This is a genomic window from Bacteroidota bacterium (assembly GCA_016718825.1).
Lineage (GTDB): Bacteria > Bacteroidota > Bacteroidia > J057 > JADKCL01 > JADKCL01.
On the sequence record JADKCL010000023.1, the window covers coordinates 1 to 57671 of the forward strand.

General features: G+C 50.3%; 42 protein-coding genes and 1 pseudogene (1 of these 43 running past the window's edge). 22 read left to right on the top strand and 21 right to left on the bottom strand.

The annotated features are described in order from the left end of the window. The 3 genes from IPN95_20905 to IPN95_20915 all read right to left on the bottom strand — a co-directional run. Window positions 1-551: hypothetical protein (locus IPN95_20905; protein MBK9451829.1), on the bottom strand; the 551-nt coding region annotated here is incomplete at its 3' end. A 318-nt stretch (window positions 552-869) separates the two neighbouring features. After that, entirely contained in the window at window positions 870-1352 is a 483-nt protein-coding gene (locus tag IPN95_20910) for a hypothetical protein (protein MBK9451830.1), read from the bottom strand. A 181-nt stretch (window positions 1353-1533) separates the two neighbouring features. Further along, a complete protein-coding gene (locus tag IPN95_20915; protein MBK9451831.1) occupies window positions 1534-1782 on the bottom strand; it encodes a hypothetical protein in 249 nt (82 codons plus the stop codon). A 396-nt stretch (window positions 1783-2178) separates the two neighbouring features. On the opposite strand from IPN95_20915, the pseudogene tsaD reads away from it, so the two are divergent. The 5 genes and pseudogenes from tsaD (at window position 2179) to IPN95_20940 (ending at window position 6913) form a co-directional block, all read left to right on the top strand. Then, window positions 2179-3133: pseudogene (gene tsaD / locus IPN95_20920) on the top strand (tRNA (adenosine(37)-N6)-threonylcarbamoyltransferase complex transferase subunit TsaD). A gap of 117 nt (window positions 3134-3250) precedes the next feature. After that, complete coding sequence (locus tag IPN95_20925) at window positions 3251-3565, top strand: AAA family ATPase (protein MBK9451832.1); 315 nt, start codon at window positions 3251-3253, stop codon at window positions 3563-3565. A gap of 1518 nt (window positions 3566-5083) precedes the next feature. Beyond that, window positions 5084-5446, top strand: a complete 363-nt coding sequence (locus IPN95_20930) for a hypothetical protein (GenBank protein MBK9451833.1) — start codon at window positions 5084-5086, stop codon at window positions 5444-5446. A 45-nt stretch (window positions 5447-5491) separates the two neighbouring features. Then, window positions 5492-5938: a hypothetical protein gene (locus tag IPN95_20935; protein ID MBK9451834.1), complete on the top strand. Its 447-nt coding sequence runs from the start codon at window positions 5492-5494 to the stop codon at window positions 5936-5938. A 369-nt stretch (window positions 5939-6307) separates the two neighbouring features. Then, entirely contained in the window at window positions 6308-6913 is a 606-nt protein-coding gene (locus IPN95_20940) for a twin-arginine translocation pathway signal protein (GenBank protein ID MBK9451835.1), read from the top strand. A gap of 56 nt (window positions 6914-6969) precedes the next feature. Here IPN95_20940 and IPN95_20945 read toward each other — a convergent pair whose 3' ends face one another. Beyond that, complete coding sequence (locus tag IPN95_20945; protein MBK9451836.1) at window positions 6970-7485, bottom strand: hypothetical protein; 516 nt, start codon at window positions 7483-7485, stop codon at window positions 6970-6972. Window positions 7486-7939: 454 nt separating this feature from the next. On the opposite strand from IPN95_20945, the gene IPN95_20950 reads away from it, so the two are divergent. Further along, the gene (locus tag IPN95_20950) at window positions 7940-10006 is read left to right on the top strand and encodes a tetratricopeptide repeat protein (protein MBK9451837.1); all 2067 of its coding nucleotides are present in this window, start codon (window positions 7940-7942) and stop codon (window positions 10004-10006) included. 39 nt (window positions 10007-10045) lie between these two features. Here the strand turns inward: IPN95_20950 and IPN95_20955 are convergent, their stop codons facing one another. From IPN95_20955 to IPN95_20965, 3 genes are all read right to left on the bottom strand, one after another. Then, entirely contained in the window at window positions 10046-10558 is a 513-nt protein-coding gene (locus tag IPN95_20955; GenBank protein MBK9451838.1) for a hypothetical protein, read from the bottom strand. A 494-nt stretch (window positions 10559-11052) separates the two neighbouring features. Further along, window positions 11053-11568 (bottom strand): hypothetical protein, encoded by a 516-nt coding sequence (locus IPN95_20960; protein ID MBK9451839.1) that lies wholly within the window; start codon window positions 11566-11568, stop codon window positions 11053-11055. Window positions 11569-11577: 9 nt separating this feature from the next. Next, complete coding sequence (locus tag IPN95_20965; protein ID MBK9451840.1) at window positions 11578-12261, bottom strand: hypothetical protein; 684 nt, start codon at window positions 12259-12261, stop codon at window positions 11578-11580. Window positions 12262-12452: 191 nt separating this feature from the next. Here IPN95_20965 and IPN95_20970 point away from each other — a divergent pair, with 191 nt between their 5' ends. The 6 genes from IPN95_20970 (at window position 12453) to IPN95_20995 (ending at window position 17920) form a co-directional block, all read left to right on the top strand. After that, a complete protein-coding gene (locus IPN95_20970; GenBank protein ID MBK9451841.1) occupies window positions 12453-13997 on the top strand; it encodes a phosphatase PAP2 family protein in 1545 nt (514 codons plus the stop codon). A gap of 150 nt (window positions 13998-14147) precedes the next feature. After that, a complete protein-coding gene (locus tag IPN95_20975) occupies window positions 14148-15602 on the top strand; it encodes a DUF2254 domain-containing protein (protein MBK9451842.1) in 1455 nt (484 codons plus the stop codon). A gap of 212 nt (window positions 15603-15814) precedes the next feature. Further along, a complete protein-coding gene (locus IPN95_20980) occupies window positions 15815-16249 on the top strand; it encodes a response regulator (GenBank protein ID MBK9451843.1) in 435 nt (144 codons plus the stop codon). Between the two features lie 65 nt (window positions 16250-16314). Then, on the top strand, window positions 16315-16743 hold the full coding sequence (locus IPN95_20985) for a DUF1573 domain-containing protein (protein ID MBK9451844.1): 429 nt from the start codon (window positions 16315-16317) through the stop codon (window positions 16741-16743). Window positions 16744-16902: 159 nt separating this feature from the next. Next, a complete protein-coding gene (locus IPN95_20990; GenBank protein ID MBK9451845.1) occupies window positions 16903-17325 on the top strand; it encodes a DUF1573 domain-containing protein in 423 nt (140 codons plus the stop codon). Window positions 17326-17491: 166 nt separating this feature from the next. After that, entirely contained in the window at window positions 17492-17920 is a 429-nt protein-coding gene (locus IPN95_20995) for a DUF1573 domain-containing protein (protein MBK9451846.1), read from the top strand. Here the strand turns inward: IPN95_20995 and IPN95_21000 are convergent. Next, on the bottom strand, window positions 17917-19341 hold the full coding sequence (locus tag IPN95_21000) for a glycosyltransferase family 39 protein (protein MBK9451847.1): 1425 nt from the start codon (window positions 19339-19341) through the stop codon (window positions 17917-17919). The genes IPN95_20995 and IPN95_21000 overlap by 4 nt on opposite strands. A gap of 253 nt (window positions 19342-19594) precedes the next feature. Between IPN95_21000 and lpdA the strand changes: the two genes are divergently transcribed. Then, window positions 19595-20992 (top strand): dihydrolipoyl dehydrogenase, encoded by a 1398-nt coding sequence (gene lpdA, locus IPN95_21005; protein MBK9451848.1) that lies wholly within the window; start codon window positions 19595-19597, stop codon window positions 20990-20992. Between the two features lie 322 nt (window positions 20993-21314). Here lpdA and IPN95_21010 read toward each other — a convergent pair whose 3' ends face one another. From IPN95_21010 to IPN95_21020, 3 genes are all read right to left on the bottom strand, one after another. Then, entirely contained in the window at window positions 21315-24659 is a 3345-nt protein-coding gene (locus IPN95_21010) for a T9SS type A sorting domain-containing protein (GenBank protein MBK9451849.1), read from the bottom strand. A 142-nt stretch (window positions 24660-24801) separates the two neighbouring features. Further along, the gene (locus IPN95_21015) at window positions 24802-28140 is read right to left on the bottom strand and encodes a T9SS type A sorting domain-containing protein (protein ID MBK9451850.1); all 3339 of its coding nucleotides are present in this window, start codon (window positions 28138-28140) and stop codon (window positions 24802-24804) included. Between the two features lie 153 nt (window positions 28141-28293). Continuing rightward, window positions 28294-31653 carry a PKD domain-containing protein gene (locus IPN95_21020; protein ID MBK9451851.1) on the bottom strand — a complete coding sequence of 1120 codons (3360 nt, stop codon included), beginning with the start codon at window positions 31651-31653 and terminating at the stop codon, window positions 28294-28296. 221 nt (window positions 31654-31874) lie between these two features. Between IPN95_21020 and paaN the strand changes: the two genes are divergently transcribed. The 3 genes from paaN (at window position 31875) to IPN95_21035 (ending at window position 35249) form a co-directional block, all read left to right on the top strand. Next, window positions 31875-33587, top strand: coding sequence for a phenylacetic acid degradation protein PaaN (gene paaN / locus IPN95_21025; protein MBK9451852.1), 1713 nt, complete (start codon window positions 31875-31877; stop codon window positions 33585-33587). Window positions 33588-33960: 373 nt separating this feature from the next. Then, window positions 33961-34269 (top strand): hypothetical protein, encoded by a 309-nt coding sequence (locus IPN95_21030; protein MBK9451853.1) that lies wholly within the window; start codon window positions 33961-33963, stop codon window positions 34267-34269. A gap of 104 nt (window positions 34270-34373) precedes the next feature. Next, window positions 34374-35249, top strand: a complete 876-nt coding sequence (locus tag IPN95_21035; GenBank protein ID MBK9451854.1) for an SIR2 family protein — start codon at window positions 34374-34376, stop codon at window positions 35247-35249. A 15-nt stretch (window positions 35250-35264) separates the two neighbouring features. Here the strand turns inward: IPN95_21035 and IPN95_21040 are convergent, their stop codons facing one another. The 3 genes from IPN95_21040 to IPN95_21050 form a co-directional block, all read right to left on the bottom strand. Further along, on the bottom strand, window positions 35265-36713 hold the full coding sequence (locus IPN95_21040; GenBank protein MBK9451855.1) for a hypothetical protein: 1449 nt from the start codon (window positions 36711-36713) through the stop codon (window positions 35265-35267). Window positions 36714-36753: 40 nt separating this feature from the next. After that, window positions 36754-37155, bottom strand: a complete 402-nt coding sequence (locus IPN95_21045) for a VOC family protein (GenBank protein MBK9451856.1) — start codon at window positions 37153-37155, stop codon at window positions 36754-36756. Window positions 37156-38159: 1004 nt separating this feature from the next. Beyond that, on the bottom strand, window positions 38160-38348 hold the full coding sequence (locus IPN95_21050) for a hypothetical protein (GenBank protein ID MBK9451857.1): 189 nt from the start codon (window positions 38346-38348) through the stop codon (window positions 38160-38162). Window positions 38349-38610: 262 nt separating this feature from the next. Here IPN95_21050 and IPN95_21055 point away from each other — a divergent pair, with 262 nt between their 5' ends. The 3 genes from IPN95_21055 (at window position 38611) to IPN95_21065 (ending at window position 42173) form a co-directional block, all read left to right on the top strand. Then, window positions 38611-39192: an OmpA family protein gene (locus IPN95_21055; protein ID MBK9451858.1), complete on the top strand. Its 582-nt coding sequence runs from the start codon at window positions 38611-38613 to the stop codon at window positions 39190-39192. Window positions 39193-39310: 118 nt separating this feature from the next. Then, window positions 39311-39934: a GNAT family N-acetyltransferase gene (locus tag IPN95_21060; GenBank protein ID MBK9451859.1), complete on the top strand. Its 624-nt coding sequence runs from the start codon at window positions 39311-39313 to the stop codon at window positions 39932-39934. 121 nt (window positions 39935-40055) lie between these two features. Continuing rightward, complete coding sequence (locus IPN95_21065) at window positions 40056-42173, top strand: hypothetical protein (protein MBK9451860.1); 2118 nt, start codon at window positions 40056-40058, stop codon at window positions 42171-42173. 157 nt (window positions 42174-42330) lie between these two features. On the opposite strand, the gene IPN95_21070 is transcribed toward IPN95_21065, so the two are convergent. From IPN95_21070 to IPN95_21090, 5 genes are all read right to left on the bottom strand, one after another. After that, a complete protein-coding gene (locus tag IPN95_21070; protein MBK9451861.1) occupies window positions 42331-44898 on the bottom strand; it encodes a T9SS type A sorting domain-containing protein in 2568 nt (855 codons plus the stop codon). A gap of 197 nt (window positions 44899-45095) precedes the next feature. Continuing rightward, a complete protein-coding gene (locus IPN95_21075) occupies window positions 45096-47669 on the bottom strand; it encodes a T9SS type A sorting domain-containing protein (GenBank protein ID MBK9451862.1) in 2574 nt (857 codons plus the stop codon). A 217-nt stretch (window positions 47670-47886) separates the two neighbouring features. Continuing rightward, complete coding sequence (locus IPN95_21080) at window positions 47887-49980, bottom strand: T9SS type A sorting domain-containing protein (protein MBK9451863.1); 2094 nt, start codon at window positions 49978-49980, stop codon at window positions 47887-47889. Continuing rightward, window positions 49934-50284, bottom strand: a complete 351-nt coding sequence (locus IPN95_21085) for a hypothetical protein (protein MBK9451864.1) — start codon at window positions 50282-50284, stop codon at window positions 49934-49936. Before IPN95_21085 ends, IPN95_21080 begins: the two co-directional genes overlap by 47 nt. Before the next feature lie 315 nt (window positions 50285-50599). Continuing rightward, window positions 50600-51751, bottom strand: a complete 1152-nt coding sequence (locus IPN95_21090; protein MBK9451865.1) for an aminotransferase class I/II-fold pyridoxal phosphate-dependent enzyme — start codon at window positions 51749-51751, stop codon at window positions 50600-50602. A 206-nt stretch (window positions 51752-51957) separates the two neighbouring features. On the opposite strand from IPN95_21090, the gene IPN95_21095 reads away from it, so the two are divergent. Together IPN95_21095 and dinB are read left to right on the top strand one after the other, a co-directional pair. Then, on the top strand, window positions 51958-53916 hold the full coding sequence (locus IPN95_21095; protein MBK9451866.1) for a hypothetical protein: 1959 nt from the start codon (window positions 51958-51960) through the stop codon (window positions 53914-53916). 89 nt (window positions 53917-54005) lie between these two features. Continuing rightward, window positions 54006-55112, top strand: a complete 1107-nt coding sequence (gene dinB / locus IPN95_21100) for a DNA polymerase IV (protein ID MBK9451867.1) — start codon at window positions 54006-54008, stop codon at window positions 55110-55112. Here dinB and IPN95_21105 read toward each other — a convergent pair. Continuing rightward, the gene (locus tag IPN95_21105) at window positions 55109-56086 is read right to left on the bottom strand and encodes a methyltransferase domain-containing protein (GenBank protein ID MBK9451868.1); all 978 of its coding nucleotides are present in this window, start codon (window positions 56084-56086) and stop codon (window positions 55109-55111) included. The genes dinB and IPN95_21105 overlap by 4 nt on opposite strands. Window positions 56087-56318: 232 nt before the next feature. Here IPN95_21105 and IPN95_21110 point away from each other — a divergent pair, with 232 nt between their 5' ends. Further along, complete coding sequence (locus tag IPN95_21110; protein MBK9451869.1) at window positions 56319-56990, top strand: peptidoglycan DD-metalloendopeptidase family protein; 672 nt, start codon at window positions 56319-56321, stop codon at window positions 56988-56990. A gap of 217 nt (window positions 56991-57207) precedes the next feature. Here IPN95_21110 and asnS read toward each other — a convergent pair whose 3' ends face one another. Next, window positions 57208-57671 carry the end of an asparagine--tRNA ligase gene (gene asnS / locus IPN95_21115; GenBank protein MBK9451870.1) on the bottom strand. The gene runs 934 nt beyond the window's last position, so the window shows 464 of its 1398 coding nt (coding positions 935-1398); the start codon falls outside the window, past its right edge; it ends in the stop codon at window positions 57208-57210.

The following is a 57671-nucleotide window of genomic DNA, read 5'->3' on the forward strand; positions in this document are numbered from 1 at the left end:
GGCGTCACCCACCATAAAAAATGCTGCGAAGAATCGGGCAAATCCAATTTCCACACATACGGAGGCCGAGCCTTGTCGACGACATCCAACCCGCCGTTGATGTGATATCCCCTGATCTTTAGCTCCTTGGTAAACAGTTCGTCGATCAAAAAACCTTCAATGTCTGAGTTCCGTAGTTTTCCGTCAATGTCAGCATTCATTTTGCCCCATTCGGTGCCAGAACCTTTGATCGTACCTTCGAAGTTAAAATTCCGAGAATGGATGGGTAAATCGGCCTGCAAAGCCTCAAAGTTGATGTTTTGGGTACTGATCCAGCCGTCATAGGTGATCAATTTGGCTTTCGGCGGGAGGATTAAATGCAAATTGGAACTCAAATTTCCATAGGCGGATGTCATTTCTGCATTGACCACAAAATCGTTGATGCCTCCCAAAAACTTTCCGTCGATCCTACAGGTGCCAAATCGGGACAACCAAGGCGGGAAATTCATCTGCGGCATGAGCTGCTTCAGTTCGCCAAACCGAAATTGACTGTCCTTGAATTTGATGTCCATAAAATGTCATCTCCTTTGGAATGGTCATTGATGCGGGCATTGAGAACAAGATGCCAAATTCCTCACACCTCTATCTACCGTTTTCAATTGATCTCGTGATCCGACCAAGGTTCCTTTGACCCCTACAATGCCATGCAAGGGAATTTCTGTCGCAGGAAGGAATTTTTGCAGCTCCTCAAAAGACAATTTACCGTCTTCAATCCCAAGGGTAAATTGCAAGTTTTCAGGCTGCATATAGTTCTTGACAGCAAGGCTTGTACGCAGTCGCGTGTAAGTCATCATGCCGACCCGCATCGAATCGGAATAAATACCCTCCCTCTATCCCTTCAAGAAACCCTCAAGTGAATGGGTTCCGACCATCGGTAGCGGCTTGGGTAGCAACTTGTTCCAGTGCCTTAAAATCAAATGTCGAAGACCTGAAATTGGCTGCAAATGCTGGGTTAGCTCGTTCCGCCAAGTGTCCCTGCGGATGTTTTGGACTTCGACATCCATATCGACCCGCGTGCGACCAATCCGAAGCTTGGTGCATCTGCACAAATACTCAACAGCCGGCTCTGACGGACGCAAATCGATGAGGGTAATCGGCGGAAAGCTCATTCTGCGTTTGCAGATGCTTACCTCATCAACAGAGAATTGTTTGATCTGCCCATACATTTTAAGGTCGGGATCCAAATGGTAACTCAAATCCGCGTAAAGCTCCCGAAAATGCATGTTGGAAAAGTTCATGGGGCTGCGCACTGCCAACACGGAATCCGATTTTGTACTGTCCACCATGGAAAATTCGCCCGTTCGGATGGCCACGGAAGGGAAATCCAATTCAAGGCGCAGCGGTTTGGAGGGTGTCGTATCCTTTTTGGGCGAAATCAGGCAGGTATAGTTCCAAACGGAGTCGATCCTGCTACGGTAAAGATGGGCCTGTGGGCAATCACTTGCACGTCGCTGATCTTGATGGTTTGGACGTCTTTGGGATGAAAAATAAAATTCAACAAGGAAAACTTCCGAATCCGATCTTGGCGCGTTGGATGGCAAACATGTCGATTTGCTGATCATCCTTCATTTTAAGATCGGTGAGTACAGCATAGGCGGGCAAGTCGATGTCCACCGTCCCAATCTCAATGCGAACACCGAGCGCATCCGAAATGGCATTCTCCAAAATCGGAACGAGCTGATTTTGTGCCCATTGGGAGCGCAAAACCCAAAGTGCAAGCAATACCAGCAAGCTCAGGCTCACAAAATGGCCGCAGCGTTCGGAAGAAATTGCACAAAATCCTTTTCAAATCAAGCAAAGATACGATAAGTGAATAAGTGATAGAGTGAAAAGAGTTAGGAATAGTTTAGAATGGAGAATGGAAAATGGAGAATGGAAAATGGAGAATGGAAAATGGAGAACTGCGAAGCACATCAGCGAAGCTAATTGAGAATGGAAATGGAAAAATGCGTAGCATTGGCGTCGCCGAATCTTCGATTTCGTGCAAGCATTGGAGTGTTCGGAGTTAGTCGCTGAAAAGTGAAGCAACGAATGCGCCCCAACGACATGATTAATTATTCATGATTCATTGTTAATTTTGAGCCGTGCCTCTGATCCTCTCGCTTATCGAATCCAGTTGGTGACGAAACTTCTGCTGCGGTGATCCGCGAAGGGGTGGTTTTGTCGAATGTCATTTCTTCATAATTTGCAACACAGCGTCTATGGCGGTGTGATTCCGGAAGTGGCCTCTCGGCTGCATCAGCAACGGGTTGTCGCGGTGACCATGGCGGCGCTTGCGGATGCGGGTGTGAACAAAGCGGGCGTTGGATGCGATCGCATTTACACGCCGGGCCGGAGTCTCGCGGTGCCTTGCTTGTCGGAACCTGCTTTGCAAAGGCATTTGCCCTTGGCTTGGAAATTCCGCTGATAGGTCAACCACATGAATGCCCACGTATTGGCCAATTTTCTGAGTGATTCGCCGCCGACGTTTCCCTTCTTGTGCCTCACGGTAAGCGGCGGACATACGCAAATTGTGCTGGTGCGAGACTATTTGGACATGGAAGTGATCGGCCAAAGCATCGACGATGCCGCCGGCGAAGCCTTTGACAAAGCGGCCAAAGTCATGGAACTCGGTTATCCTGGCGGTCCAACGATCGACAAATTGGCCCGCGAAGGGAATGCGAAACGGTTTACATTCCCCAAACCGCACCTCGAAGGGCTCGATTACAGCTTCAGCGGACTCAAAACCAGCCTTTTGTATTTGCTGCGGGATGGAAATCAAAACAAGCCCAACTTCATCCAGGAAAACAAACACGACATCTGCGCGAGCTACCAACGCCGGATTGTGAGCTACCTGCTGGGCAATTTCAAGGAAGCGGCCAAACTTCACGGCATCACCCACCTCGCCATCGCCGGCGGCGTCAGCGCCAACAGTCACCTTCGCCAAGAATTGAAGGAACTCTGCCAACGCAAAGGCTGGACAGCGCACATCCCCAAATTTGAATACTGCACCGACAACGCCGGCATGATCGCCATCGCCGCGCACTACAAATACCTCGCAGGTGACTTCACCGATCAGTTTGTGGTGCCGTTTACGCGAGAGAAGAGCTTGTGAAGCGTATTGGCAGCGGCGTCCGCCGCACGCCGACCGAACACTGCCTCCGGCGGAGGTTCGGATGATGATGTATCAGTCGCGTATTCCAAAAATCAACCAAAGCCGTAAATTAGCCCCATGTACCTGAAATCGATTCATATCAAGAACATCCGAGGCATTGAAGACTTCAAAATGGACTTTCCCGAAGCCAAAGAGGCAGGATGGCATGTGCTGCTCGGGCAAATGGTTCCGGGTAAGACGACGGTTTTGCGGGCGATTGCTTTAGCGTTGATAGGGCCGACAGAGATTTTGCGACTGGATCACCTCCAAGCTGGGGTCGTGGGTTCGTCAGGGGCCAATGAAATAGAATCTACCATTTCATTCAAAACTAAAACTGAATGGGAGGTGCAGGTGGAGATAGCACTTCGGTATATTGGAGATTCCGTGCATTAGATGGTCAAGGGATGTTCACAATCAAAAAGATGGACTGACCAATTGTACGATTTGAAAGGGACATTCAATTTCGAAGTCAAATGATCAAGGGTTTGGTTGGGCGAACAATGCATTAGAATTTTCTGCTGGATTCGGACCATTTAGGAGATTCTTCGGAGGTGATGAAGTCACTTAACAAAAGTCTATCCGAATAATCCCAACGCTCGGAGCATATATCACGTATTTAAAAAGACGCTTCATTAATAGAAACATGGATTTGGTTAAAGGATCAACTGACAAGGGCTTACACAGCTGCTAATCAGCCGAGCGTGACTTAGCTAAATTTGTTTTGGACCGTGTCAGGCATTTTTATCAATACCGCGGGGCTTCTTCCTGGAAAGGATATTCATTTCATGAAGCAACAGCGGACGGCGTATTTTCAAGGATGGCAATGATAGTATTCTTCCACTTAGTGAACTTAGCGAGGGAATAAAATCGGCTCTTAGCATTGCGTTGGAACTAATTCACCTCATCACCAACTAAGCTTGATTGGGTTGACAGTGATGACCGGAAACTAAAAGGAAATCTTGGTGCGACTTCATAGATAAAGAAGGACTCGTCCTCATCGACAGGGTAGACGCCCATCTCCACCAGACTGGCAGGCCGGGTGGCACCTGGTTTCGGAAAGTATTCCCAACATCAATTCATCGTCGCAACGCACAGCCCACTTGTCATCAGAGCCGCAGGTGACGACAGTCAGATTTGGTACCTGCCAGCAGCAGGAATTGAAGAAAACCACGACTCATAGAAAGCGGAGAACAGAAACAGTCTGGTTTATGGAAATGTCCTAGATTCCTACGGATCGGAGCTATTTGGCAAGCAAGATGGAAGGTCGCCAGAGGCAAGAGCCATGGTGGAAGAACTTGCCCAGTTGGAGACCAACGCGATGTTTGACGAAATCGACGAATCGGGCTGGAAACGGATTGACGAGCTAAAAGAGTTGCTACAACTATGATTTCGGTAAGGATCGAGGAGGCTCTGCTGACAAGTTCAACTCAAACGTCATTGCAGCGCAACCAAAAAGCAGTCAATGAGCGGTTGCTTAGGGATTCCCAAAGTGACCTCGACGCAAAGTGGAAGAGTTGGCGCAGAACAAGGCTGCCAACGAAGTGGCAAGCATTGTTGCAAACAGCAAGTGCCGGAAAAGGCCTTTGTTGCTACTGCGAACATGATCGCGCGGTGCAGATTGAACACATTTTCAATAAGAAGCTTTTTCCACAGCGCACTTTCGCATTTTCCAACCATCTCCTTGTTTGTCCGACCTGCAACAATCGAAAATTGGATGCGTTTGCGGTGTTTGAAGGTGATACTGGACTTGCTATCAGGTTTTTCGAAAAGTCAGCACCTCGGGTTGCCCCTCCCACTGAGCTTCCTGTTTTTATCGATCCACGCAACGAGGATCCGATGGACTATTTCTGGCTGAATTTGAGTACTGGTTTCTTTGACATTCATCGGAAAGCCACTCCTCGAAAATCCAAAATGGCTGAATACACCCGCGATTTGTTGGAAATGAACACTTCCAAGGAATTTATAGAAAAAAGGGCATCTGCTGTGGATCAATACTTGGAGATTCTGCGAAAATATGTTGGTTGCCGAAATTCTAACAGTATTGAGGAATTAGTGCAATGCTTTCCGACAAGGTATATTCCGATTAACACTGGATTCTCGTTGGAAGAAGCTAAGGAAATCGGCCAAAAACACTGGACTGAGGAGCTCGGTAGAAACCACTTCCCAACCATTTGGCTAGAAATGAAGCGCCAATACAAATTCAATCCTACGGTATTTGCACGCCTACACCCCGAAATCGCCAAAGTCCTACAAATGGTCCCCGAGCTATTGTAAGGCATTCATCCGCTCACTTCTAGCTCGAACAACCTTCATTCCAATTTGCGCGTAACCAACACCCCAACCCCAACATTTCGCATGAAAACAATGTCACTCAGAATCTTATCCGCATTCCTCCTATGCGCAACTTTTACCCTGACTGCATGCAGCCGCAAGCCAATAGACCCAACCATCCCCGAAGCGCTTCAGGATTCAAATTCCAACTCTGAATACTCTTTTGAACTCAAAAGCCGCGAATCCAACGACTTGGTTGGTGAACTCTTCGCAGAAATCCTTGAAAAACGTCCGGAGGTCAAGAAAATCGTCGATGAACAAATCCAAATGCTCGATGATATTCAGCAGAATATCAATGACCTTGCATCAATCGGACGGAAAAAAGCAACGCCTACTATGCCTCAGCAAGTCGCACGCAAAGGCCATCATGGACAGCATTTCCAGCATGCAATGCGATGGAAAAATCGATGCGAGCGAAGCCCGATGGAAAGCTAGCCTTGCCGCCGCGATGCCCTTTCCGCTCAATTAGCAACAAAGCTAAAACCTGAGAGACGAATTGCGCGTCTCAAAATTCCGGTTGACGATGCCGCAAATCGAGGACTATCAACGCAAAACCATCCGAATCTCGATGCAGCCACGCGGCCCTCAAACAAGCCTCCAATTGGCGACCAGGATGCAAACCATTCCAACAAAGTAATTCGATCAAATTTGCGCAATCGAAAAGAAGACGATCTGCAATAAAACGTTGCCACCAACGTTGGTTTCCATACGTATCGTTCATTCGCATTCGCTACAATGAACTTCGTTGAAGAATTTGAAACCCAACGCCGCTTTTCACTTTTCACTTTTCACTTTTCCTTCCCCATGAACCGCAAGAAATTTCTCACCACCACCGCCTTGACAGCTTTTTCGTTGTCGACATTCGGAACGATCGCCAAAGCCATCGACGGCAGCTTCAAAGGCGATTGTGACACGACCAACGACATTTTGGGACCATTTTACCGGGAAGGTTCGCCGCTGCGGTCGGATTTGACTTTTGAAGGACTCGAGGGGGCCCGCATCAGTGTAAAAGGCAGGATTCTTGGTCCCGATTGCAAAACGCCGCTGGAAAACGCAACCGTCGAAATATGGCATTGCGACACCAAGGGCGAATACGACAATGAAACCGACCAATTCCGTCAGCGCGGACAATGGAAAACCGACAAATCAGGGGAATACGCCTTCAAAACCATTTTCCCTGGCAAATACCTCAACGGCAAACTGTATCGTCCGAGCCATATCCACTTCCGTGTGCGTGCCGCAGAACACAACGAATTGATCTCCCAGATCTACTTCAAGGGCGATCCGCATATTCAGAAAGATCCCTGGGCCTCGCAAGCCAAAGCAAATCAACGCATTCTGGAAATTTTACCCGAAGACATTGCGGGAACGTTTGCCATCCATTTTGATGTGGTTTTGAGTGGCCGCTAAGCCATCACGGAGATTCTTCCGGAGTTTGAGCATTGAACCTTTCGCATCCAATCAGCTCAATTCGTCGTCGGCCCAAAATACACCCCTTCCTTCAATTTCTTGTTTTTCCGCTTTCGAGGACCAAATTCCCAACCGACCCTCACCAATGGAGGCTGATACTGAAAACTGCGGCTATTGTCGTTCAAAATCTCTTCATTCCAATCGCCTAAGAAATTTTCGCCGTCGTAAATGTCATGGCGGACCCGCACATTGACCGACTGGAAACAGAATTCATGGCGTTGCTCGAGACCGATCCAGAGATGCTTTACGGGCGAGAAACTCAAACCTACAAAGGGTTGAATCACAGCACCCATCGCGTCATAAACGACCAAATATCCCTCATCAACCGGGTCGCCGAGATCCCGACTCTGCAGGGGACTAACCCAAGTCGCACCGTTGACGCGAAGATGCAGGCCAAAACCAGCGCCTGCCGAAAGTCTCAAACGGTCTTGAGCGAGTGGATGGATATACCCAAAATCCTGTACGAAGGTGAGTAAGTCTCCACCCTCTAGTCCCCAAGCTTCGGCAGCCAAATGATTTTCATGAAAATTCGTTTGATAGGGAATTTTGTCGATGCCCTACGAAAACCGCTCGCGCAAGAGAAATCCACCTTTTAACACCATGTCCCAAGAGAGCTCTAAGTAATTTCTTTTCATCCAAATCGGCGAATCCGCGGTCAAATTGATGGGTGTATTCTCGAGGAACGGCGCTCGAAATTCATCGAAACCATATCCAAGGTGCAATTGGTGCGTCACTTGAGCGCATGGCAAAAGCGGTAAAAGCAGGGCGAATAGTCCAAACAAGAAAGTACTTTTTCATCGGCATGAATTTAACCCAATTTAAGGATGAGTTCCTGTATATCAACTCTTAAGCATTCATTTTCAGAGAAATTTTCGTAAAAAAGTTTATTAGAATAACGAAGGATTTTGCCTTCTTGAATTCCATTCGCCGACTTGCTATCTTGCCCCATCAATCTAAGAAGAGAGAATGTCTGGCAAAAATTCATCGTCCAAAAAGACAACGGAACGGAAAACCACGCCGCCCGCCAATAAACCCCAAACCGGGAAGAAGCTTCCCAATACCACATCAGGTTTGGCAAGCATCTCCAAAATGACCTGGATTGTAGGCCTGATTGTCGTTTTGGTCACCACCATCGTGTTTTCGGGCGTGACCAAACTCCACTGGACCAATTGGGACGACGACGAATATGTCTATGAAAATTCCATGGTCATGGAAGGTGACTACAATGCGATTTTCAAGGAACCCGTCAACAACAACTACAATCCGTTGCCTGTGGCGATGTTTGCCTGGGAATGGGAATTGGTCAAGGATCCGGCAGCGGAAGCCAAAGATCCAACAAAGGCCTTGGAAGACAAAGCAAGGCTCTTTCACATCAACAACCTCTGGATGCATGTGCTGTGCACGGCGCTTGTGTTCATTCTGATGCTTCAAATGGGCCTGAATCCGATTTGGGCTGGATTGGCAGCATTGTTGTTTGGCATTCACCCGTTGCGCGTCGAGTCGGTGGCTTGGATTACCGAACGCAAAGACGTGATGTTCGGGACCTTTTATGTGGGTGCTTTGATCGCTTACCTGCGTTTTCTGGACACCAAAAAGTGGCTTTTTTACGGGATTTGCATGATTTTATTCGTGCTTTCCTTGTTGAGCAAGATTCAAGCGGTGTCCTTGCCATTGTCGATGATCGCCTTGGATTGGTACCGTTCGCGGAAGTTTAACATGCCCACCATCCTCGAAAAGGTGCCATTTTTTATTGGTTCGGCCATCATTGGCTACATCGGCGTATTGTTCCTTTCGAAGGGGGAAACGATTGACACGACCCAAACATTTGGCCTGTTCCAGCGTGTGGCCTTGGGTTTTACCTCCTATTGTTTGTACATCGTGAAGGCGGTGGTGCCCTACGAAACTTGCACGTTTTACCCCTATCCCAAAGCAGTGACGACCTTGCACTATGTGGGACTCGCCAGCGCGATCGGGGCAATCATTGGGGCGATTTTCCTGCGAAAGGTGGCCAAGGAGGTCACTTTTGGACTGGCATTTTTCTCGGTGAACATCATTTTCCTGCTCCAAATCGTGGGGGCAGGTAGCGCCTTTTTCTCGGATCGCTTCACCTACATCGCCTACATCGGATTGTTTTTTGCCTTGGCCATGTTGGCACAACGCGCCGTGAAGGCAAAACCGGCCTTGATGCCTGTGGTGGCTGGAATTGCTGGATTATGGGTCTTGGGTTCTGCGGTTTTGACTTGGCAATACGTCCCGGCTTGGCAAAACACCGACACGCTCTGGACGGATGTGATGGAAAAATACCCGCGCAAGGTCGTATTGGCCTACGTGAACCGCGCGCAGTACCTGCGTCGTCATAGCCAATACCTTCGCAGCCAAAATAAGACCGCCGAGGCGCAAGCCGAATTCGACAAAGCATTTCAAGACTTAACCACGGCCATCGAATTGCAGCCCAATTACCACCTAGGTTATCTGAACCGCGGGAATATCTTCTTTGACCGCGGCGAAGACGACAAAGCCTTGGCGGATTACACCAAGGTGCTGGACATTTTGGGGCCGATTGATTTCAACAAGCGGATTGACAATGCGGCAGCGGGCGCGTTGAGCAACCGTGGGGCGATCTATTCGCGGAAGGGAATGCGGATGGAAGCCTTGGCGGATTTGGACTTGGCATTAAAAATCAATCCCAAGGACAAAAACACGTGGAATAACCGCGCGGTGACCCATTTTGACATGGGCAATTACACCAAGGCGATTGCGGACTTCACGGAGTTGTTGAAATATGAACCCAATCTCAGCGGTGCTGTCAATGCCCGTGGCGTTTGTTATATGCGACTCGGAAAATGGCAGGAATCCTTGACGGATTTCAACAAAGCGGTGCAAATGGATCCCAAAAGCGGGGCCTTCATCAGCAACCGCGCGATCGCCCATGCCAATCTCGGCAACAAATCAGCGGCCTTGGCCGACGCCCAAAAGGCGCAAGCGCTTGGTCAGCCGATGGATCCGGCATTTTTGCAGAGTTTGCAGCAGTAGGCTGGGGTTCGCCCCCTCAAGGGCTTGCAGCTTATACCCCTACTTGGAGCTAGGAGCGATCTTTTGCATTGCAACAAAGTATGTTTGTCCATCAAAACTGTTTGCACAAGCGCATTCCATGATAATTGGACGCTCAGGAAAGACCTTTTGGTACAAGGCAACGCGTTCGTCAAGGGGAATCGGCAAAGGGTCTTGCATATTGGTGATCAAAAGTCCAATCACCAATGCAGGATCGTGCAATGGTGGTCGCCAGCCATCCAAAATTTCAGGTCGGGTATGGTATTTGAAATGCATTCCGATCACGCGTTCAACAGCTGCTTCGTGGGGGCCAGCGTAGGGCTTGGGCGAATTGCGCAAGGCGATGGCGATTTGCGCTCCGGCGAGATGCTCCGTCGCAAACCAAACTCCAACGCCGAGCATCAACAAAATTGCAGAGAGAAATGGCCCCCGCTGCCGCCAATTTGTCACGGGTCTCGCATACCGCCAAAATAATTGCACCGTAAAAAAGTACAACGACAATGAAGGAATCCCCACGCCCAGGATCAGCATCACTGGCATGTAAAGATTGAATATCCCCAAAAAAATGAGGCTATAAAGGCAAATCGCGAATGCAATTCCCTGCAAGAAATGTCAAACCAGATGCAGTTTTGGAAAACTCATTCGCAGAACCGGCCAAAACACGACGGGAAAAAAGGCAACTTGAAGCACAACCAAAGCCCATCCCACTGGTTGACAAAACCCTTGCACAAGCAGGTTTCCGACATACGCGAGCGCAACGAGGAGAACATTCAGGCTCGTTTGCACCCAAGGATTCAAGAAAACATGACTCATATTTGGGCTAATGCTCAATTTTGACAGCTGAAACTGCAATTTCGACAACCATTTCTTGATTGGGGGGGTCGAAATTATTGCCCACTATGGACGTTTTGAAACGCTAATTGTTGCGGCTGGACAACAACAATTGTTCAAAAAAAATCAAGCTCAATTCATTCTATGTCAACACTTTACTAGCAAAACTCTTTCCCTTCACCCGCGCAAATCATCCCCTACAATTTGGTAAGCCGAGCAATACAAATGTCATCGTAGTCCCCCAGATCGTCCTTCGTAGAATAGTTGATGGTGATATTCGTTTGTTTTTCACCTGTGCCTTCAATGGAATACCCCTGCGGTGAAATTGGCTGCTCCGGGATGTTGAACCAATTGGGCAGGTCCTTGTCTCGATCGGCATAGAGGGTATCCATCTGCCCGTGCAGGCCAACGATGCGCATATCATGGCCGTTGGCGCCGCCGATGATCTTGACATTGTAATTTGTCCAATGGCATCCATCTTCTACCAAGTAAAGTCCATCAAACGGGCCTCTTGAGGGTTGGTCGCATTCTGCCCCACTCCAGCCCTCTTCACATTGGCAACGACCGGTTTTGCATTCCCCATGCACACAATCGTCTGAGGCGCATATCTTGCATCCGCCCAAGAATAGCAATACAGTGATCCCCAGAAGGAACCCAAGCCTTTTCTGTGCACGCCCATTCAGCAATTCCTGGATTTTGATCAATCGTCTCATGTTTTTTCGTCACAGTTTCACACCCAATCCGAATTGAAAGTTCCCGAAAATGTCTTTGCCATGGTAGGGTCTCAGGCGATAGGTCTCATTCTCGCCAAAATCAACCTCTCCGAATGCGCTGATGGGGTTTGCAGTGAGCTGAAGGCCAATCCCTCCCTGAACCAAGGCATACATTCGTTCGCCGATATTGGGCATGAGGCCAGCCTCGGCAGTGAATCGGACAATCGGACTTTTTATCGATTGATCGATCGCAACTGCAGGTACCTCTGACATCCAGATATTGCCCGCTTGATAATTCCTTGATGCTACAAGAGACTCCGAAATCACCCCGCCTGTGAGGGCAAACCCGATGAAGGGCGCATTTCCCAGGAAATACCGGTAACGAGCCGTGACTATCGGGGACATCTTGCGTGACCATTCCATTTGGACAATGTAGCGAGGATCAAGAGGTAGGTCGAATTGCTTGGCAGGATTCCTGGAAAAGTAAAACGGCAATCCCAGTTCGAGTCCAATAGCATGATGCGCTGAAAACTGCATCAGCCAATTTGCCGAAACAATGGCTTGGGAACCTTTGGTAGGCGCGATCAATACCTGCCCAGACCCACCAACATATTGGAACTGAGCCAATAATTTCCCACTCAACAAGAAGATCAACAGGCCAATGAAGGCGGTCTTGAAAATTGGATGGATCATTTTGTTCACAATCTAAAGCTATAACAAACGCGCTATGATTCAAAACTTGGACAAGGTTTACAGCACAAGAATTCCTTTCAATTCTAGCCAAAAAACGCAGGATGGGTATTCAAGGAGATGCAATTCTAACTGTCGACGATTTGCCTTGCTGAACGGGATTGCTTAATATCACCTTTTATTACTCCCACAGTATGAGAAAATCACTACTATTGACTGCTTTTGCCTTGTTTGGCGGGGTCGCGCAGGCGCAAGACGCCTACAGCTATGATTCCCAAGTCACACAAGACTGGTTTGGCACCGAATTGTACCTGATCAAAAACGGCACGGGCTTCACGCCTCCCGTCGCGTCACGTGCGCTTGGGTACGCGGGATTGGCCGTGTACGAGGCCCTTGTGGGCGGCATGCCCAACCGCATGAGCCTGGAAACGCAGCTTTCCGGCCTCACCGTCACCGATCCGGCGCCGGGCACCTCCTACCATTGGCCGACTGTCGCCAACAATTGCCTTGCCTTGGTCGTCGACAGCCTCTGGGCCAATGCCTCGCAACCCCAGAAGGATTCGATTCATGCCCTCCGAGACCGCTACAATGCGGGCTACACCGGCCAATCGAGCTACGCTGTCTCCAAAGCGTTCGGCGAAGCCGTCGCCACGGACATTTTCAACTGGTCCAAGACCGACGGTGGCCACCAAGGTTATGCCCACAATACCGATCCGAGTTACGTGCCACCGACAGGCGCTGGCAAGTGGGTACCGACGCCTCCGGCGTATGCAGCAGCCTTGCAGCCGCATTGGGGTGATAACCGTCCATTTGCAGCCGGCAATGTGGCTGCGCCTGTGATTCCCGTTGCACCACCTGTATATTCTACCGATACAAATTCAGCGTTTTACGCTTATGCCCATCAGGTATATTCGACACGACTGAACCTCGCCCCTGGCCAAATCAACATCGCCTATTTTTGGGGTGATGGCGGCGGTACGATTACTCCTCCCGGTCATAGCATTTCGATTTTGACACAGTGTCTGGACACGGAAAACGCCAATCTGGGATGGTCAGCCTATGCCTACGCAAAATTGGCCATGTCGCAGACGGATGCCTTCATCAGCTGCTGGAAGACCAAATACACCTACAATTTAATGCGTCCGATCACCTACATCCGCGCGAACATCGACTCGACTTGGAGTTCGTTGATTGGTACGCCTCCCTTCCCCGAGTACACAAGTGGTCATAGCACCCAATCAGGCGCGATGACGGCGGTGATGAATGACCTGTTTGGATCGACTTACAGCTTCACGGATAATACCCATGGCAGCAACTTCGGCGGCCCGCGCTCGTTTGCCTGTTTTGACGAAGCCGCCTACGAAGCCGCGACGTCCAGATTGTATGGTGGCATTCACTACGAATTCAGCGATGTGCTCGCCATCACGCTCGGCAAAATGGTCGGCGAAAACATCAATGACCTGTTTGCGCAGGTGACCACGGAAAATGCAGCGACCTCTGTTGCCGGAACTGCCAAAATCAGCTTTTACCCCAATCCGACTCCGAACTATGCCTTGATTTCCTACGAAGGATTCAAGCTGGGCAAGGTGGTGATTTACGGAATGGATGGCCGCATCGTCGGCGAAAGCATCAACACAGCGGTGCTCGACCTGATGGCATTGCCTGCTGGAAAGTACATTTTGCAGGTTTTGGACACGAAAAATGCACCTGTGGCAAGCAGCAAGATTGTGAAGCTGTAAGGTCAGATTGCCTCGGAAAATCTAGAAAATGCCTGCGATTTCGTGGGCATTTTCATTTTTGAAGGCGCTGCATCCGGCCCGAATGCGAAACAATGCGATGATCCATTATCTTTGTTGTGACGGGTGCCACGTTGCACGCTCAAAACCATTATGTTGAAGCAATTCCGCGAATTTTTGCGTTTGTACTGGGTTTCGGGGTTGGTGTTTGCCACCACCTTGCTCCTGCTGACTTGGATCTTCGTGGAGCGGCAGGAGGCATTTGCGCGGGATCCGGGATTTACATTTGACGAATTGCTCACGACGATGATCGGGGTGCTGACGTCGATCGTCGTGACGACCTTCTCCTCCATTTTTGTGGCCTTGCAGCTGGCCTCAGGGCAGTTTTCTCCGCGAATCGTGCGTGGGTTTTTCAGGGAGGATTGGCGTGTGCAATTGGTTTTGGCGCTGTTTGTGATGGCGATCAGCTACAACCTTTCGTTGAAGTTTCTCGGACTCACGGGCGTGGATGACAGCTTCAAGATTGGAAGCCAAGTCATCAACTATGCCGCGCCGGGCATTGTAGCGGGGATATTTTTGGTTCTCGTAGTCTTTCCGTACTTCATCTATTACATCATCCGCAACATCAACGCGGCCAAAATCACGCGCAACATCTCCGACCGCACCATCCGCGAAATAGAGGTGCATTTCAAGCGTAAATGGGCTTTCAACGATCCTGAGACCTACGAATTGATCTTGCCCGAAGGATATGAAAGCTTCCATCATGTGCTTGCGGCCGAAAACGGCTACCTCACCCACCTTGCGTCGGCCATGTTGAAATTGATGAAGCTGCTTGGGCATAAAGTCTATGTAACAAAATTCGTCGGAAGCTTTATTGCCAAAGGTTCGGTGATTGCCCACGTGGATTATTTGGGCCAAAATCCCATCCGCAAGCGCATCCTCAACCTGATTGTGCGGCGAGGAATGAAGATTCACGACTACCGCAGCTACACGCAAGACATCAACTTTGGCATCCGGCAATTGGTGGATATCGCCGTCAAAGCCATTTCACCAGCGATCAATGACCCGACCACGGCCATCACCTGCCTCAATTATTTGGGAGACGTCGTCCGGGAATTTGGGCAATACCGGATTCCCTCCGCGAGCACTTTGGAGCTTGAGCGTCAGAACATTTACGTCAACGAATTCAATTTTGACAAGGTCGTGGACCACGCCTTCAACCAAATCTATTTTTGGGGCAGAACGGACCCGATTGTCGTGAGGCATATCATTCATGTCATCACGGAAATTGTACCTCATATTCAGAATCCACACAACCTTTGCGTTCTGTTCAAGGAAGTTGAGGACTTCGAAATGCTGGGAAAATCCAAGGAGGAGCTGAAGCAAGTTTTTGTCTTTCAGGAACATGTGAGAAGTCTTCAGAAAAATTACTTCTGTCGGTACTTGCATGCAAGTTTGAATGCAATCGAACGCACCTTTACGGATTTGCAGAGATTGCCCACCGCGCAGCGCCAAGAATGCGAGCAGCGTTATGCGCACAGCCTACAGACCCTGCGGACGGAGCAAGGCAAGATGAAGGAATACCTTACCATGTTGGCCGAGGTGTAGTTGAATTTGCGGCGATTTGTACTGCGTTGAGGAAGAAATCGTTGCAAAACAAACCGAAATTCTACACCGAATTCTAGCGAAATTTCGTGAACGGCATATAAAAATTTGCCATTCACCGTCTATTTACGGACATTGATCGAAATACATGTAAACTTCCAAAGATAATTTCGCCATTTTTGCAACATCGACCCAAGAACGCTATGTACACCACGATGGAACACCCGAAGAAGCTGAACTCGATCCTGCTGATCGACGACGATGATGTTACGCTGTTTTACAATTCCCATATCCTGAACAAACTTGGGCTTGGCATTCACATACATTCCGAAATGAACGGTGTAGAAGCCCTGAAGTACCTGAATCAGAAGGAGAAACACGCCGCAGACTACGTCAAACCCGACTTGATTTTGCTCGATATCAACATGCCGATCATGAATGGCTTCGAATTTCTCGAGGAGTATGAGAAGTTGCCTTCCAAGGAAAAGCAGGAGCAGCAAATTGTCGTGGTTTCAAGTTCGACACTGGAAATTGACCGGGAGCGTGCTGCCCGATTCCCTTCGGTAACGGGCTATTGCCCCAAGCCGATTGGGTCCGAGGCCATTGCCGAGCTGATCAGCAGGCTGTTTCCGAGTGCGGGCATCAATTGAGCCGTTGCCAGCTCCACTTGCGTTCCCAGAACCAATTTGATAACTTGATGCTTCAATCCTTGAAAATGAAGCAGTTCGTCCTTCTTGTACTACTTGCCTTGCCCACGATGCTCCTCGCGCAATTAAACGGGCCGAGGATCCAATTTGACACGACCACCATCGACATCGGCGAAATGCTCCAAGGCGGAGATGCGCAGTTTGTCTACAAGTTTCAAAATGTCGGCGATCAGGATTTGGTGTTGACAATGGTAAAGTCCTCTTGTGGTTGCTACGTCCCGAGGTGGAGCAACGAACCGGTCAAGCCCGGCGGTGAATCCGAGATCATCGGAAAATACGATTCCAACCGGATAGGGATGTTTCAAAAGTCTTTGACCGTCGTTTCCAACGATACAATTGCAGGGAACATCGTATTGTATGCCAAGGGAAACATCCTACCCAAGCCCGCCGAGCCAACCTATTTGGCTCCCAGCGAGGAGCCCACTCATAAGCACTAATCCTTTCCGCGGTAAATCACCCACTTCTCCTCCCCTGCCGAGACGCTAGCGACGACGGTCAAATTGGCCCAGTCGATGCATTTTTGATATTCGGTGAAGGCGAAGCCTTCATTTGGCATCCCGCTTTCGATTCACTACTTTGATGCTTCAATGTTGAACATGAAGCAGTTCGTCCTTCTTGTACTCCTAGCCTTGCCCACGATGCTCCTCGCGCAATTAAACGGTCCGAGGATTCAATTTGACACGACCACCATCGACATCGGCGAGATACTCCAAGGCGGAGACGCGCGCTTTTTTTACAAATTCAGGAATGTTGGCGATCAGGATTTGATTTTGGCTTTCGTAAAATCCTCTTGTGGTTGCTTTGCTCCAAATTGGAGCAGCGAACCGGTCAAGCCCGGCGGCGAATCCGAAGTGATCGGAGAATACAATTCCTACCGAATAGGGAGGTTTAACAAGTCATTAACTGTGTTGTCCAACGATACGATTACTGGGAAAATCGTATTGTTCGCCAAGGGAAACATCCTTCCCAAACCCGCCGAACCAACCTATTTGGCTCCAACCGAGGAGCCCACCTCATAAGCATTAGTCCTTTCCGCGATAAATCACCCACTTCTCCTCCCCTGCCGTCACACTGTCCACGACGGTCAGATTGGACCAATCGATGCATTTTTGGTATTCGGTGAAGGCTCAGCCTTCATTTGGTATCCCGCTTTCGATTCACTAATTTGATGCTTCAATCTTGCACATGAAGCAGTTCGTCCTTCTTGTACTCCTTGCCTTGCCCACGATGCTCCTCGCGCAATTAAACGGCCCGAGGATCCAATTTGACACGACCACCATCGACATCGGCGAGATACTCCAAGGCAGCAATGTTGAGTTTGTGTACAAATTCAGGAATGTCGGCGATCAGGATTTGGTCCTAACAAGCGTGAAATCTACCGGCGGATGTTATGCCCAGAGTTGGAGCAGCGAGCCTGTGAAGCCGGGAGGCGAATCCGAGATCCTAGGAAAATACGACTCCAACCGAATCGGTATGGTTAAGAAGAACCTTATCGTCTTATCGAATGATACGATTGCGGGGATGATCGTATTGTATGTCAAGGGTAACATCCTGCCCAAGCCCGAGGAGCCGAAATATTTGGCTCCGATTGAAACTTCACCAGGGAACCATTAGTCCTTTCCGCGGTAAATCACCCACTTCTCCTCCCCTGCCGTCACACTGTCGACGACCGTGAGATTTCCCCAGTCGATGCACTTTTGATATTCCGTAAAGGCATACGGGCCGGCCAAAAACAATTCGCCGTGGGCCAATTCGAAGTCAGGATGGAAGCCGTTGCAGTCTCTTCCCTGCGAAGGCACGATGGAGGGTAGCCGCCATTTCAAATGGAATTCTTCGAGAAAGACGGTCATTTGCTGCTCGGCGGTTAGAATCACTTTGGCTTTTGCATGCTCCAATCGCCAAGTCGCTTTCCATTCGATGGCGTTGACCGTCTCAGGTTGGACGATGCGCTTCCCGAATACCCACCAAGTTTGCTGACCAAACACGATCAATCCCGCAAAAACCAGCATCGTGCGGCGCAACCAAGCCCAATGTGTGATCCTTCCAAGGGATTTCCAGATGTAGGGGACAAATTCGGCGACATAAATGGCGGGTAAAAACAACAAGAGGAAACCAAACCGGTCATATCCTGCTGAAAACAAGTAGAAAACCAGCCAAGCAGCCTGTACGGACAAGGTTAAGGCCTCCTCGGGCCGACGTTTTACGCGCCATTTGAGTACCATGCCCGCTGTTCCCAGCCAAAACAGTGGCTTGAGCAACAAAAATTTCAAAGAAATGCCGAGTTCCAAGGCAAAAAACTCCGAAGTGTAACTTTGCCGCCCCAAATAATACTCGATCAGGCCATTTGGCCCACCGTGTAACAGTGTGAGCGTCAGTGTGAGCGCGAGGAAGAAGAAAATACCCAATTTGAGGACAGAAACGGGGCGGTCGCGTGCGACTTCCCGCATCAACCACCAAAAAACCAGGCTCAAACCAAGGGGCAGAATCGCATATTCCTTGATTCCGATCGCCAAACACCAAGTCAAAATCCCCAATCCGGCCCAATGCCAGCCGCCATTCCGGTCCCAAGCCAAAAAGCATCCGAGACCCGCCAAAACGAATCCCATCATGGGCAATTCACCCAAGACTTCTGCGCCGTAGGTCAGAAATTGGATGTTCAAAGCCATCAATCCGACAGCGACAATCGCTTTTTGCGGTCGTGTCAGCAGGCGGCCCACCCAGACCAGCGCCAAGACGGCAATCAAAGTCAGCAGCACCATTCCGAGGCGCGCCATCAACATCGATTCACCCAAAATCGCCATCCACCCCGCCAAAGGATAGGCCAAAACCGGCCCCATCGTGATAAATGGGGAATCCGATTCGCAGTGTTCCCCGGTCTGATCCAGCGGATAGCACAAACCATTGCCGCGGGCAGCTTCCCGTGCGACCAAAAAGTGCCCCGCATCGTCGTACCAAATGGGTGAATAGAAGGCAGATACGATCAACCCGCCCAAAAGCAGGGTCAAAACGATCAGGTATGGCATCCATTTTTTCATTCGGCGGAACGAACAAATTACGCAATTTTTAGCCGCGAATGGCATGTTTTTGCGGTAGAAAAACTTGTTTGATCAGGTGGAGAAACCCGAAGGGTTCGCGCAAGCAACTGCGAAGCACATCAGCGAAGCTAATTGAAAGTGGAGCGTCGAGCGTTGGGTAGCCCGATAACTCTCAACTTTCCTCTCTCAACTCTCCACATTCAGTTGCCAATTATTTCTACCTTTGTGCCGATTTTACATCACAAAAAAGAATATGGCGAATACCTCTTTTGATATCATTGTCGTCGGCTCGGGTCCCGGCGGATACGTGGCTGCCATCCGCGCAGCACAATTGGGTTTCAAGGTTGGCTGTGTCGAACGCGACGCACTCGGCGGCATCTGCCTCAACTGGGGCTGTATCCCGACCAAAGCCCTGCTCAAAAGCGCAGAAGTCTTTGAATATCTGAAACATGCCGAAGACTACGGCATCAAGGTTGCCGGTGCCGAACCGATGTTTGACAAGGTCGTCTCCCGCAGCCGCGGTGTCGCAGATGGCATGAGCAAGGGCATTCAGTTCCTGTTCCGCAAAAACAAAATCGAGCATATCGCCGGATTTGGAACCTTGACCAAGGACAAAAAGGTCGAAGTCACCAACGACAAAGGCGAAAAAACGATCTATACCGCGCCGCACATCATCCTCGCGACAGGTGCACGCAGCCGTCAGTTGCCGCACATGCCGATCGATGGCAAAAAAATCATCGGCTACCGCGAGGCGATGGTCCTCCCTACCCTGCCCAAGAAAATGATCGTGGTCGGTTCAGGTGCCATCGGCTCCGAATTTGCCTACTTCTACTCCGCCATGGGCACCGAAGTGACCCTGATCGAATTCATGGACCGCATCGTGCCTGTCGAGGACGAGGATGTGAGCCGCGAATTGGCCAAGAGCTTCAAAAAGCGCGGCATCAATGTAATGACAAGCAGCGAAGTGACGGCTGTGGACACGAAGGGCGCAGGCGTGATCGCCACCGTCAAAACGGCCAAAGGCGAAGAAAAAATCGAAGCAGACATCCTGTTGAGCGCGGTCGGCATCGTCTTTAACCTGGAGAATATCGGCTTGGAAGGCCTCGGCATCAAAACCGAAAAAGGCAAAGTCGTGGTCGACGAATATTACCGCACCAACGTGCCCGGCATTTATGCCATCGGCGACATCACGAGCGGACCTGCGTTGGCACACGTGGCTTCGGCCGAGGGCATCATCTGCGTCGAAAAGATCAAAGGTGTTCATACCGAGCCGCTCAACTACGGCAATATCCCCGGCTGTACGTATTGTCAGCCCGAGATTGCGAGCGTCGGCATGACCGAAAAGCAAGCGAAAGACGCTGGCTACGAAGTCAAAATCGGCAAATTTCCTTTCAGCGCAAGCGGCAAGGCAAGTGCAGCCGGCAAAAAAGAAGGCTTCATCAAAGTCATCTTCGACGCCAAATACGGCGAATGGCTCGGTGCCCACTTCATCGGCGCCAACGTCACCGAGATGATCGCCGAAGTGGTCGTCGCAAGGAAACTGGAAACGACCGGCCACGAGATCATCAAGTCGGTGCACCCGCACCCGACCATGTCAGAAGCGATCATGGAAGCATGTGCTGCTGCGTATGATGAGGTGATCCATTTGTGATTTGAATTGAGAATGCAGAATTGAGAATGGAGAATGCGTTTTGGCGTATTCTCCATTTTTCTTTTGGGGGGATTGTGTGCGAATCTCGTAGCCATCTGGTTCTAAACCGGTCGATTGGAGCGTTCCCTTGTCTTTCCGATAGAGCGGAGCTTCCCTTGTCATTCCGATGGAGCGAAGTTTCCCTTGTCATTCCGATGGAGCGAAGCGACGAGGAATCTGAAAGCTACGATACAGGAACTACACAGCATTCCGATTAGCCTCCAATCGGAAGAGCATCCCTCCTCGTGAAATTGCCATTGGGACAAACCGCTGCCGATTCACATCAATGCCCCAAAACCACATTCTTCGTGATCAACCCATCCTCCGTGGTCACCTGCAAGCTGTAGCCGCCTGCAGGCAAATGGGAGGTATTGAGCACAAACTCACGATCGCCGGCTGCATTGGGCATATCGATGACGACTTGACCGAGCATGTTGACCAAGCGGACGTTGCGCGGCATTTGGCCTTCGACAGCGACGTTGATCACTTGATTTGCCGGGACAGGCCAAATCCTGACGTGGGCGACGATTGCAGGACTGATGTTCACGCCTCCAACGACCGAAGCCGCAGTCACCGACGGTTGCAAAGTATGCGGAAACAAACTCATACCGACCGACTGAACCATATTCACAGTCGGTGAAAAAGCGACATTGCTGCCGACAAGGTTGGAATCTGTCTGAAACCCGAGGATCATCACCATTCCTTGACCACTTGTATCTGTAGGCACCGTCCTGGAAATCGCGATTTCTGCTGAGTTAGAACCGAATTTTGCGAAGGACATCCTGTTATTTCCCGGTGCAAACCAAGCATTGGAATAATCCACCCACTTCAAACCCGAATTGGCGAGGCCGGTCGAATTCCAACTGATCTTCATGGCCAGGCCGTGAACAGAATCGACATTGGTTCCCGAAAGTCCCTCAAAGTAAACCCCAAAGCGTGCGATGTCTCCTGCAGGAACCGGATTGTTCAGAGGAACGATTCGCAATTGATCCGGCCCGCCTGTTATGGTTCCCGTCTTGGTATGGGTACTTCCATAATTGAGCTGAATGGCAAGCGTATCGTCTACAAGAATGTCTCCATCGCCATCGGTGTCTCCTTGTTTGTAATTCGCTCCCAATCCGAGGCTTCCCAACCAATTCCACGCTTTTTGACCATACCATTGGGTGGTTGCATTGGGGCGCGACGAACCGCTATGGCCAAGTGCCGTTCCCAGGGCCAATACATCCATCACATCGGCCAACCCATCATAGTTGACATCTCCGGGAAAAACACAATCAATCAGCCCGGAAACGTTGATCGTGTCGAGTCGCACGCAACCGTTGGGAGCCGTAGCAGTTACGCGGTAAACACCGCCAGATGCAGCGACAATGGATTGACTTGTCGCCCCCGTGGACCACGCATAACTTGAGAATCCGGGGCCGGCATTCAAGGTGATCGACGTGTCGGCACACATCACGGTGTCGCTTCCAAGCCAAGAAGGCAGCGTTGGCAAAATCGTGACAACCACCGTGTCACTAGCCACGCAGCCAAACGTATTTGAAGCCGTGAGAATCACATTGTAAGTGCCAGGTGCAGTCAATGTCAGCGTCGGCGAATTTGCGCCTGTGCTCCAATTGTAATTGAATATGCCTGCCAATTGCGGATTCAAGGTCACCGTTTGCGGTTCGCAGACCGTTACATTGTTTCCAAGCGTGAAGCTGAAATTACTGAAACTCACATTGATGTCGTCCGTTGCCACGCATCCGCCCGCTCCAGTGACTGTCACTGAATAGACTCCGGCCGAAGTGACATTGATTGAGGGTGTCGTGGCACCTGTACTCCATTGATAACTGCTGTATCCGCCGCCTGCATTGAGTGTCGCAGATGCCTGACAAACATTGATGTCGGGACCAAGGTTGACGGGTGTAAATGGAAAGTGGCTGATGACAACCGTGTCCGTGGCAGTACACATGAACGAATTGTACACGCGTACGACGTAGGTGCCGGGACTTGTCACGGTATACGTCTGCGAATTGGGGCCATTGGTCCAGTTATAAGAATAGAAACCCGGACCGGCATCCAGCGTCACAGGCGTACCTGGGCAAACGGTTTGATCCGGACCGATGTTGGGACTTGGCAGCGGATTTCCCGTGACGACGATCGTGTCGCTGGCCGAACATCCGTATATGTTGCTGCCCTGCACCCAAATCGTTTGAGGACCAAGGCCCGTCACTTGGATGGTATTGGTTGTAGCACCAGTTGACCAAAGATAGCTTGTCACGTTGAATGTCGAAGGGTTGAGCACATAAGGACCTGGAAAGCAATAGCTTGCCGTGGACGGTAAACTCACGGTCGGTTGCACGTTGTAAACCAATGCGGTATCGCTGGTTTGGCAACCATTGCCATCGGTGACAGTAACGCGAAACATGCCTGACGCAGAGGGGTTGATTACCTGCGTCGTGGCACCAGTGTTCCAAGCGTAGGCCACGTAGCCCGGGCCGGCATCCAGCGTTACAGGGAAGTTACAAGTGTTGATATCAGGCCCAAGGTTGGGGCGAATTGTCGGGATCAGGCTGACATTGAGCGTGTCCATGGCTACGCAGCTACCGTTGACCGAGGCAGTCACACGGTATTGGCCGGGGTTTGTCACCAAGATGCTCTGTGTCGTTGCACCGGTCGACCAAAGATAGCTGCTGAAGCCGGGATTCGCAGTGAGGGTCGTACTCGCACCCTGACAAATCTGTTGATCAGGTCCAAGGTTAATCACCGGAATTTGCGGCGTGACCGTCGAGGATGCGTTGGTAATCGTTCCGGCACTGTCACGTTGGACGGAGACGGTGCCATTGCTCGCCATCGTGATTTGCACACTGTTTGTCCCTTGGCCGGAAATGATTGCACCATTCGTTACCGACCACGTGTAGGTGGAATTGGCAAATGGGAATGTGTAGAAATTGAAGGGTGAGCCTGCGCATACCGGTGGATGGAAAATTGCCAAGGATGGATAGGAAGGTGATTGTTGGATAAATGGCCAATTGCAGTTAAATGAATAGCCATAATTGCCGTAGTGGGTCGTAGCACGTGTCTCGGTCAGCACCATCGGACTCCCGCCTGACCATTTGATTTTCAATGTATCTAGAAATCCGTTGGCCGTAAATGGAACAGTATGGGAACTTAGCAAGGTACCACCGGAAACGCTCCAAGATGGGGTGTAGACATAATATGGGGCAACATACAAAGAACCACGGTTTCGTTGGTAAATCCAGACTTTACCGGTGTCCCCGTTCCAAGGCCCGTTGGCGATGGCGGGCATCGGAAAGGTAGGCTGCTTCCCGACCGTGGTTTGAAAGACGTCGTAAAAACTACAGTTCGCATTGGGATTGAAACTGCTTACCGTCGGGTATTCGTAACGATGGCCATCTCCGTTTCCCGTCCATACATACGTTGCAGTGGGCGTGCCTTGACCTGCAATCGGAGAGCCCGACCAATTATGGGTACAATTCCCGCATGTCGTGTACGCCGTATGTGATACTGGGGTGAAGGCACATACTTGAGATTCAGCCTGCGGATTTCCGTAGCATTGGGCTTCAAGACGTTGCAGGAACAAGAAAACAAGCGCAATCAAAAGCGAAACCCCGATTCGGAAATTCATAGCATTCAGCATTTTATTTGAACCCTACATAACTGTCAACCTTGATGCTTACCTACGTTTTGCATTCGACACTTTACCACCAAAAACCCAACAAATGCCTTCCAGATGCGTTTTTCCTCCACTTCGAAAACAATGCCATAAATCAATGCCCCACCACCACATTCTTCGTGATCAGCCCATCCTCCGTGGTCACCTGCAAGCTGTAACCGCCTGCTGGCAAATGGGAGGTATTGAGGACAAACTCCCGATCGCCGGCTGCGTTGGGCATATCGATGACGACTTGGCCCAACATGTTGACCAGGCGCACGTTGCGGGGCATTTGGCCTTCGACAGCGACGTTGATGATTTGATCGGCTGGAATCGGCCAAATCCGCACATGCGCAAGAACTTGCGGGCCGATTGACACAGCTCCAACGACCGTCGTCGAATTGACCAAGGGTGACGCAGGATGCGGGAAAAGGCTCATGCCAACTCCCTGAACCATGTTGACCGTTGGATAAAAGGTGACGTTGGATCCCGTTAGGCTCGAGTCAGTCGCGAAACCCAGGATCATTACCATGCCATTTCCACTGGTGTCGGTCGGACTTTTCCTTGAGAGCGCGATTTCCGCAGCATTCGCGCTGAATTTCCCGAAGGTCATTTGGTCATTCCCCGGTGCAAACCAAGCATTGGAATAGTCTACATACTTCAATCCTGTAATCCCCGGCGAATTCCAGCTGATCTTCATCGCCAATCCGTGCACAGAATCAACGGCGCCGGCCGAAAGGCTTTCGTAGTAGACCCCAAAACGGGCGATATCTCCCGCCGCGACAGGATTGTTCAACGGCGTGATGCGCAACCGCCCATCGCCGCCCGTGATCGTCCCGGTTTTGGTATGCGTGCTTCCAAAGTTGAGTTGAATGGCCAGCGTGTCATCCATCAGAATATCGCCATCGCCATCGGTATCCCCTTGTTTGTAATTTGAACCTGTGCCCAAGCTTCCCAACCAATTCCATGCCCGCTGACCATACCATTGTGTGCTCGCATTGGCGCGTGTACTGCCACTGACCCCAATCGCAGTCCCCAATGCCAGTACGTCCATCAAATCGGCCACACCGTCGTAGTTCACATCTCCTGGGAAAACACAATCGATCAGTCCGGAAATCATCACCGTATCCAAACGAACGCATCCGTTAGGGGCCGTCGCAGTCACGCGGTAAACCCCTCCGGTCGGTGCCACAATCGTTTGACTTGTCGCTCCGGTGGACCAGGCATAACTTGAGAATCCGGGGCCGGCATTCAACGTCATATTCGTATCTGCGCACATTACGGTATCACTTCCAAGCCACGAAGGCAATGTAGGCAAAATCGTGACGGTGACCGTATCGCTTGCGATGCAACCAAATGTATTGGAAGCGGTCAGCGTCACATTATAGGTTCCCGGGGTACTCAGCGTCAAGGTGGGTGTAGTTGGGCCGGTACTCCAATTGTAATTGAAAATGCCCGCCAATTGAGGATTCAAGGTCACTGTTTGGGGTTCGCAGACGGTCACATTGGGGCCTAGGCTGAAAGTGAAATTGGAGAAAGATACGTTGATGTCGTCCGTTGCCACGCATCCGCCTGCGCCTGTAACCGTGACGGAATAGGTGCCTTGTGATGTGACAGTGATCGACGGCGTAGTTGCTCCAGTACTCCACAAATAACTGCTGTATCCGCCTCCAGCATTGAGCATGGCCGAACCCTGACAGACATTGACGTCAGGTCCAAGGTTGACTGGGGTAAAAGGATAATTCGCGATCACCACGGTATCTGTTGCATAACAATTAAAGCTATTGTAAACATACACGATATAGGTTCCAGGTGAAGTAACCGTGTAGGTTGGCGACGACGGACCGTTGATCCATACATAGGAGGCGAAACCCGGCCCGGGATCTAATGTGACGGGCGTACCCGGGCAAACCGTTTGGTTGGGACCAAGGTTTGGAACTGGAAGCGGATTTCCTGTCACCACAATTGTATCTCTTGCACTGCAGCCATAGGTGTTGCTGCCTTGTACCCAAATTGTTTGGACTCCAAGACCAGATACTTGAATTGTTGGTGTGGTCGCACCAGTCGACCACAGGTAGTTGGTCACACTTGAGGTAGATGGATTGATCGTATATGGTCCTGGGAAACAATAGCTTGCCGTGCTAGGCAAACTCACATACGGTTGCACATTGTAGATGGTAAGGGTATCACTTGTCTGACAGCCATTTCCGTCTGTGACCGTAACTCGAAATTGGCCTGCCGTCGCGGGATTGATGATTTGTGTCGTGGCACCGGTATTCCAAACATAAGATGTGTAGCCCGGACCCGCATCGAGTGTATTGGGAAAAGTACAGGTATTGATATCAGGCCCGAGATTGGGACGCGTGGTCGGGACCAAGCTGATGTTGATCGTATCCCTCGCAACGCAGTTGCCATTGGCAGAGGCGGTGACGCGGTATTGGCCAGCCGAAGTCACAACGATACTTTGGGTAGTTGCCCCAGTGGACCAGAGATAATTTCCGAATCCAGGATTGGCAGTAAGCGTTGTGCTGCTGCCTTGGCAAATCTGCTGGTCAGGCCCCAAATTGATCACGGGAATGAGCGGAACCACATTCGTAGAGGCATTGGTCAATGTACCTGCGCTGTCACGTTGCACCGAAACACTGCCATTGGACGCCATGTTGATTTGTACACTGTTGGTGCCTTGCCCGGAGAGAATTGTTCCGTTGGTGACGGTCCAAGTGTAGGTAGAATTTGCAAATGGAAAGGTATAGAAATTCGTAGGTGAACCGGCGCAGACGGCTGGATGAAAAACCGCCAAGGAGGGATAGGCCGGTGCCGATTGGTACGGCGTCCAAGTACAGTTGAAGCCCATGCCCCACGTTCCTTGGTGAGTGGTACTACGTGACTCAATGAATGCCATCGGACCTGCACCGGACCACTTCACATACACGGAATCGTAATACCAATTGGAATTGGGCGTCCAAGTATTGGAACGAAGAATGGAACCGCCGGTCACCGACCAAGTCGGCGTAAAAACATAATTCGGCCAACCGTACATCGAGCCGCGCTGCCGATAATAGATCCAAACTTTCCCCGTATCGCCATCCCAAGGGCCGTTTAGCAGACTGGGGATGGGAAAAGTTGGCTGTTGCCCCACGGTGGTCATAAAAACATCGGAATAGCTGCAATTCGCATTGGGATTGTAACTGCTGACCGAGGGGTAGATGGAGTAGTGTCCGTCACCCTGCCCCGTAAATAAATAGGTGGCCGTTGCAGTACCTTGACCAGCGATCGGATTGCCACTCCAATTGTGCGTGCAATTTCCGCAAGTATTAAAGGCATGCAACGTGAGCGGCGTATACGCACAGGTCTGCGCCTCTGCTTGCGGATTGCCGTAGCATTGTGCGACAACACGCGTTGTAATGCCCGTTGCGATGAGCAGAATCAATGAAAAAACGATCCGGATTCGCATGGAATTCAAAATCTGAGTGAAAAACCTGGAATTTGTTTACCGAATACTTACCAAAACACGAGGAACATAAAAGGATCCGAAATCCTAAGGTAAATCTATGGATCTGCTGCGATCACCAAGCTACAGCATTCCGATCACCCGCCATTTCCAACATCAATGCGAAAGTACAATTCTTTTGGCAATCAACACATTGTCTTCCGTCAAGATTTGCAGACTGTATCCACCGGCAGGCAAATCGGCCACCTGCAAGGCGAATTCGCGCTCACCGCTAGCCGAGACTTCCAATACCGTTTGGCCGAGCATATTCACCAGCCGCAGAACCCGTGGAAGCTGCCCATCAACCGCAATTCGAAGAATATCGTCGGCAGGAATTGGCCAAACACGTACCTCGGTGGCCACCGGTGCATTAGTAGCTACGGCACCAATCACGGTGGCTGCTACAACGTTGGGCTGCATTCCCTTAGGAATCAGGCTCATGGAAACTCCTTGGGCAAAATTCACCGTCGGTGCAAACGTCACATTGCTCCCGACCAAGCTTGAATCGGTCTGGAATCCCAAAATCATAATGATCCCTTGGCCCGAAGTATCCGTTCCAGAAAGCCTCGACAAAGCCAAATCAACCGAGTTGGCTCCCGACTGCAAGAAGGTCATACGGTTATTGGCCGGGGCAAACCAAGCACTTGAAAAGTCCACAAACTTCAAACCCGCATTCGCCAGTCCCAAAGAGGGCCAACTCAGTTTCAAAGCCAAACCGTGAATCGAATCGACATTGCTGCCTTGTGGGCCTTCATAATACACGGCAAAACGGGCCAAATCGCCAGCTGCCACATTGGTATTCAATGGAATGACCCGCAAAACTTCGTTTCCACCTGTAATGGTCCCCACTTTGGTATGCTGGCTTCCGTAATTCTGATGGACAGCCATTGTGTCACCGGCCTGAATCAAGCCGTTTCCGTCGGAATCAGCCTGCTTGAAATTCGAGATGAACGGCAATGGGAAAGCCCCGTTCCAGTTCCAAGCCTGCTGTCCATACCATTGTGTACTGGCATTTGCGCGTGCAGGACCTGAGTACCCGATCACGGTGCCCAAAGCCAAAACATCCATCAGATCGGCAACGCCGTCATAATTGGCATCTCCGGGAAACACACAATCAATCAAGCCGGATATCATGACCGTGTCCAAGCGCACGCAGCCATTGGGAGCTGTTGCGGTCACGCTGTAGACGCCGCCCGAAGCCGCCACGATGCTCTGTGTATTTGCCCCCGTAGACCAAGCGTAGCTCGAAAACCCGGACCCGACATTCAGCGTGATGCTGGTATCCGCACAGAGGATCGTATCCCCACCGAGAAGTGATGGCAAGGTCGGCAAGATGGTCACCGAAACCGTGTCAGCGGCCGTACATCCGAAATTATTGGCGACAGTAAGCGTGACGTTGTAGGTACCCGGCACCGTCAATGTCAACGCCGGGGTCGAGGCTCCCGTGCTCCAATTGTAGGTGAAGTTTCCGATGAGTTGGGGATTCAAGGTGACCGTTTGCGGTTCGCAGACCGTCACATTATTGCCCAAGCTGAAACTGAAGTTGGAAAAGATCACATCAATGGCATCATTGGATGTGCATCCGCCAGCCCCCGAAACAGTTACCGAATAATTTCCACTTGAAGTTACGGTGATCGATTGCGTCGTTGCACCGTTGCTCCAGAGATAGCTGGAATATCCACCGCCGGCATTCAGGGTTGCCGATGGCTGGCAAACGTTGATGTCAGGCCCCAGATTGACCGGAGTGAATGGATAGTTGCTGATCAAAATGGTGTCGGATGCGCTGCATCCAAAACTGTTGTAGACAGTGACGCGATAGGAACCCGGCGTAGAGACCGTATAGGTTTGTGAAGCCGGACCGCCTGACCAGATATAGGAGGAAAAACCTGGCCCAGCATCCAAAGTGACACTCGTACCGGGACAAATGGTCTGATCGGGACCGATATTGGGTGTAGGCCGGGGATTACCCGTCACGACAATCGTGTCACTTGCGATGCATCCATAGGTATTGGTACCGCGAATCCACAAGCTCTGTGTTCCCGTGGCCGTCAATTGAATCGTCGGCGTCGTTGCGCCTGTCGACCAGAGATAGCTGGTCACATTGGAATACGATGGACTTACTGTATAAGGCCCTGGTGCACAATAGCTTGCCGTTGTAGGAAGACTTACGGATGGCTGTACGTTGTAAATGAGAGCGGTATCACTCGTGAGGCAGCCATTCACATCCGTCACGGTCACGCGATAGGTCCCTGAAATCATCGGATTGATCACTTGCGTGGTCGCGCCATTGCTCCAAGCATAAGACACATATCCAGGGCCTGCATCCAATGTCACGGGAAATGTGCAAGTATATTGATCGGGGCCTAGGTTCGGTCTTGTGGTGAGAATTGGGGTAAGGTTAATTGTGTCGGTAGCAGAACAATTGCCATTGATGGTGGCGGTCACTCGGTATTGCCCGGGATTCGACACCGTGATGCTCTGGGTCGTCGCTCCATTCGACCACTGATAGCTGGTGAAGCCGGAATTGGCGGTGAGGGTCAAACTGCTGCCCTGACAAAGATTCTGGTCAGGACCTAAATTCACCACGGGAACAAAAGGTGTCACTGTCGAATTTGCCGTTGTGATTGTCCCGGCACTGTCGCGCACGACGGTGACGGTTGCAGGCCCATTCAAGATGATGCCCGCACTGTTGGTACCCTGCCCCGACGCCACGGTGCCATTGGATACCGACCAAGTATAGGTCGAATTGGCAAACGGAAAGGTGAAAAAAGTTGCTGGCGACCCTTGGCAAACCGGGTGATTGAATACCGCGAGGCTGGGATAGCCCGGTGAACTTGCTGGAGGCACCCAGTTGCACGCAAACGATGTGAGCATGTTATGCGGATAATAGCCCACAAACTGCGCCTCGTTCAAATGCATATTGGTAGGGCCGGCCCACTTCACAAATACGGAATCGTCGTAGTAAACATTTCCGCGGTGATTTACCGACCTCAGTTTCACACCACCCGTGACAGTCCAAGACGGGTAGAAATCTACAAGTCCCAAGGTGATCCCGTTGGGATTCATGTAGTTCCGTGTGTAAATCCACACTTTGCTGGTGTCGCCATTCCAAGGTCCGTTGACCAAGGCTGGCAACGGAAGGTTGGGTTGGGATGCAACGCCAACTTGCCACATATCGCCGTAGCTACAGGGGACATTGGGATTGTAGCTGCTTGAGGACACCTGCCCGGTCATTACGCCAAATCCCGGGGTTGGACTCCACTGGTAAGTCGCCAATGCAGTCCCTTGGCCTGACTGCGGTGCGGGGGACCATGTGTGCGTACAATTCCCGCAGGTCGTGAAAGCCTGCATTGTCAGCGGCGAAGATCCACAGGTCCAAGACTCAGCCTGCGCGTTTCCATAACACTGAGCATCAACAAAATAGGGAAAACAGGCCAACAAGAGCAAACAGAGGAGAGAGGGAATTCGATTTGACATAAAACCACTTTTGGAGAATGGATGCGAAACTTCCAACGATGCACCATTTCCTTACCCACACAACAAAAATAATGTCTCTGCACATTTTCTCCAAATGAAATCCCTTACAAAATCACAAAAAATCTGTCTTTGGATTTCGTGTTCGGTCGGTGGTGCGGCAAATGGAACATTCTCCAATTTTATCTTTAGATTTGGGCCTCTGCACTAAAAAACACTGAATTATGAGTGATAATACAGCTTCTACGACCACCCATTCCCTTTATCAGAAGCATGAGGGGGTTCTTCGCAAGGCCATCGCAGCCATCCACGAACGCAGTTTCTATGCTGCCTTTCTTGAGGCTCCGAGCAAAAGCGTCTATGGCGAAACCGGCCATGAAGACGGCCTCGCAGCTTACAACGCCCAAGTCGGCAAGCCTTATGCCAGCCTGCTGCAAGGCAGCGACACCACCCTCGCCGCAGGCGAAGAATCGCCCTATACACTCGAAAAACTCGGCATCAGCTATCCTGCCTACAAAAATCCCGAAGAATATGTCGCCGTCGCACGTTCCCTTGCCGTTGCATGGGGCAAAGTCGATGTCCAAACACGCGCCGGCATTCTGGTCGAATCGCTTTACCGCATCAGCAAAAGGTTCTTTGAGCTGACTTTCGCGACCATGCATACCACTGGCCAAGCCTACATGATGTCTTTCCAGGCAAGTGGCCCGCACAGCAATGACCGCGCCTTGGAAGCCATCGCCCTAGGACTCCACGAGCAAACCCGCTTCCCCGCCAATGTCGAATGGGTCAAGCCCATGGGCAAGGACAAGGATGGCAATCCGATGTTTGTCAAGCTGCAAAAGCAATTCCGCTGCCAACCGATCGGTATTGGTCTTGCCATCGGATGCTCGACTTTTCCTGTTTGGAATACCGTTCCCGGGGTTTATGCGAGCTTGGTCACTGGCAATCCGGTGATTGTCAAGCCGCATCCGAAAGCCATTTATCCGCTCGCTTTGGTCGTCTCCGAAATCCAGAGTGTGCTCAAGGACAATGGATTCGATCCCAATATCGTTCAACTCGCACCAGATACCACCGAGGCTCCGATCGCCAAATTGTTGGCTGAAAACCCGGCGATCAAACTGATCGACTACACAGGTGGCAGCAGCTTCGGCGATTACCTCGAAGGCTTGAAAGGCAAGCGTACCTTCACCGAGAAGGCCGGCATCAACAGCATCGTGCTGCATAGCACCAACGATGTGCGGTCCATGATGCAAAACATCGCCTTCTCGCTCTCACTTTACAGTGGTCAGATGTGTACCTGCGCGCAGAACATTTTCATCCCCAAAGACGGAATCGATACGCCCGAAGGCAAGCTCAGCTATGACGATACTGTTGCAGCTTTGACGACAGCGATTCACAAATTGGTGACACATGAAAAAATGGGCCCCGGAACCTTGGGCGCGATCCAAAATCCAGCGACGGCCGAACGTGTGAATACCGCCGCAGGACTTGGATTCAAGCAACTACTTGCTTCACAGGCGATTGCCAATCCTGAATTCCCGAAAGCGCGCGTCCTCTCCCCTGCCGTGTTTGAGGTTCCCTCGACCGACCGCGCAGCCTTGGAAAAAGAAATGTTTGGCCCCATCGTGTTTGTGGTTCCCGTGGTGGATTACAAAGAAGGTGTCGCCATTGCACGTTCGCTGGCGATCATGGAAGGTGCCATCACTTTCAGCAGCTGGTGCACCGACGAAGCCGCCCGCGCCTATATGGTCGACGAAATGGCTTCGAGCTTCACATCGATCAGCTTCAACTTTGTCGGGCCGATTTGGTCCAATCAAAGCGCCGGTTTCAGCGACTTCCACGTTTCTGGCGGAAATCCGGCTGGCAACGCATCTTTGACGGATCCCGAATACGTTACAAAACGATTCGAGATTGTGGGCATCCGTACCCATGCTTGATACGTATTGATTTTTAGCCACGAAGGCACAAAGACGCAAAGAGAATCCATGACCTTTGTGCCTTCGTGCCTTCGTGGCAAAATAAAACAATGAAATCCTCTATTAAGAAGATGACGAAATCAAAAGGACTATTCTTCGCATTCACCTGCCTGGGCGTGATGTTTCTAAGCAGTTGTGGCGGTGGCAACGTGATGCTCGACAACCCCAACAACGATGAAGGGGCCACTTTTATCATCGACGGTACGGATGAATACAGCCTCCAACCCGGGGAAATGAAGAAGATTTCATTGGGGGAAGGTGCTCACAAAGTAGCGGTCACACGTACAAAAGCGGGGCGGGCTTCGAATCTGAATTTGATGTCAAGGAGGGCGGAGTGTTGCATGCAGGTGGTAGCTATGTGGTATGGCGCCAATTGTACGGCGTGCAAACCGACCGCAAATCCCTGCTCAACGAGGACTGGGTCATGATTGATTCGACCAAATTCCTCGGAGACTTGCGGGTGTACCCAGACAGCATCTACTATATCGAAAAGAACTGGACCTTGGGCCTAGAGGAGGAATTACCTGAAAGCCAAGCGCTTTATGTCACCAGTGACTACAAGGTGGAGAGCAAGATCTTCCGTCAGGCGGATTTTATTGCCACGTATAGGGCGTTGGCTGAAAATGCGGAGAAACCCAAGTGAACATTTTTGATGCGTAGACAAATCGGATTCTCCATTTTCCATTAGCTTCGCTGATTCCTTGGCAATTAGCTGCGCTGAACTTCGTTTCTCAATTCTCCATTAATGTGAAAGTACTGCTGCTCGGCAACGGAATTAACAGGATCGACAACAATTATTCGTGGAATAACTTGATGGACGACTTGTTGGCGTATGCCAAGATGGAAAATGCGATCACGCTCGACAACAAGCCTTTTCCGTTGTTGTACGAGGAGATTTACCTGCGCCTGACATCTTATCAGCACCATCCGGAGGCGGAGATCAAGGAAAAAATCGCCGAATTGATTCGGAATGTAAAGAGCAACGACCTGCACCGCAGAGTCATGAAGCTGAACGTGGATGAGATTCTCACGACGAACTACGACTACAATCTGGAGTCGGTGACGTTTGGAGGGGTGCAAGGCGCCAAGCCGATCAAGCCGGTGAAGGGCAGCAAATATTCGATTTTGAGGCGGCGGAAGGCGGGGACCAAAACCATCTGGCACATTCACGGGGAATGTTACGCCCCGGGGACGATCCTTTTGGGGTACCACCAATACGCAGGTTACCTTCAAACGATTCGCAACTACGTGACCAACGGGTTAAAATACCAGAACCTCTACTTCGAACCCCTTACCAAACGTCTCAAAGAAGGTGACACCGAAATCCGGACCTGGATCGACCACTTTTTCATGAGTGACGTTTATATCCTAGGATTGACCATGGACTTCGTCGAAATCCACCTGTGGTTGTTGCTCAATCTCCGGGCGCGGTTGTTCAAGGCTCCCAACAAACCGTTCCAAAACAAGGTGACCTATATCTATGCCGCAAGCGACGCTGCAGCGATGAAACCCCGTATCGACCTGCTCTGCGCCTGCGGCGTCAGTTGTATCGCCTTGCCGGTCGTCGACCACAATTGGAAAGACATGTACAAGCATGCCTTGGACATGATTGACCGGGCTTGAGGATTCCTTCGGGAATCAGTCGAAAGGCGCATTTTGGGAAATCGGAGCATCTTCTTGCTGATTTCGAAGCACAACCCAAACCGCTGCGACAAGAACCATTGACAAAGCAGCCAACATCACCATCCCGGGTACCCAAATGCCACCGTCAGGCTTGCCACCGATATCGATGTTCTGAAAGGTGAATTGGTCTGCGATCCAATAACCCAAACCGCTGCTTGCCATGAGCATTCCCATCGCGGTTCCCTTCCGATTGGCAGGCGTCAAACGCCAAACCGTGGCGAAGGTCAGATAATTGTACAGCGACTCTCCTACTGCGCCCAACAAAACCGCCGCGATCATGGCGATCGTACCGACATAAGGAAAGACAAGGTAAATGCAGATACCCAAGGTGCTCAATCCAACCCCAATCAACAAGCGCAGTCCCGCGCCGCTGAATCCTTTGGTAGCAGGGCTTTTCCGCAGCACAAATGCGAGTCCGATCCCAAGATTCAGTAGCAACACGAGCAACGCCTGAAATTGAATGGAAAGCATGGAATAATTGTAGCCAACATACTCCATTGCAAGGTCCCCTGACAAGCGGATCGTGGCCCAAAGGACGCACGTCAGCAGCATGATGAGGAGCATCAAACTGTTGCGGCGCAAGGCGGATGGACTCGGTGAAACTGCAAAAAGAATGAATCCCAAGACTACCGTCATCAACAAGATCGCGTACACAAGCGAGTCGCTCATAAAGTAGAAGCTGGGCTGCATCATCCAGAAGTGGAACACAAATATTCCCAAAGCCAAGGCGATCAGCAGGAAGCTACCGAATAACTCAGATAAAATCCGTCGAGGTTGCCAAGCCATCCTAGGCCGCGCTGCCGGCAAAATTCCGGTGACGGAGATGATCAGCATGAAAATTGCGTGCAAACTCGCCAGCGCGGTAAGCACCCAAAAGCCTGTTTGATTCGTGAAGCTGCCGGATATGACGAACAATCCCATCAATAGATTTCCAAGCAAGGCAGCCACGTTGAGGATCGCCCAAACAATGGAAAATCCGCCTTCGATATGGTTGGACCGGGTGGAAAGCATGAATCCAAAATGGGTCAGATTCCCCATTTTTGCAGCGCTCGAGCCTACTAAAGTCAATGCCGCCCCAGCGATCACGGCGACGTCGAAGCCTGAAGCAATGCAGCCGAGTCCAATGGCATTCAACAATGCTCCTTGGACCACGATCGAACGTGTTCTGATGAGAAAATCGACCAAAATCCCCGAAATCCCACTGAGAATCAGCATCAAAACAAGATTGTGCCGAAAAGAACCGCGTGCATCGTCAATGCCCAACTCGTTGACAACGTACAGCACCAGAATCGTACGACATGCATAGTAGATGAACCGTTCCAGGAAAATGGAGGTCCCCACAAGGCTTGCTGCCAGAACGCGCGGAGAATCTTGCGGATGCGTATCCTTATCCAATTGGCTCATTTGCATGAATTAGGTTATGAATGAATGCTACAGTCCTTTCTCACCCCTGAAAATCAATCAAAGGCTTATCGATGGGCTCCCACAATTCGACGCGGCGGCCATCGCAATCGACGATGGAAGCAAACTTGCCGTAATCGTATTCTTGCAGCTCAACGGCGACTTCGACACCTTCTTCACGGAGTGCGGCAAGCAAGGCTACAAGGTCATGTACACGGTAATTGATCATGAAGGCCTGATCTCCCGGCCCGAAATATTTGCTGCTTTCCGGGAATGTGCTCCAAGAGGTGGAACCAGACTGCCCCGATGCCTGTCCATCTTGCCAACTAAAGGTATGCCCGTATTGACCTGCGGGAATGCCGAGGTGTTTTTCGTACCATGCTTTTGTTGCTGCCGCGTCTTTGCATTTGAAAAACACGCCGCCAATGCCTGTAACTCGTTTCATAGGGTCAAGATAGCGCTTTTCACCGAACAGGGCCTCATTCTTCGAGGGAAAATTATTTTCATTACGCCAAATCACCTTTTTATTAAAATAATCCACATTTGTGCACCAAAAGCATTCATTTCGGCTAAATTTAAACCATATCTGCAATTTATTTTTATAAGAATGCATCAAAAACTGGTTTGCGAACGCATGAAATCCCCCCATCTTTGTCTCAGTGAATGGCTCGGCAACGAGCTGAGAATTTAAAGTGACGTTCTTTTTGAAAAACCGTTTTTAGATTTTTTTGTAAAGCGTTCTTTTAGCTTTCCTCTCATAAAAGAATCTCTTGCGCTCCCCTGGTTCCAAAATCAGGGGAGCGCTCTCTTTTCAGGCCATTTTGATTCGCCAACAACTTTCCCATCCAGCAACCAAAAACCAAACAATTACCTGCTGAAAAATATTTTTTGAACACAATTCAATATTTTATTAAAATAACACTCATTACCTTCTCACAAACGCCTCATTTGATCCAAAAATGAATATGATTGAAGAATTATTTTTATAATAATGATCCAAAAATAGCTTTGCAGACCTACAAAAACCCTGCATCTTTGAATCAGTGAATCGGCAGAGACAGAGTTGGTCTTATGAATGCCAAAAGTTTTAAAGTGAATTAAAGTGACGTTCTTTCTGTTCAACTTTTAGTGATAGTTTAGAATTAAGTGATTCGTTCTTTTGACAGCGTAGAATCCGCTAGGATTTCAAGCTGAAGCGCTCCCACAGGCATATTGCTGACGGGAGCGTTTTTCTTTTGTGCCCTTTGGCATGCAACGACCTCCAAAACGTACAACAAAAGCGACAGCTGTGCGCAATTTTATCCCTCCCAATCAATAAATTGGACGATTTTTGAAATTTCGCCCCAATTGGGTCTTCGTTTTTCGGTACAACCCCTACCCACAAAAGACATGAAAATTACATCATTGACCACTGCCTTGCCTTCGAATGGGATTCGTTGGAATACATTTTTAATGCTCTTTCTCGCCTTGGCGATCGCAACGACGGCCTGCGTACCCAAGAAAAAACTCTCCGCAGAAATCTCCGCCAAACGCGCCGCCGAAGAACGCGCAAAACGCCTCGACGGTGACCTCGACATCGCCAACCGCAAGATTGCCGAACTCGAATCCCGCGTCGCCACGCTCGACAAGGAGTTGCAAGACTTGGCCTTAAAAAGCAAAGGCTGCGAAGAGGAGGCCAAAACGCTGAAACAAGAAAATGCCAACCTCACCAAACGCAACGCCGACCTCCTTTCTGAAATCGATCAAATCTCCAAATCATCCATGTCAGAAAAGGAAAAATTGGATGCTGCCCTGCAAAAAAAGAGCAAGGAACTCGACGCCCGCGAAAAATCAATCGCCGAATTGCTTGACAAGCTCGAGACGCGCGAAAAAGCATTGAAAGAGCTGCAAACCCAACTCGATGCGCGCAGCGCTGCCGATGCCGAGATGCGTGCCCAACTCGAGGAACGCGAAAAAGCCCTCAAGGATCTGCAAGACCGTATCGCGGCCCGCGACAAAGCGATGGAAGACCTGCGCAACAAACTCAAAAATGCACTCACAGGCTACCAAGACGGTGATCTCTCCGGTCGAAGTCAGAAACGGCAAGGTCTACATCGCGATCAGCGACAAGATGCTCTTCAAATCCGGCAGCGCAGCAGTCGAAAAATTGGGCAAGGAAGCGCTTTCCAAAGTCGCTACGGTTCTCAGCAAATACCCCGACATGGACCTGATCATCGAGGGTCATACCGACAATGTGCCCATCAAAACCGAACGCTTCGCCGACAATTGGGACTTGAGCGTGATCCGTGCGACTTCGGTCGTGCGCATTCTCACGGTAGATTACGGCCTCGCCGCCAACCGCGTCACCCCATCCGGCAAAGGTGAATTTTTCCCGAAAGTCAGCAATGACACTCCCGAGGGACGCAGCAAAAACCGCCGCACCGAGATCATCATCGCCCCCAAACTCGACGAAATCGAGCAAATGCTGGGAAGTGATAAGTGAAAAGTTATCAGTGAAAAGTGAAAAGTCTTGATAGGCATTGCTTTGATGTGGAGAGTGGAGAGTGGAGAGCATTCTCAATTCTCAATTCTCCATTCTCAATTTTCCATTCTCCATTCCCATGTTGAAATTCTACCGTCTTGAAACTCAGCGCGTGATCATCCGGTGTTATGAGCCACAGGATGCGGCGGCGATGTCGGAAGCGATTTTGCGCAATCATGAACATTTGATTCCTTGGTTGCCTTGGGCCGTTAAGGATCAGCATACGGTTGCTTTCTGTCTCGATGTGATTCGGAAAGCCCGCGGGCAATATGATTTGGGAATTGATTTCATGATGGGGACTTTTGACGCGCGTGACGGGCGCTACATTGGGGGTACGGGCCTGCATCCGCGTGTGGGCGCTGGGGCCTATGAGATTGGCTACTGGATCGACCAATCATTTACCGGTCAAGGGCTTGCGACACATGTAGCCGCCGCATTGACCAAAGCTGCATTTGAATACGCTGGCGTACACCGTGTGAACATCCACATGCAAGTCGACAACATTCCGAGCGAACGCATCCCGGTACGATTGGGTTACAAACTTGATGGACGTTTGCGAGAGATGGTACCGATTGCAGACGGCCATTTCGGGGATATTTTCAGATTCAGCATGCTGCGGGAGGAGTTCGATGCGAGTGAATTCAAGGGCATGGAGCTGAGGGCCTTTGGGTTGGATGGAGCGGCTTTGGAGGTTCGGTTGTAATTGGAGACCGAAGGAGCCAAAATGCAGCTTTTGACGCGGGGAATGGCCTTCGTTTCGAAAAGTTTCACGGGTGATTCGCCCCTGCTTCAAAACCTATTTTCTTCCTATCTTGCCCACTTAAATGGCGCAAGACCAAAACCCCGTTCGATCTCCGAAAAGCCTGCGTTGGCTTCAGGCGGAACCAATTTGGCTCATTGGCCTTGGGCTTGTTTTCCATTTCCTCGCGCAAATTCATTGGGACAAGGTCTGGGAAGGATTCGCCTATGATCCGGTGCTGCGTTGGTATGTGCCGGGCGCCTTTTTCGTAGCTGCGTTGTATTCTGCTTTGAATGCCGTCCCCGAATGGCAGCCCACGTACCGCATTCGCCTGAAAGCCACCTTACCGATCGAATTGGCCTTGAGCTTTGGCGCTGTCCTCTATCTCAAATACGTGGATCCCATGGTCTACGTGGACGATGCGGGCTTCATTCTGCGGTATTTTGACCATTTTGCCGAAGGGTGTTTTTTCTGTTTCAATGTCGATGACGGGCCCGTATTTGGCTTGTCAAGCTTCATCTACGGGCTCCTTGGTGGATTTTTGACTTGGTCGGGAATTTTCAATTCGGAGGGAGCCGTCAATTATCTCGCCTACATCGGCACCTTTTTTACCGCCTTTCTTTATTTCCGGATTCTGCGGAAGCTCGTTTCTTCGGCGGGAATGATGGTGGTGTTTTGGTTCCTGCTCATGACCTGTAGCCGCTCGATGGCGGTCATCTACAACGCAGGCATGGAAGCGCCGATTCACTTCTCCCTGATCTTGACAGCCTTGCTCTTTTTCCTTGACAAAAAAGAACGGTTGATGTGGCTGTTTCTGGCAATTTCAGTAATCTCCAAACTGGATGCCGTTCCGCTGGTGCTCGTGGTCGGAATCTTCTGGACCATCGAAAACTGGGCGGACTTGCGCGCCTTTGACTGGCACAAAAAGCGCTACCACGATGCTTTGAAGTTCGGATTGGTTCCCGTGCTGGTCTGGATTGTTTTTGCGTGGATTGTCTTTGGAAGTCCGCTGCCGCAGTCGGCTTTTGCGAAAATCTATATCCACAACCACGCCAAGGGAAGTTGGTTTCCCTTTATGGAAGCCTTTGTCGCAAACGGCTATCGTTCGCCATTTTTGGTGCTGAGCCTCGGGCTATTTCTGGCCCAACTCGGATGGGTCGCAGCAAAGCGGCAAGGTGGTCGCGGACTGTTTTTGGGATTCGCATTCGTAGCAACCCTCCTGCTCTATTACTTCTACAACCCTGGCGAACGTATGGTTTGGTACTACGTTTTGCCCGAGGGATTGATGTTGCTCCAATTGGCAGTCGGGTTACAATGGCTATTTGGTTCTCTCAAAGGGAATGGCCGCCTGCTTGGTGTTGGAGGCGTTGTTGGATGCCTTTTGTTGTTTACCTCGACCTTCATGGTTGGGGACATCGCCTATACCCGTAACTATGAAGACGTGGTCGAAGGCGAACGCTTGCGCATCGGCGACTACCTTGCCGCACACGTGACTGAAAATCAAAGCCTTCAATCAGGCCATGGCCTGATTTCCCGCAAAGTAAAAGGCTACGTCGTCGACGAAACCGGACTTAATTTCCGTGTTGACACCACGATGAAACAGCGCAACAAGGCGCTTTGGGAAAAATACCGGCCTGATTGGGTGGTCATGCACGGTTTCTCCTGGGAGGTAGACAAACTCAACAGCTATCCCTACGTGCTGGACACGTCCTTTTTTGATATTGCCTTGTATGGATACCCCGCCTGGCGGATCTTCCGTCGGACGGCGACAGAGGAAGAAAGTGAGGGCACCTACTATTTACAATTGTCGGAAATATTGGCCGACCAAATCGAAGTCTATGATGAACCGCAGAAATTTCTGCATACCAAAGCCAATGCCTACACTTTCGTTCGGAGTGATTTCAACAAGCGCGAAAGCAAGCTGACCATGGGACTGATTCGCCACGAATACCCCTACCGGGTGCATGTGAAGGATGTTTTGGCCGGCGATACAACGATCTGGCAACATACCTACGTCGTTGACAGCTTTGCCGGCCCGGGCACCAACCGCATCATGCCCTTGACGATTCCCTTGCTTCGTCCCGATGCGCCGGCCAATCCAAAGCCCGGGCTCCGCTACATCATCCTGCAATTTGAAAACAGCTACGGCAAGGTCGGCTTGTATGACCCTGCGATCACAGTGCTGCGCAAGGATCCGTTTTAATTGTGCAATCACCACGTAGCCGGCGGTAGACACCTTTCATGGTAGGCTTGCATTCGCTCGAGCATTCATTCATCAGGGCATTTCGGGTTGTCAAAAAATGCATTCGCCGGAAAATCCAATAAAGACCTCCCGGCGAATGATTTCATGTACCCCGGACCTATTGCAAGACCACCTTCACCGTGGAATGGGTCGATTTGCCTTGCATTTGAAGCATGTAAATGCCGTTTGCAAGATCGGATGTTTCAATAAAATACCGGGTTTGACCGCGCTGAATGGTGCCTTGATACACGGATTGGCCATGCATATTCACAAAATCCAGCGTCAAATCCTCCTTGGAAGGTCCCTGAAATTCAATCCAAAATGACCCCGAATTGGGATTGGGAACGACTTTGACAGAAAATGTTGTCAAAGGCTTTGAGTCAGGTGCCGCGAGCGTAAGGTTGAAACACGTTTGGTTGCCAGCGTTCTGCCACCAGTTTTTGACCTGTGTCGCGTCGTCCAGCAATTCGCAGACACTTCCCAAATTGTCGTTGTAATTGCCACGCGCATAGATCAATGCCATGTCCAAGTTGATCGATTCACCACCTTGTACGGTCATTGGGCCAAAAGATTGGAGGAACCTCCTGTCAAATGGTTGATTGTTACTGCTGACCTCACTCCATCCACCATTGCCTCCACCTTGGGCACACCAACCTGGATCGCCGGGATACACAAAACGGGTTGGCGCACCATTTCCTTGGTAGAGCAAGGGAGAGCCGTCTTTCCAGATGCTTTGCATGTATCCGTAAAAGTGCTGCGCTGTTTCTGGATTCCCACGAATCGAAAAGTCGTTTTCGTAATACATGGCTCCGGACATTTGATCGACTTCGCCATTGGGCAGCAACAATGACCCGAATGCAGGAGGATAAAGCCCATAACCTGCACTTGTTTCATCATTGGCATCGCCATTGTAGCCAAAAGCGATATTCAGCGTCGTGTCACAGCCGACATAGTCGTCGGCATAGTTGCCGATATCGATGTCGCGCCACATTCCGAGATAGAAATCGTGGTACAATTGCGACGACTTGTTGGTGATTTCATAATGGTAGAATGTCGTGTAGTCCAAGGCAGTATCGGGACAAATGGTGGCATTGCAATCATAGGCATAGGCCATCACTTCCACCTGAATCGGAAATGAACTGCTTTGCGACTCGGTATGGGCGCCATCGTCGTTGTACACCCACCAAAGCGCCTGATCACCAGGAAAGCAGGGATAGTCCCCGTCATGCAACGGATCATAAATTCCATCATTGTCCACATCAATATAAGGTGCCAATTGCGCGTCCTCCCCTGCCCAGACATTGCCATTGCCGGGCCATGATCCAATGTCGGGATAGTTCAAGAAGTTCACGGTGCCTGTACCGAAGTCGGCCTGAAACTGCTGCACTTGGGCACGGGAGACCTTCCAAACATGTTGCCAACGCTGATTGACAAATCGCTCGGTAATCACGTCCAGAAACAAATATTCTGTGCCCATTCCATTTTGAAGCAAGATTTGACCACCCTGCGATATCGACGGAGGACTACAATAATTGTAGGGAAGCAAGGTCGTCACGCCTGAAATCAGGTTGAGTTTGATCGGATGCGCGGTGGTACCTGAAACCGATTTGTACACAAACAGGACATCGTCTGTTCCCACAAAATGTACATCATGCCTGCCTAAAGGATAAGGAAGCGTTGCGCCGGTTGATACGGTATTGTTCTGCCAATCATAGAGTTCCACATAGTCAACGTTGGCATTTCCACCTGAAATCATCACCGCTCCCAATGGCAAAGTCGTCAATCTTGGGTAATTGGCTCTTTGCATGGCCATCGTTGGACCTTGCTGCCAAGTATTAGTCAGCGGATCATAGATTTCCAAGTTAGCGTTGCTTCCCGATGTGACAAGCACTTTTCCATTCGGAAGCATTTCGGCCTCCACACGCATGCTGGGAAAGGCACGTGCAGCTTTGGGCGTCGTCGAATGGGTGGTAGGATCATATTCCTCTACCCCCAATGGTCCGATGATCAAGACTTTACCTGTTGGCAACTCTACCCAACCTGCTTCGCGCTGGAAATATTGCAAGGTATCGGCAGTGGGCACAGCAAAGTTGTTGTTGGGATCGATGACCATCACCTCAGATGGGGTTTGTGTGTTGTTGGGCCACATCAGCAGCAAAACTTTGCCGCTCGAAAGTTCCAACCCCTTGAAGCTCGTATAAGTAACGGGGAGGTAACGCACCAACGCAGTTTGGGTTTGCGGATCATAGACTTGAAATCCCTGCGGGAAAAGATGCATTATTTTGCCACTTGAGAGCCAAATCGCACCATCTTCAAAACATTCAATGGGTGTTTGCAGACCAAGTCCACATTGATACTGAGCGTTTGCACGGTAGGGTCCTGCATAAAAGTCGTTACCGGTTTGCCTGTAGGTTGCAGCAGCTACGTGCAAACTTCCCTGTGGGTCAAGCCCCCCAACCCAAAGGGCACTTCCAAAAGAGACATTTAGGCCACTCCCCTTTGGCACTTCGTAGGCAGGTCGATTGACCAAATCCCAAAACATGTCTGCCGAGTTATGAACGGTGGCATCCACCTTATTGCCGTCCAACCGGGAATAAGTAAAAGGAATACATTGCGAAAATCCACTGTTCAGAAACAAAAAGCACCCTGATAGCATCAGCAAGAGCCTGATTTTAAAGACTTTCATAACTTCGAATATTAACTTGAGATGTAAGTAACTGCCCATTCGCCCATACGAACGAGCCTATCGCAGATTTCCTTCGCGACCGGAAGCGCAAGCCATTGACAAATCAAATTTGCGCTTCTCCTCCTATTCTCCCATCACCATTTTCTGCATTTGGTGACACACTTTGAAGCGATTGCATCGAATGTATCTGGAAAATCTCACCACTTGATCACCCGCTCGACCCGGATACTTGCCCCCTGCGTCAGGCGGGCGAAATACAAACCGGCTGGCAGACCGTTCACCGCGATGGACTGTCGATCAACCCCTTCCATCAGCGGATAATTCCCCACCACCCTGCCATTCAGGTCAATCAGTTCCAATAACGCAGGGCCATCAAGTGGCGCTCCAAAGTCCGCGATGAATGCCGTACCTGTTACCGGATTTGGAATTACTTTGAAACGCCCGGCGGCTTGGACGGGTTCGTTGGCTACCACCAACGAGAAACACGTGCGATCCAACTGATTTTGCCACCAATCCCGCATCACCGCCGTGGCATTTTTCAAGGCGCAAACGCTCTCCGTATGACTGCTGCCACGTGCAAAGGGAAAGAAAACATCATAGGAAATGCTTTCGTTTGGTTGCAGGAGAAAAGGACCCGAAGATTCGAGGAATTTTCGGTCAAATGGTGTATTCCCTGCAGTCAATTCAGACCAGCCAGACAAAAATCCTCCGCAAAATCCTTCGGTCGAAGGGTACATATAACCCGTCGTTGGCCCCGTGGCAGAACCCGGATAACCGTTTGATCCGTTGTTGACCAAAGGCTGACCGTCAACCCATCGGCCTTGAAGGTACGTGTAATATTCTTCAGGACGCTGCGCATTGCTGTTGAATGCCCCGAAGGTATTTTCAATCACCATCATGCTGTTCATCTCTTGAATTTGGCCGTTGGGAAGGATCGAGGCCCCCCATGCAGGCGGATTGACACCGTAATTTGCATCCATATTGTCGCCATTGTAGACAAAAGCGAGGCTCAGCGTGGAATCGCTTCCCACAAAATCATCATCATAACTGCCAAGGTCGACGTCAAGGTGAAAGCCCATATAGAGGTCGCTCCAAGCACTATCACTGTAGTTGGAGATTTCATAGTGCAAGAAGGTAGCGTAATCGAGCGCGGTGTCGGGGCATGTGGTTTGGCTGCAATCAAAAGCATAGGCCATCGCCTCAATCTGCAAGCCCATCGGCAATCCCTTGCTTTCGTTGTGGACGCCTTGGTCATTAAAAACCCACCACAAGGCTTGGTCGCCGACAATGCAAGGATAGTCCCCATCGGCCTCGGGCCTGTACAAACCATCCAGGTTCACGTCCACAAAAGGCGCAAGGTTGCGGTCTTCCCCGTCGACCACCGAACCATGTGCAGGCCAGGATTCGATGTCGGGATACCGTGAAAAATCGACCGCATTGGCAAGAAAATCGGCTCTGAACTGGTCAATTTCGGATCTGTTCAATTTCCAAACGTACTGCCATTTCGCTTTGGGTTGCGTTTTTTTCTTCCAATTCACCAATTGCATCGAGGTCGATGAGTCATAACCGACAACAACAGTTTCACTGTCGAGCAGCACGGCCTGCGGACCTGCGAGTTCGATACGCAATGCTTCCGATTGCAGGCTGTTAAGGTCAATTACGCTGACCATTCCTGTCATGGGACCATTGTCGCGCTGGGCGACAAAAACCTTGTCTGGCGCCACGAGGACAGCATTCTGCAGAAGGGACACCTTGGGCAAATGTGGCCCGAGCGCCATTGTATCGGCGACAGGATCATAAATTTCACAGACCGTATTGGAGATGCTGCCGCCAAGAATCAGATAGTTTCCGTTGGGAAGCGTCACCACCGAGGGGCTGTTACGGGGTACAGCCAAATCCGGACCTGGAAACCAATACAAAAGGCTGTCACTAAAATACTGCGTTCTGAACGTCGCCCCGGTGCCATTCAGACTCGACCCACCTCCAAATACGTGTACATTCCCGTTGGGCAACCTGACGGCAGCATGCTTGACACGAGGATAAAGCATATCCGGAACCGCCACACTTGTGTTGTTGGAAGGATCAAACAGTTCGCAACTGACCACACCTGCAAGCAGTACCTTGCCATTTTGCATTTGTGTCGCCGAGGATTCCTTGTGAAACCAAATCAATGTGGGACCTACCGTGAAATTGTAGTTCACCGTATCCATGTACAAAACAGGATTTTTGTTGGGGTAGAGATTGTCCCCATAGAACATGACCCGGCCATCGGCCAATTCGATCGCATCAAGCCATGAACGCAGTGCTGGCAAAGGCCTTACAAGTACCTGCGCGGTTTGAGGATCATAGACATGAACCTCCGCCGAATCGAGCAAGAGAATTTTCCCGTTACTGAGTCTTTTCAGCCCATTCCGAAACATGGGTGCCATCAAGCTGGTTTCTCCATCGCAGGTAAATGAAGTCTGACGACGAATCGGACCGGAATAATAATCGGGCCCGTATTGCCGGTAGGTTGCGGCGGCCACGTGCAGTTGCCCGATTGGAGATTGCCCTCCGATCCAGAAAGCCGACGCAAACACCGGAGAAGTTTGACTCGCTTTCGGAACAAAATAGGCCGCATTCGCATTCCGATCCCAGAAATGATCCGTCGTATTATTGAAACTGGCTTCGACTTGATTTACATCGAGGCTGTGATAGGTGTTGGGAAGGCACTGGGATTTGACAACGAATAAGTTGCAAGCAAGAATCAGCAGGAGAACGTATCGACGCATCAGCATTTGTGGTAATCAAATTCAAGTTACCAATTTCCAACAATAATGAGGACAACACCATGCTAAAAATCCGCATTCAGTGACATACTTGCAAAACAGGCGTAAGCCTCAATGGAAATCTTCGAAATCAGATTGGCCAATCCCTTACCCTACGTTGATTTCCTCTTTTCCGTGACTTTTGGCACGTTGGCACACCAACGATTCAATGCCGCAAAATTTACCAGATGAGCACCCGCTGGACAATTTGGTCCGTCCCTTTTCTGAGGCGGGCGAGGTAAACGCCTGCAGGTAGCCCTTCGACGGCGATCAACTGCCGATCAGCACCCTCATTCAGCCTCATCGATCGAACCACTCTCCCGTTCAAATCCATCAGGTCCAATTCGGCGGCAGCATCGAGTGCAATTCCAAAGTCTGCGAGGAATTCACTTCCGGTGACAGGATTTGGGATCACCTTGAAACCAGCCTTCGGTAGTTCGGGTTCATTTCCCACAACAATTGAAAAACAACTGCGGTCCAATTGGTTTTGCCACCAGGTTTGGATCGTTGCCGTGGCATCCTTGAGTGCGCAGACACTTTGGGTATGGCTGCTGTCTCGTGCAAAGGGATAAAACACGTCATACTGAATGCTTTGCCCCGGTTGCAGCGAAAAGGGACCCGATGACTGTAGAAATCTACGATCACCCGGCACCGAGGCTGCCGTCAGCTCGGACCATCCGGTCAAAAATCCGCCGCAAAATCCTTGTGTGGAGGAATACATGAAATTGGTGCGCGGCCCGGAGGCAGAGCCTTGATGCCCATTGCTGCCGTTATTGACAAGGTGTGTGCTGTCGAGCCATTCCGCCCGTAGGTAATTGTAATAGTGTGCCGGAGTCGAGGGATTGCTGTTGAAGGCTCCGAATGTATTTTCAATGGACATGAGGCTCGACATATTGGGCAATTGGCCGTTGGGAAGTACAGCTACGCCCCAAGCAGGCGGAGCAACACCATAACTGGCGTCAGCGTTGTCACCGTTGAAGCCAAATGCGAGGTTCAAGCTGGAGTCGGAGCCAACGAAATCATCAAATAAGCTGCCGAGGTCGATATCATAGTATTGACCAAGAAACATATCGCTCCAAGCTGTATCACTGTGATTCGTGATCTCATAGTGGAGGAAAGTTGCATACTCAAGAGAGGTGTCGGGGCAGGTCGTCTGATTGCAGTCGAAGGCATAGGCCATGGCTTCGATTTGGAGCCCCATCGGCAAACCACCGCTCTCGAGGTGCGAACCTTGGTCATTAAAAACCCACCAAAGTGCTTGATCGCCAACAATGCAAGGATAGTCACCATCGGAAGCAGGAAGGTATAAGCCATCCATATTCACATCCACAAACGGTGCAAGGTTGCGGTCTTCCCCATCGCTGACGGATCCATGTGCCGGCCATGTTTCGATATGCGGATAGCGCTCGAAATCAACCGCATTGGCGAGGAAATCCGCCTTGAATTGATCGATTTCTGCACGGCTCACTTTCCAGATATATTGCCAACGCGCATTGGGCTGCAAACTGTTGCGCCATTTCACCGACTGCATTCCCGTTGAGTTGTTGTATCCCACGGCAACGGTTTCGCTATCTATCAAGCAGACCTGAGGTCCCATTGTTTCTATGCGCACGGGTTCCAACTGCATGGAATTCAAATCCAAGAGGCTCAAGATCCATGTCTCCGGTATGATTCCGTACTGTGCCATCAAGACCTTGTCGTTGGACACCAAAACAGCGTTGGCGATATTGTCAGCTTTGGGCAGTACAACACTGGGCGTGATCAAATTCGTCAACGGGTCAAACAGCTCACACCGGGCATCGGTGGTGGAGCCGCCTGCGATCAAAACGGTCCCATTGGGCAACAAAACCGCTGCCGGGCTGTTGCGGCCAATTGCCATATCAGGGCCGGGAAACCAATAACCGAGGCTGTCGTCAAAGTACTGCGTGCGCAAAGTCAGTCCAGTCCCGTTGATCGTCAATCCGCCACCAAAGGCATGAACGTCGCCATTGGGGAGCCGAACCGCAGCATGTTTCATCCGTGCATACAGCATATCAGGTACTGCAGTACTTGTATTGTTCACGGGATCAAACAATTCGCAGCCAATCACCCCCGCCAGCAAAACTTTGCCGCTGAGTAGGAGCGTCGCCGAGGATTCCTTGTGAAACCAAACCAAAGTCGGCCCGACCGTAAGGTTGTAGTTGACAGTATCCAAAAGAAAGACAGGGTTTTTATTGGGATAGCTGTCGTCACCGAATAGCAGAATCCGTCCGTCGGCAAGTTCGACGGCATCCATCCACAGGTCGCGTCTGCGGAAGCGGCCTGACCAAGGATTGTGCCGTGAGCGGATCGTAAATCACAACCTCCAAAGAATCAAGCATCAACAACTTTCCATTACTGAGTTGTTTCAGCCCTTTGCGAAACATTGGAGCTGCCAACGCAACGCTGCCATCGCAGGTGTAGGCATTGGGGTAACGCATCGGTCCGGAAAAGTATTCCGGAATCTTGTTGCCGATAGGAAGAAGCCGCCAAATGCAATTGCCCCTGTGGTGACAGCCCGCCGATCCAAAGTCCCCCTGCGAAAACAGGGGAAGTACCATTAGCCTTCGGAGTAAAGTAGGTGGATAGCAGCTGCTTGTTGTAAAAGATAGCGCCCGAATTGTTGAAGCCGGCTTCCACTTTGTTCACATCCAAGACTTGATTGGCATTGGAGAGGCATTGGGCTCCGGCTGAAATCGCAAAAAGCACAAGGAAGGCAAACGTAGACAGGTAACGCATAAAAGGATGTATTCAAAGCCAAATGCATGCGATAAATATAGCTGTTCAACTACTTAGGTTTACAGCTCAAATCAGCCTTCGCATTACTTGATTTCGCTTGGAGGATGGACCTGACCCATCGTGCGACCGTTCAGGAATCAGAGGCGAATCAGAATCTCAGCCGCCTTTTCCAAAGTCGAATTTTCCTTGGCGAAACAGAATCTGAGCACCTTGTTGTCTTCTCCACTATGGTAAAAAACTGAAACGGGAATCGTGGCGACGCCTTTTTCAACGGTCAACCATTCTGCGAAGGACTTGTCTCCCTTTTTACTGATCTGATCGTATTTCATCAACTGAAAATACGTCCCTTTGCTCGTCAACGGCTCGAATCTGCTCTGCTTCATCAGATCGAGGAAATAATCGCGTTTGGTCTGGTAGAAATTGCGAAGCTCCAAAATGTGCGACCGATCCTTCATATATTCAGCAATGGCCCATTGGAAGGGAGTCGAAGTGCTGAACGTGACAAACTGATGGATCTTTCTGAATTCTTTGCTCAGATGCTCAGGAGCAATGCAATACCCTACTTTCCATCCCGTAGCGTGAAATGTCTTGCCAAAGGAGGAAACCACGAAGCTACGCTTTGCAAGGTCCTTGTGGCGCAAGATGCTCTGATGGTCAGCTCCATCAAAAATAATGTGCTCATAGACTTCGTCACTGAGGATCACAATCGGATTGGCTTGAACGATTTTGGCTAGCTCGGCAAGGTCTGCAGCATCTAAAGTACTGCCCGTCGGGTTATGCGGCGAATTCAAAATGATCATGCGCGTGCGCGAGCTCACACGCTTTTTGACATTCTGCCAATTGATCTTGTAGTCGGGAAAATCCAATGGCACATAGATAGGTACGCCGCCAAATAGTTCGATCACCGGCACATAAGAGTCATAGCAAGGCTCGAAGACAATGACTTCATCTCCTTCGCTGATGGTGGCAGCAATCGCACAGAAAAGTGCCTCTGTCCCGCCCGATGTCACGGTGACTTCCGACTCGGGATTTACCTCGATCCCGTAACATTCCGTGGCAAGCGCGGAAATCTGTTCACGCAATGCTGGCAAACCTGTGGCGGCAGTATATTGGTTGAAGCCCTTGGCCATGGCCTCTGTCACCAACGACTTCATGCGTGGATCCATTGAAAAATCCGGAAAACCTTGGGACAGGTTGATCGCTCCATGCGCATTCGCCAGTGCAGACATCACCGAAAAGATCGATGTTCCGACCGATGGAAGCTTGGATTCGATTGCCACTTTGATCATAGAGGATGCACTAAATTCTTGATAATCAACCAATAACAGCCATCAACGATGAAATTTTAGTGCCCTATTTAGCCAGTGACCACTAATTAGTCCACCTTTCACAGACTGAGGCGCAAAAATAAGGGCCTTTATTCATTCTCTGAATATTTTTTTTATACCTTTGTGCCCAGTGAAATCCGATCAGTGACTATCGTTAATCCACACCAATGAAGAATTTTTTCTCGCTCAATCTGGGCAATAGGAGCTCCATGCTGTTCTTGGGGGCCTTTGTAGTTCTCGCATTCAGCGCATGTACACCTGAAGGTGTCATCAACAAGACAAAATACAACGGCGAAAAAATCACCAACACCTGCGATTCCTTCAAAGAGGAAATCCAAGGCATTGTGAGCGCCAACAGCAATTCGGCAAAACTCGTTGTTGCCGAGGAAGACAATTCCGACATCGATTATTACTATCTTGAGCCTGCTCAGTACGAATTGAAAGACGGATTTTTGAATTTCCGCCTTGCAGGAGACCTGGAATATGAAAAGTACCTGACCAAAGGTATCGCCATCACCATTAAAGGCTCCTACAACTCGCTCGACCACCTCAACAGCCTTGAGAAGTCGGCAAGTGGCGAAGTTGGTACGCTCATGATTGACCGTGCCTTCTATGACGCCAATAAGGAGCCTGTCTTCATGTACAAAATGCCATTGACGGCAGATATCAAGGACTTGAATGGCAAGCAAATCAAGCTTTCCTTCATGGTTGCCAAATACAAAAAAGGCAAACTGAAGAAAATCCTTTGCAACAGCCAAGAAGTTCCACTCGGCCCGATCACTCCTGCATGCTGTACGTTCCAGCCTTGGGACGGTGCCGATGTACAGTCTGTGATCGCACTTCCCGATGTCAAAATTGACGACGAAAACTACAAATACCGTGGCTTCACCGGCACGTTGGATCTGATTTTCCCTGAAAACTCGGTGAAGTTCGATCAGAATCTGCTCACGACTGCGATCAAGGACTATATCAACCGCTACACTTCAGTAGGGTACAAAGTAACGAGCATCAACCTCGAAGGTTGGGCTTCCTTGGGTGGTAAAGAAGAGCGCAACCAAGAGCTCTCCGAGCGCCGCGCCAAGGCAGTGTATGATGACTTGAACAAGTCTCTCGCAGACAGCACGGTCGAAATGACCTCCGGCGGCCGCGGCGAAGACTGGAACCGCTTGACCCTTCTCACCAAAGCCTCCGCCCTCAACGGCGAAGAGCAGCAGGCCGTGTTGAACATCGCCAACGGTGCAGGCACCAATGACGAGAAGGAAGCTGAAATGCGCAAATTGTCCTTCTGGAAGAAATTGGTTGATGAAGTGATCGTCAATACCCGTCACACCTTTGTGACCTTCAAGTTTGACTACGCTCCCGACAAAATGTGGGTGGAGTACTATCCAAGCCAAATGCCTGTGATCAGCGACGAATTGGTGCGTGTCGCCAATGAAACGATGACCATTGGTGCCTACAAAGAAGGTGGCGACCTGAAAAAAGGCATGCGTGTATTGGACATCTTGATTGGCAACAACAAGAAGCCCAACCTTTTTGCAATGCGCTCGACCTACCAATTCGGCAGTAACGAATTCTTGGCAGCGATCAAAGACATCGACGACGCGCTTGCATTGGATCAAAACAATATCCAATACGCCTTGGCTGCTTTGGCTTACAAAACCAAGTATGCCAACAACTACACCTTGGATCAACGCATGGAAATGATGGATCAGTACAACGACTACGCTGTGCGTTATCCAGACAACAAGAGCTTGTATTTCAACCGTGCGGTAATGATGGACAAAATCGGTTACATCTCCGGCGCATTGGCTGAATACAACGATCTCCTCGAAGGAGGCTCTGCAACCGCAGCCAACCTCAACAACCGCGGTGTCGCGAAGTTGAAGACCATGCGCACGACTGAAGCTGAAGCCGATTTCATGGCAGCATTGGACAAAGACAACACACTTGCTGTTGCTTACTACAACTTGTCCTTGATCTACGCCTACCGTGGCCTTTCTGCGAAGACCGTCGAACACCTTCAAAAGGCGATCGACCGCGATCCAACTTTGAAAAGCCGTGTTTCCTCCAACCCTGCTTTTGCAGTGATGAAGGCCAACCCTGAATTCGCAAAGTTCCTCCGCTAATCGCGGAAATGAAGATTCAAAAAAGGCTCTGCTGCGGCAGAGCCTTTTTTTTGTCCTCCATTCAGGGATCACTGCTAACTTCGAAAACAATGCGCAAGATCATTCACATCGACATGGACGCATTTTTTGCTTCCGTGGAACAACGGGACGATCCATCGTTGAAAGGTTTGGCGATTGCAGTCGGGGGCAGTCCCAGCGGTCGAGGAGTCGTGATGACTGCAAGCTATGAGGCACGCAAATTTGGCGTCAAGTCCGCCATGTCCTCAATGACTGCACAGCGGCTTTGTCCGAACTTGATCTTTGTGCGCCCGCGCATGGAAGCCTACAAGTTGGCAAGCCAACAGATTCGAGACATCTTTTACCGCCATACGGACCTCGTGGAGCCGCTTTCCCTCGACGAAGCCTATCTCGATGTGACGGAAAACAAATCGGGAAACCCATCGGCGATTGCGATTGCCAGAGAAATCAAAGCAAGCATCCTGCTTGAAACCGGGCTCACAGCCTCGGCGGGCGTTTCATTCAACAAGTTCCTGGCCAAAATGGCGAGCGGACACCACAAACCCAATGGCCTCAATTACATCTCTCCAGAAATCGCCCAAACGTTCATCGACGCGCTGCCTATTCACAAATTCCACGGGATTGGAGAAAAAACCGCGGAAAAAATGAAGGCACTCGGCATTCATTCCGGCGCCGATTTGCGTAACCAAGATTTGAAATTCTTAACGCGGAATTTCGGAAAAATGGGCGACTACTTTCATCAGATCTCTCATGGGATTGACGGGCGTGCAGTTGTGCCAGACCGGCTGACCAAATCCGTCAGTGTGGAAGATACGTTTGCCGAGGATGTTGATGACTTTGCGATTTTGGACGATGAGATTGATCGGCTTGCTTCCCTCTTACAACAACGTTTTGAAAAGTATGCGCTTTTTGGCCGAACGCTGACGTTGAAGGTGAAATTTGCCGATTTCCAGCAAATCAGCCGAAGCGAGAGTCGAAATCAGCCATTCCGATCGGAAAGCGAGATTGCTGCCTGTGCGAAGTTGCTTTTACGGAAAACAGAGGTCAACGTGAAGAAGGCAAGATTGCTCGGGATTGGTGTTTCCAATTTTGGCCAGGACCAAAAACCGAAACCCTTTGACGGGCAGCTATACATCCAGTTTAACGACCAAGATTGTCTGGGAATGCCCACATTCTAGCGCGTGGCCACGATCGTATAAGATTCATCAACGTCCTGGGAGAGAACATCTTTCAGCCACATGACTGCATTTTTTCCAAACATCTTCCGGGCGAAGCTGTACAGGGCCCTTGGCCGGAAAATCTCGGCGCTCACATCAGACACCTTCACCCAACCAATCCGACGAATAAACAAACGGTCCTCCACTTTGCTCAAAGCTTGGGCCGCAGTCATTTTCATCGTTCTAACCGGCTCCGTGGACCATGGAGAAGCGTAGATCTGAACCTCCGTCGTACTTGTTACCAACGGAAAATCGCTGACAACTTCCTCCAATAATTGACGGCTTTTGATTTTCTGAATACTGATATGCTTGAAACCGTTCTGCTTGAGGATCACCTCCATAAAGGTGGCATTCGGAAGGAACATCAAATCCATTTCAGGGCTGTGGACATACTGCAAATAGGGCACACCTTCCTTTTTCCGAATCAGTCCATCCCGGATGATCAATCGTTCATTGCAGACACTTGAGACAGAATTGATGGCTGTAGGAAGGTCTGTGAGCCAATTCATGACGTCTGCAAAAAGCACCACATCAAACGATTGGTTCAGTGTTCCCAAATCAAACAAACTCAACGGCTTGAACTCCACTTTTGAATTTAATGCCGCCTTGGCAATGGCGCAACCCGTTGGACTCCAGCCAGAAGTATGTTTCAAATCGGCGCCTTCTTTGTATAAGTCGATCCCTAAAACCGACCTTGCTCCAATACGCTCACTGTGAAAGGAATTGATCCCATCGTTGGAACCGATATCAAGCACGGATTTACCCTTCAAGTCGTTAGGGAAGTTGGATAGGTTCCAATAATTATCACTCAGATAACCAGGTGTTGAAAAGCCTTCCCGGATTGGAATTCTATGTCTCCAATCATGGTAAGTCAAAATATCATCAAACTCCCCTTGGCTGACTTTCGTCTCGATTTTATCGTATATGGTCGTCATCCGATCACTTTTCGCAAAAGCTTCTTTTTCAACGCTTTGATTCGACTATGCATATCAATGACTTCATGCCATCCTGATTCAGGGCCAAATTTGAAAAATTGTTGGGCAATTGCCTAATTCAAACCAGCTCTAATCCGATTTTAATCTACGAATGTAAATTTTTTTTGGATCATTGCCTTGCAGAAAAGGGCAAGTTTTTCTTTCCATCCCACCAATTGGCTAAATTCATCCCATGATGGAGAATTTTTTGAGGTACGCTGCAACGGTTTCCGGCGAGCTATTGGATGTGCACATCAAGGGTAAAAGTCTGCCTCGGATCAACTTGTCCGTTGAGAATCCAGCAAATGTGGGAAGCCATCTCTTTGAATTTGCGGCTTTGGAGGCGTATGTTCGGCGATGCATGGAAGAAACCGGCTCAAATCTACTCTGGGGCGGGTATTTGGAACGCCGGGCGCTGTATCGCGCGAGCCCATTGTTTCAAGAGGAGAAAAACCCAAGAGACATCCATCTTGGCCTTGATTTCTGGACGGCTGCCGGCTCCACCGTGTATGCTCCCTTGGCAGGAACCATACACAGTTTCCAGGATAACAATGCATTCAAGGATTACGGGCCCACAGTGATCCTGAGACATGAACTCCAGGGAAAGGTCTTCCACACGCTTTATGGCCATCTCTCAAGAACTTCCCTTGAGGCACTGGAAATCGGCCAAACGATCCAAAAAGGGCAACGCATTGGCTGGCTCGGCAATTCAGCGGAGAATGGAAATTGGCCACCCCACCTGCATTTTCAAATCATCATGGACATGCAAGACTACGCAGGAGATTACCCTGGCGTTTGTGCCTTTACGGAAGTGGAGCAATATGCCAGCAATTGCCCGGATCCAAGTCTTCTACTCGGGCTTTGAATGGAGAATTGAGAATTGAGAATTTGAGAGTTGAGAGTTGAGAGTTGAGAGTTGAGCGTTGAGCGTTGAAGGTTGCGAGTTGAGAATTGAGAGCTGAGAGCAGAGCGTTGAGCGTTGAGCGTTGAGCGTTGAGCGTTGAGCGTTGATTTGATCGCTGAAAATTGAAAATGGAGAACGCATGGGAATGCATTCTCCATTTTCAATTTTCAATTCTCCATTAAAAAATGACGTTGTTGGGCGTACGTGGGTACGGGATCACGTCGCGGATGTTTTTCATTCCGGTGAGGTACATGACGGCGCGTTCGAAGCCGAGGCCGAAGCCTGCGTGTGGGAAGGTGCCGAAGCGGCGCAGGTCCAGATAACCTTCGTAGGTCGCGGGATCCAAGCCATGGTGCTTCATCATCGCCAACAGGTTGTCCAAACGCTCTTCACGTTGGCTACCGCCAATGATTTCGCCGATGCCGGGCACCAACAAGTCCATCGCACGAACCGTTTTGCCGTCCTCGTTCAGGCGCATATAAAAGGCCTTGATTTCCTTCGGATAATCCGTCACAAAAACGGGCTTCTTGAAATGTTCCTCCGCCAGGAAACGCTCATGCTCGGTTTGGAGGTTAATGCCCCATTCCGGCTTGTATTCGAAGTTTTTGTTGGCCTTTTTCAGAATTTCAATGGCCGTGGTGT

Bases quoted from the DNA above. Each gene is read 5' to 3' on its own strand.
- IPN95_20925 (MBK9451832.1), top strand. From the start codon at position 3,251: ATGTACCTGAAATCGATTCATATCAAGAACATCCGAGGCATTGAAGAC.
- IPN95_20930 (MBK9451833.1), top strand. From the start codon at position 5,084: ATGGCTGAATACACCCGCGATTTGTTGGAAATGAACACTTCCAAGGAA.
- IPN95_20940 (MBK9451835.1), top strand. From the start codon at position 6,308: ATGAACCGCAAGAAATTTCTCACCACCACCGCCTTGACAGCTTTTTCG.
- IPN95_20950 (MBK9451837.1), top strand. From the start codon at position 7,940: ATGTCTGGCAAAAATTCATCGTCCAAAAAGACAACGGAACGGAAAACC.
- IPN95_20960 (MBK9451839.1), bottom strand. From the start codon at position 11,568: ATGAGACGATTGATCAAAATCCAGGAATTGCTGAATGGGCGTGCACAG.
- IPN95_20965 (MBK9451840.1), bottom strand. From the start codon at position 12,261: ATGATCCATCCAATTTTCAAGACCGCCTTCATTGGCCTGTTGATCTTC.
- IPN95_20970 (MBK9451841.1), top strand. From the start codon at position 12,453: ATGAGAAAATCACTACTATTGACTGCTTTTGCCTTGTTTGGCGGGGTC.
- IPN95_20975 (MBK9451842.1), top strand. From the start codon at position 14,148: ATGTTGAAGCAATTCCGCGAATTTTTGCGTTTGTACTGGGTTTCGGGG.
- IPN95_20980 (MBK9451843.1), top strand. From the start codon at position 15,815: ATGGAACACCCGAAGAAGCTGAACTCGATCCTGCTGATCGACGACGAT.
- IPN95_20985 (MBK9451844.1), top strand. From the start codon at position 16,315: ATGAAGCAGTTCGTCCTTCTTGTACTACTTGCCTTGCCCACGATGCTC.
- IPN95_20990 (MBK9451845.1), top strand. From the start codon at position 16,903: ATGAAGCAGTTCGTCCTTCTTGTACTCCTAGCCTTGCCCACGATGCTC.
- IPN95_20995 (MBK9451846.1), top strand. From the start codon at position 17,492: ATGAAGCAGTTCGTCCTTCTTGTACTCCTTGCCTTGCCCACGATGCTC.
- IPN95_21000 (MBK9451847.1), bottom strand. From the start codon at position 19,341: ATGAAAAAATGGATGCCATACCTGATCGTTTTGACCCTGCTTTTGGGC.
- lpdA (MBK9451848.1), top strand. From the start codon at position 19,595: ATGGCGAATACCTCTTTTGATATCATTGTCGTCGGCTCGGGTCCCGGC.
- IPN95_21010 (MBK9451849.1), bottom strand. From the start codon at position 24,659: ATGAATTTCCGAATCGGGGTTTCGCTTTTGATTGCGCTTGTTTTCTTG.
- IPN95_21015 (MBK9451850.1), bottom strand. From the start codon at position 28,140: ATGCGAATCCGGATCGTTTTTTCATTGATTCTGCTCATCGCAACGGGC.
- IPN95_21020 (MBK9451851.1), bottom strand. From the start codon at position 31,653: ATGTCAAATCGAATTCCCTCTCTCCTCTGTTTGCTCTTGTTGGCCTGT.
- paaN (MBK9451852.1), top strand. From the start codon at position 31,875: ATGAGTGATAATACAGCTTCTACGACCACCCATTCCCTTTATCAGAAG.
- IPN95_21040 (MBK9451855.1), bottom strand. From the start codon at position 36,713: ATGAGCCAATTGGATAAGGATACGCATCCGCAAGATTCTCCGCGCGTT.
- IPN95_21045 (MBK9451856.1), bottom strand. From the start codon at position 37,155: ATGAAACGAGTTACAGGCATTGGCGGCGTGTTTTTCAAATGCAAAGAC.
- IPN95_21055 (MBK9451858.1), top strand. From the start codon at position 38,611: ATGCGCGCAGCGCTGCCGATGCCGAGATGCGTGCCCAACTCGAGGAAC.
- IPN95_21060 (MBK9451859.1), top strand. From the start codon at position 39,311: ATGTTGAAATTCTACCGTCTTGAAACTCAGCGCGTGATCATCCGGTGT.
- IPN95_21065 (MBK9451860.1), top strand. From the start codon at position 40,056: ATGGCGCAAGACCAAAACCCCGTTCGATCTCCGAAAAGCCTGCGTTGG.
- IPN95_21070 (MBK9451861.1), bottom strand. From the start codon at position 44,898: ATGAAAGTCTTTAAAATCAGGCTCTTGCTGATGCTATCAGGGTGCTTT.
- IPN95_21075 (MBK9451862.1), bottom strand. From the start codon at position 47,669: ATGCGTCGATACGTTCTCCTGCTGATTCTTGCTTGCAACTTATTCGTT.
- IPN95_21080 (MBK9451863.1), bottom strand. From the start codon at position 49,980: ATGGATGCCGTCGAACTTGCCGACGGACGGATTCTGCTATTCGGTGAC.
- IPN95_21085 (MBK9451864.1), bottom strand. From the start codon at position 50,284: ATGGTACTTCCCCTGTTTTCGCAGGGGGACTTTGGATCGGCGGGCTGT.
- IPN95_21090 (MBK9451865.1), bottom strand. From the start codon at position 51,751: ATGATCAAAGTGGCAATCGAATCCAAGCTTCCATCGGTCGGAACATCG.
- IPN95_21095 (MBK9451866.1), top strand. From the start codon at position 51,958: ATGAAGAATTTTTTCTCGCTCAATCTGGGCAATAGGAGCTCCATGCTG.
- dinB (MBK9451867.1), top strand. From the start codon at position 54,006: ATGCGCAAGATCATTCACATCGACATGGACGCATTTTTTGCTTCCGTG.
- IPN95_21105 (MBK9451868.1), bottom strand. From the start codon at position 56,086: ATGACGACCATATACGATAAAATCGAGACGAAAGTCAGCCAAGGGGAG.
- IPN95_21110 (MBK9451869.1), top strand. From the start codon at position 56,319: ATGATGGAGAATTTTTTGAGGTACGCTGCAACGGTTTCCGGCGAGCTA.